Here is a 57,671-nt window from a genome sequence, read left to right as displayed (position 1 = left end):
AAAGTTGCTTCTGCAAATGATTCTGCAAGTGTTGGATGCGCATGAACTGTATTGGCAATTTGATCGACTGTCATTTTATTCGCAACTGCAAGAGTTCCTTCTGCAATTAAGTCCGAAGCATGAGGCCCCATAATATGAACCCCAATAACCACGTCATTCATATCTGCAATCACTTTAATAAAGCCTTCTGTTTCACCAATTGATAACGCTTTTCCATTCGCACCAAACATAAACTTGCTCTTCTTGATTTCAATGCCTTTTTCAATCGCTTCATCTTCGCTGATTCCAACCGTTGCGATTTCAGGGAATACAAAGATACAATTTGGCACTGCATCGTGATTGCCTTTATGGTCAATTCCCATGATATGTTCAACTGCAGCGATACCTTGGTGTGATGCAGCATGAGCAAGCATGAGAATGCCATTGACATCACCGATTGCGTAGATGTGATCCACTGACGTTTTAAATGTATGAGGATCCACCGTAATGCCTTTACGGCTACATTCAATACCAGCAGCTTCAACATTTAGATCCTTATAGTATGGGCTTCTGCCTGTTGATAAAAGTACATTTGTTGCAGGGAATTCCACAGGACCTTTAGTTGTATTTCCAGTTACTTTAAGTCCATCTTCAGTCTGAACAATCACCATATCTTCAATGGATTTATACAAGTTGATGCCTTTTTTCTTGAGTGTCGCACCAAATCGTTTAGTAATCTCTGAGTCAACTTCTCTTAAGAACTTATCTCCACGAATAAGTACCGATACTTCCGAGCCTAAAGCCGCGAAAATGCCTGCAAATTCAAAACTGATGACACCACCACCGATGATCACAAGTTTTTCTGGTACAGTTTCAATTTCTAATAGCCCTTTGCTGGTTACAACACCTGGAAGGTTAACCCCTTCAAATGGTGGTATCGTACTTGTTGAGCCAGTGGCGATGATAAACTCATCACCACTGACTTCAATTGTTTCACCATCATTTTTAATGACTTTGAGTGTTTTTGTATCTACAAAACTTGCAGAGCCTTCAATCAGTTCAATGCCATTTGCTTTTACAAGTTGCTCAATGCCACCTACTAAAGTTTTCACCACATCGTCTTTTCGAGCTTGAATTTTTTTCATGTCAATTTGATACTGATCAATCGAAATTCCAAAGTCATCAATGTGATTCAATGTATTCAATATTTCAGCATTTTTATACAGTGTTTTTGTAGGTATACAGCCATAGTTGAGGCATGTTCCACCAATTTTATGTCGTTCAATTAAAGTAACCTGAGCTCCAAGTTGAGCACCTCTAATCGCAGCTACATAGCCACCTGGACCGCCACCAATTACAACTATTTTTTTTTGCATGAGCGCCTCCTAAAAGATTATTTTTCCCATTTAAGCACTGGGGTTCTAGCTGCCAATACTTCGTCAACTCTTCTAATTTGAGTTGTTGTAGGCGCGTTTTTAAGTAGCTCAGGTTGCTCGTCTGCTTCTTTACTGATCTGAATCATCACATCGATAAAGGCATCTAACGTCTCTAAGCTTTCTGTTTCAGTTGGTTCAATCATCAATGCGTTTGGAACGATCAGTGGGAAGTAGATAGTCGGTGGATGATAGCCCATATCGAGTAATCTCTTCGCTACGTCAAGCGTACTGCAATGATGTAAATCATTTTTAAGTCCAGCAAAAACACATTCGTGTTTGCAAATCGTATCTACTGGAAGTGCATAATAGTCTTTTAATTTTGCCTGTACATAGTTTGCATTTAAAACCGCCATCTCAGATGCGCGTTTTAAACCTTCTGCACCCATTGTTAAAATGTATGCATATGCTCTTACCATGACACCAAAGTTTCCGTTAAATCCTTTAATTCTACCAATTGAATCTGGTCTGTTGTAATCAAGGAAATAACGATCTTCGGCTTTACTCACAACTGGCGTCGGTAAAAATGGCACTAAGTGCGATTTTACTCCAACAGGACCTGATCCAGGGCCCCCACCACCGTGAGGTGTTGAAAATGTTTTGTGTAAGTTATAATGAACAACGTCAAATCCCATGTCTCCAGGTCTTGTTTGTCCCATAATGGCATTTAAATTTGCACCATCATAGTATAAAAGACCGCCCGCTTCATGAACGAGTTTTGCAATTTCTACGATATTTTGCTCAAATAAACCAAGTGTACTCGGATTTGTTAACATAAGACCTGCAATTTCATCGTTTAAAGCAGCTTTTAAGTTATCTAAATCCACCGCGCCATCGCGTGTCGATTTAATCTCAACGATATCAAAACCAGCAACGTTTGCACTTGCAGGGTTAGTACCATGCGCTGAATCTGGAACGATGATTTTTGTTCTTTTCAAATCGCCACGTTTTTCATGATAAGCTTTGATGATCATAAGACCCGCTAATTCACCATGTGCGCCAGCAGCAGGTTGAAGTGAAAATTGATCCATTCCGCCGATTTCAGATAGCATACTCGACAAATCATACATGAGTTCTAAAGAACCTTGCGTATGAGTTTCTTCTTCAAGTGGATGAAGCGTTGTAAATTTGCAAAGATTTGCCATTTCGTCATTGATCTTCGGATTGTATTTCATTGTACAAGATCCAAGTGGATAGAATCCAGTATCTACGCCAAAGTTCTTATTACTTAATAAAGTATAATGTCTCACCACTTGAGGCTCACTCACTTCTGGCAATACGAGTTCTTGATTACGGCGCATAGATGCAGGAATAACATCCTCAAGGTTGATGTTTTCTACGTTACAGCCTGGAAGTCTATAACCTCTTCTACCTTCAGTAGAGATTTCAAATATTAGTTTTTCGTATTTTACCATGAGATTTCCTCCATTGCTTTAACGAGACAATCGATTTCTTCTAACGTACGTTTTTCAGTGACACAGAATAACACTTTACCTTTAAGCGCTGGATAATCTGTTCCTAAGTGGTAACCTCCTAAGAAACCTTTCTTAGCAAGTTCTGAATTAAGAACTTCAACATCGCCATCTGTTTCAAGGACAAATTCTCTGAAGAACGGTTGGTTAAATACCGGTCTAAACTTTTTAGTTTGAATAAGTTGATTGTATGCATAATATGCTTTTTTAGCCGATTGTTCTGCAACTTCAAATAAGCCTTGTTTTCCTAACGTGCTCAGGTAAATCGTTGCAGTTAATGCGTTTAGCGCTTGATTCGAGCAAATATTTGATGTTGCTTTTTCACGACGAATGTGTTGTTCACGCGCCTGAAGTGTCAACGTAAATGCACGTTTACCGTCTAAATCAACAGTTTGACCCACAATACGACCTGGTAATTTTCTCATTTGTTTTGTGTTTGCAGCCATAAAGCCAACATAAGGGCCACCATAGTTTAATGGATTTCCAAGTGGTTGTGCTTCTCCAACTGCTAAATCAGCACCATATTCGCCTGGAGTTTTTAGCATGCCTAGTGAAATAGGATCTACATTCATGATGAAAAGCGCTTTATTGTTATGAGCGATTTCAACAGCATCTGTACAGTCTTCAACATTTCCAAAGAAGTTTGGTGTTTGAACGATCACACCTAAAGTATCTGCAGTAACGATTTCAGCTAAGGCTTTCACATCTGTTACGCCATCTTTTGACGGTACTTCAACCACTTTTACACCGTAAAAACGCATATACGTTTTTACAACTTCTCTTGTATGTGGATGAACAGTTTCAGAGATAACGATGGTATCTCCTTTTTGATTTGCAGCTGCAAGCATTGCTGCTTCCGCTGTAGCTGTTGCACCATCATACATTGAAGCGTTTGATACTTCAAGACCAGTCAAATTTGCAATCATCGTTTGGAACTCAAATATTGCTTGAAGCGTTCCTTGGCTAATTTCTGGTTGATACGGTGTATAAGCTGTATAAAACTCAGATCTCGAAATAAGGTGTCCCACAACTGATGGAATAGAGTGATCATAAGCACCTGCGCCTCTAAAGCAAATGAGGTCATTTGTGCTCACATTTTTATTTGCTAGTGCTCTAATTCTCTTTGATACTTCAATCTCAGAAAGTGGTCCATTTAAATCGAGTCTTCTACCCAGTTTGATGGAAGCCGGAATGTCATCGAATAATCTATCAATCGAATCTAACCCAAGTACTTCAAGCATCTTTTGTTCGTCTTGCTTAGTATTTGGAATATATGGAAACATTCTATGCCTCCTCGTTACAAAATGCTTCGTACTCTTCGGCGTTCATTAATTCATCTAAATCTGCTTCATTAGAAATTTTAATTCTCATAATCCAGTTTTCATATGGATCTGCATTTACAAGTGATGGATCATTTTCAAGATCTTCATTGACTTCAACGATTGTACCAGTTACTGGCATTAACATATCTGATGCTGCTTTTACCGATTCAATTGTTCCAAAACTTTCTTCGCCTTCAACTTCTTCGTCAACTTCAGGAAGTTCAACATATACGATTGATCCTAATTGGTGTTGTGCAAAGTCTGTAATTCCCACTAAAGCAACGCCACCTTCAACTTTAACCCACTCGTGGTCTTTTGTATAATATAATCCGCTTACAATTTTCATAATAAATCCTCCTCATTCATCTTCAATCTTCATAAATTATAGTTTCTTCTAAATTTTGTTTCTTCTTAATTTTGTTTAAGTTTCATTGCTTTTAATCTTTTGACGCTCTATTTCAGAGTGTTACCCCCATTTTCTGAGCTCACACTTCTAAAATGACTATTTAGTGACTATTAGTAATCACTTTGTGACTATTTTTTGTATTGTTTTTGGTAAAAACGTTTGCTAATGACTTTTGCTGGGAATACATTTTTTCTAATTCTCACGTTGAGTTCAGAACCCATCTCACCATACTTAGAGTCAATAAGAGCTAGAGCAATGTTTTTCTTCAGTGTTGGAGACATGTAACCAGTGGTAATAACGCCGATCACTTCTTCGCCAGCAAGCACTTCATAGCCTTGTCTTGGAATGCCTTTTTCAAGTTCGATTCCAATTGTTTTTCTTGGAAGTCCATTGGTTTTTTGAGCCACTAAAGCATCTTTACCAATGAAGTTTTCTTTATCTAATTTTACAAAGAAGCCAAGACCTGCTTCAAGTGGTGTAATTGTTTGGTCAATTTCATGTCCGTAAAGTGGTAATGTCGCTTCAAATCGAAGGGTATCTCTACAGCCAAGTCCAGTTGGTTTTAACCCCATTGGTGCGCCTACTTCTAAGAGTTTTCTCCAAATTTTTGCGATATTTGCATGTTCAGTATAGATTTCGAATCCATCTTCCCCTGTATATCCAGTTCTTGAAACTAAGCATTTTGAACCTTCAATGGTTACATTGCGATTGCAATAGAAGAATTTGATATCTGCTAAATCCACATCGACAATTTTTTGTAAAATGTCTTGTGCAGCTGGTCCTTGAAGGGCAATTTCTGAGATTCTATCAGACTGATTTTCTAAAACAACCTCATAGCCTTTCGCTTGCTCTTGCATCCAAGCATAATCTTTTTCTACGTTGCTTGCATTGATCACGAGGTAAAAATGCTCTTGATCAAACTTGTAAACGAGTAAATCATCTACAACGCCACCATGTTCATAACACATCATGGCATATAAAATTTGGTTGTTTTCAAGTGTTGCTACATCGTTTGTCACAAGATTTTGAACGAATGCAAAGGCATCTTTTCCCGTTACATCGACTTCGCCCATGTGCGATACATCAAACATACCTGCTGCGTTTCTAACTGCTTCATGTTCTTCAATGATTCCTTCGTACTGTACCGGTAATGCCCAGCCTGCAAAATCAATAATTTTTCCGCCCGCTGCCACATGTTCATCATATAATGCCGTCTTTTTAACTGAATCCATTATGCAACCTCCCTGTAACTATCATCGTTTAATTTAACTGGATACCCTATCATAGGTGTAAAAAAAGAGGTATATAATGGAATAGCAATGCTAGCGCCATTATATACCTCTGTATCTTTACCTGAGAGTTTCATGTAGTCCTCATCTTCTAGTCACATGTGAATATCCTTCATTGTCTAGTGATTAAGTCTACATTTCCGCCTTCGGTGCCTACTTAAAGGGCTCTCCAGAGTTCCATCAGATCATACTACTTGTGCCTGAGAGATTCTGAGTTGTCGGCAAACAAACCCATTGCTCCTTCGGCTACCTCTTTAAGAGATATCTCGCATCATCATCACTTGGTACTGTATGATATTGTATCGACGTGATTTAAAACCTTCGTCTTCTACATTTTATGCGAAATGCAGTCAATTTTCAACTGATTTTTTCTGGAAAATTTCATGAAAAACTACAAAAAATATTAAAGTTTTGTATCATCTATTTCTGCAAGTATTTTTTGAAGTGCAGGGATGATTTTTTTGATAGATCCAGCCTCAAATGGACTATCGAGTTTTGCTACTTTTAAAAGCTCTGTAAATGGCATGCTGCCGCCTTTATTGCAAAGCGCTAAATAATCCGCCCATGCCTTTTCTCTATTGTCGTTAGCTTTAACTAAGAACTGGAACGCGCACACTTGAGCGAGCGTGTAATCGATGTAGTAAAATGGATCAGTAAAAATATGACCCTGTCTATACCAATATGCACCTCTTTCAAGCAAGTCATTGTCTTCATAATTTCTAGCTGGTAAATATTTTTTCTCAAGCTCACGCCACTTCGCTTTTCTCACTTCTGGCGATACTTCTGGATTTTCGTAGACAAAATGTTGGAATTCATCCACCAAGACGCCATATGGTATAAATAAAATTGCTTCACTTAAGTGCGTAAACTTGTATTTTGTAACGCCTTCCTCAAAGAAAGATTCCATCCAAGGGTAGGTAAAGAATTCCATACTCATAGAGTGAATCTCACAAGCCTCAAGTGTTGGCCAGTTGTATTCTGGAAGGGTATAATTTCTACTTTGATATACCTGGAATGCATGACCCGCTTCATGTGTCAAAACACCGATATCATCAGCAGTTCCATTAAAGTTAGAAAAAATGTAAGGTGCTTTATGTTCAGGTAAAAACGTACAGAATCCACCACCTGCTTTACCTTTTTTTGCTTCTAAGTCCATGAGTTCACTATCCACCATAAAGTCAAAAAACTCAGCAGTTTCAGGCGATAACTCGCGGTACATTTTTTTACCATTTTCCAAAATCCAGTTTGCATCCCCTTTAGGCCCTGCATTACCACTTGTAAACGAAATACTTTCATCATAGTAGTTCAGAGTATCTAGTCCAAGTCTATTGCGTTGTCTCTCTTTAAGAGATACTGTTAATGGAACTAAATCTTCTAATACTTGTTTTCTATAAGTTGCTACATCTTCATGATTATAATCCGTTCTCGTTAACCGCATGTACGCAAGTGGAATATAATTCTCGAATCCAAGTTTTTTCGCGATGCGATGTCTTACGCCAACCATTTCATGATAAAGCTCGTCAAATGCAGCTTCATTTTCACGGAAGAAGTTTGATGCAGCTTCTTGTGCTGCTTTTCTAACACTTCGATCTTTAGATTCGTAGTAAGGTGTCATTTGTGCTAAGTTCAGTTCTTTTCCATCAAACAAAATCTTCGCTGAAGTTCTTAACTTGGTATACTTTGAGTTCAAGCTATTTTCAAGTTTCAAATCTTCAATAATATCTGGGTGGAAAGTTTTAAGTTTCACTTCGATAATATTAAACAAATGATCGCCAAACTCCGCTCTTAATTCTTGTTTAAACGGAGAGGCATCTAAAGCGCGATAATACAAATCGACAAGTTCTTCTAGTTCTGGAGACATTTCATCCATATAGTCGTTTTCTTGATCATAAAATGTATCTTCTGTGTTGATTACATGTCTGAGTGCGGCAAGTTGAAATGTCGTATCCACGTGACTTCTCAAAGTATTAATCTTTTGAATCATTTCAATTTGTTCTTGAGCACTTTGAGCATTTTTAAGTTGATCGATAAGTTGTGTAAATTGGACTTTAACAGATGCAACATCTGGTCTTTCATATTTTAATTCTGTAAATTTCATGTCATCCTCCCATTATGTATTGACATTCGTACAAGAGAATTCTACCATATAAATTTATTTTTGTGTACTAAAACCTTTAAAATACTCGATTTAACAAAAAGAACACTCAATACCATTACGTATTGAGTGTTCTCCTGTCTCATATGATTCTTATGAAATTTGGTGCAGGTAACAGGACTCGAACCTGCAAGAGATTGCTCTCACTAGGACCTGAACCTAGCGCGTTTGCCAGTTTCACCATACCTGCATGGCAATTGTAAGCCTTACTTAAAAAAGCTTACAAAGCCATTATAGGCGAATTAATTATAATTTTCAATTGTTTCTTGAATAAACTGTTCTATTTCGCCATTTTTTGTATACTCTGAACGCATTAATAGATCTTGATACATGCGAATAACTTCAACGATTTTTAAATTCTGATTCTTAAACTCATAATGCGTTATTGCCTGGACGAGGTTTTCATTCATTTTTAAAGTTGATTCATCAAAGGAAGTCACATTAAGTGTTCCATTAAAGAACAAGTCCAGATATCCCTGCAACATAATTTTAGCATTATCACAAAAGATGGATTCAGGATATAGTGTCACAAACTCATCTACAGCTACCGCTCGATTAATCAATTCTTCCCATGAAATCACGAGTCCCATATCAAAGACTGCTGGGAGATCAGATTCTGTCTTCATGAGAGAAAAATATTTTTGACAAGACTCCGTTCCATAATCGGCATATTTTAAGTAAAATCCATAATCGACAAAAGGACCAATAAACCCTTCTACTTGTTCAATTTTATAGCCCATTGCTTCAATTTTATTGAGAAGTGCTAAGACTTTTTCATCTGTAACTTGTTTAGATTTTAAATCTGCTATTTGAAATGAAGCCAATAGTGTTTGGCTTTCTTCCGACATAAAATCAGCATCCAACTCGCCTGTTTGCATGATGTGAACTGCTTCAAATGCATTGAGCATCGCATCGACATTTTCATCTGATAAAAAAGGAATCGATTGATCCAAATAGGCAATCAAATTGCTTACTCCAGTATCTGGATTTTCTGTCATTTGAATAAATTCTGAGAGAATCTGTACTTGTTCTTCTTCCGTTTTTTGCGCGATTGCCTCTGTTGTTGAAGGATTTTCTGTTGTGCTTTCAACATTCTTCGCATCGTCGACTGAATTGCTTTTACATGCAACAAGCAACAAGCTCAGCAACAATACAACGATTGCAACCATTCCTTTTAATGATTTGTTCATTTTCATCCGCCCCATATCAAAAGGTCTACTCCTCTAAAAATTCACCGTTCTCGTTCACCTCTGAACAATTTGAGTCTTATAAGTTCAATTTTAAATTGATGTATGAATTTTTTTGATGATCATAGCCGTAAATATTTTAACACACATTTCTCCAGAAAAAAGTGTTTTTTCATTCATAGGTACGATATAATAATTGAGCAGTCATTCCAGTATAATGATTGAGCAGTCATTCAGGTATAACGATTGAGTAGTCATTCAGGTATAACGATTGAGTAGTCATTACGATATATTAATTGATCAGTCTACGCAATATAAAAATCAGAGAAATCCGCACACCTACTAATGATAATTTAATAAATTATGCCCTATTAAAGGAGATTATATAAATTATGCCCAAAAAAAATATACAGTCGATTCATTATTTAAGAATAATGGCTTGTTTAATGGTCATCATGATTCACATATCAGCAACACCTGTGGTCTCATTGACACTCAATAGTCCCGCTCAGATTTTTTTCATTTTTCTCAATCATTTATCAAAACCAGCAGTGCCCATTTTCATTTTTATCAGCGGTTTTTTACTCAACTTTATCTACGATCAACGATCACTCCATTTTATTGAATACTATAAAAAGCGATTGCCAAAACTGATTATTCCGTATGTTCTTTGGTGCATTCTCTACTATGGCGTGTACGCTGGGTTTGGCTATTATCCTTTAAATTTAACGTTCTTTATAAAAGGCGTTTTGGAAGGTACGTTTATTTATCATCTTTATTTTATGGTCATTATTATTCAGTTCTATTTGTTATTTCCCGTACTTCACTGGATCAGACTAAAAATTAAAATGTTTCCTCTGTTTTTTGTAACCCTAGCGATTCAGTTATCACTAATTTTAGTGATTTTTCCCTATAAAGATCGCATTTTTTTAACGTACTTCGCATATTTTACATTCGGAATGTTGGTTCAGTCACAATTTGACCTCATAAAACGCATGAATCATTATAGACTACTCAGTTTTGCTGTATTTGTACTTGTAGGAGCATTCAGCGGCTTTCTCTATTGGAACGACCTCAATCAAGTCGTTGAACTCTCACTACTCTTTGTGTCCATCGCATATGTCCTCTTTGCATTTATTGCGATTGGTGCTTTAACTATTTGTTTCGAAGGTGTCTCCGCTAAAGTAAACTTATCCGAAAAAGCCGAGAAAATAATTGTAAATATTAGTGGTTCAACGCAACTGATCTATTTTGCACATCCACTTTTTATTATCGCTGTGGATCTATTCAGTCCGTATTTCTCCATTCACTCAATTAGTTTAAAAGCACTTTTATCCTTTATGAGTATCTTAATTATCCTCGCACCAATTGCTTATTGGATACAAATACATCCTTTATCATTAAAAACTAACAAAGGCGCCTGATGGGCGCCTTTTTGATTCTGATGTTTCACAGACATAGGAGGTCTTTAATTTTAAAAGAACACTGGCAAACTATACCCCTTAAAAATTTGTCTCATTTTATCCAGATATTGCTTAATTTCAATCACTTCATGGCTTTTACAAGCGGCTTCAGCCATTAAACACGCATTCATGACTTCCTCTGCGCGCACATTTCCAGATGAACCTTTTAGCTTATGAAACAGCATGGCCATTTGAACAAAATCTTCGTCTACCAAACTTCTACCTGTGTATTCACGTTTAAGTATGCTCTCAATCGTATTTAAAATTTCTTGCGACTGAGACAAAAAGAGCTCCATGACATATTCTGCAGCTTCTCGATCCAAACCAGTTGCGACGCAAAGTGAATTGACAACACGATGAAACGACTCTGAATAACTCATATCCACCTCATTAAATTTTATTGAAGCCCAGCTTTTCAAGGACTTCACTTAATTTTTCAATATCGATTGGCTTAGATGCATAGGCATCGCAGCCATAATCAAACGCTGTCTTCACTGTTTGAGTCTCACCCAGTGCTGTTGTCATGATGATTTTTGCACGATGTTCTACATCCACTTTATTTTGAACTTCCATGTCTCGTATTGCTTTTAACACTTTTACCCCGTCCACTTTTGGCATCATTATATCTAGACAGATTAAATGATAGGGATTTTCTTCCTTGATGGACAACAAGTAGGCATCAATGGCTTCAAGGCCATTAACGACCATATCACATTCTCCATACTGTTTTAAAAAACGATTTAAGAACTTGCGACTTACCATATCGTCTTCAACAATTAGTATTTTTTTCATCTGAACCTCCATCATTTGCCTCGTAAAGCATCTTTAATATGCGTTCAAGTCTTTCAATTAACTCAAGAATTGTCTCAATGTGCTCTTTGCGTATTTCAAGTTCAATCTTAAAAGCGATGTTCTTCAGTTCTTCCGCATTGAGATCTTCAAATTTGACTTTCATTTGATGTGCGATGATCTCCATCACAATATAGTTTTCGTGCATTAACTCTGACTTTAAGGACTCAACTTTTGAAAGTAAATCATCAATCGTCTCACGTTCGATTTTTTGATTGGTACTCTCTTTTCGCATCATGTGCTTTTGAATCTCTAAATCTACAGATAAATGATGGCGCATTTTATCCTTTAAGGTTAACCGATCGACTGGTTTTGAAATATAATCATCCATGCCACTTGCTCTAAAAATTTCCTCATCACCTTTAAGTGCAAAAGCAGTGAGTGCAATGATAGGCGTATGGTTATTATGTCGACTTTTATCTCGAATATAGCGCGTTGCTTCAATTCCATCCATTTCAGGCATTTGTATGTCCATCAGAATTAAATCATACTGCATCTCATCACTTTTCTCAATAGCCTCAAGACCATTACTTGCGATAAATACCGTTGCACCTTCGAGTGCAAGCATCTTGCTCATAACAATCTGATTCACTCGATCGTCCTCCACCAATAGAATAGACTTGTCAATTTGTAACTTTTCCTCTTGATCTTGATCCGAGTCAAGCATTTCATTTTGTTCTGAAATTTTCAGCGGCAATGTAAAAAAGAACGTGCTGCCAATATTTTCTGATGTAGTAAATCCAATCGTTCCCCCCATCATTTCAATGAGTTGTTTAGAAATGACTAATCCGAGTCCAGTACCACCATACTGACGTGTATAAGATCCGTCAATTTGAGTAAAACTATTAAACAACAACGATTTTTTGCCCTCTGGAATACCAATACCGGTATCAGTCACACTAATAGTTGTATGGATTAAAGACGGATTTTCTTTCTCATATTCTTGAGACACATCAATCTTAATGACACCCCTCTCGGTAAATTTTATGGCATTACTGATGAGGTTGTTGAGAATTTGCTTAATCCGCTTCGCGTCACCCATTAAACGATTTTGATGCATACGACTCAAATCAGATATGAGCTCTAAATTTTTCTCATTAACGTGTGCAATATGCGTTCTCATTGTCGTATCAATACACTCCCTTAAGTCGAAAGATTTCGTATCAATACTCAACTTACCCGCCTCAATTTTTGAAAAATCCAAAACGTCATTGATAATATCTATAAGTGAAGATACACATTCTTTGGCAGTAATTAAATTATCACTTTGCTCATCATTTAAAGGATCTAGCATCGTTAAATCAATCATTCCGACAATTCCGTTGAGCGGGGTCCTGATTTCATGGCTCATATTTGCTAAAAATTCACTCTTCACACGGTTGGCTTCTTCTGATTTCTCTTTCTCTTTCAGAAGAACGATTTCCGATTTTTTCTTATAATCAATATCAGTAATAATCATGGCGAGGCAATCTTTTTCAGGCGAGTAAATCGAAACTTGAATCCAGTGATCCATGCTCGACATATAATATTCCTGAGCTTGGTAACTTTCACCGGTTTTAAGAACTTGATCAAACCTAGTGATGATTTTTTGCTTTTCTAAATCAGGAAGTGCCTTTAATTCACTCAGCCTTTTCCCAACAGAAGTTTCTTTTTTAAACTTAAACACGTCGTAAGTCGCTTGATTGACTTCCAAAATAATGGCATCGACCACATTGTGTTCCATATCATAAATCGCCTTATAATACCCGATACTACTTTCCATATTTTGAAATAACAAATAGTATTTCTTTTGGCTCTGTCGATATAATAAATCCGCCATTTTAGCGTCATGAACGTCTAGGAAAATTCCAATCAGTCCGTTAAAATTATTATCATGATCATAAAGCGGTTTAGAGACACACAGCATGTGCCGATAATCATTCTTTGAACGGCTCATTTCAACATCTACGCGAAATGCACTTTGATCCACTAAACTTCTATTGACTGCTTTATCGAATTTTACAAACGATTGTTTTGCCATGTGTTTTTCAAGAGTTTCCAAAAACTCCGGTTCATTTATAGGCAGATAACTTTTAAATGTATTGTTGATAAAATCACATTTTTTACGACTATTCATCCTAAATATCATGACTGGCAAACTATCTAAAATGGATAAACTCGATTTTTTAGCTGCTATCAACTGCTGTTCGTGATTGATCTTAGTCGTATAATCTTCAACCGTTAAGACATAATAAGTTCCTTCATCTCGATACATCGTCATAAAACTCAGATTCATCCATATCGACTTCGCTTGATCTTTATGCATATATTTGATTTCGGATAAATAATTTTTTACAACCTTGCCTTCTTCCACAAACTGAGCAACTTTGTTTTTAAGATGTCCAAAATTATACTCACACGTCATATCGTCTTTATAATCATCACTTTCAAAATACCAATTGCCTCCAAAAGTACTTCCAAATACTTTTCCAATAATGTTTTCAGGTTTCAGCACATACGTTCTTAGGAAATATTGATTGATTTGTTGAATTTTGAGATCTTTATTGATAATCATCATCCCAATTGGAAATTCATTAAACAGTTGGGTAATATTATCGCGCTCTTGTATCACACGCCTCTCACTTTCAATAAATTTTGTAATATCACGAAAAACGAGCACATAGCCTGACATCTGAGTTGTGGGAGATGTCACACTATTTAAATGTGCTGAAATGTATCTTTTTGAACCATCGGGTAATACAATGTAAGAATTTCTGACGAGACCTCTATCTATATCTCCAATAAACTCATCATCTTTTAAAAAATCTATCGGTAAATCGGATTCATCTGTAAAAATTCGAAAGACTTCGTTAAAAGATTTGCCTAAAATACTGTGCATAGATTCAGCTAAAAGATCACATGCTTTTTTATTAACAAATTGAATTTTCCCAGTAAAATCTGCAATAATGACACCATCGCCAACACTTGATAGCACTGCAATAAGCCAATCCTTATTATAATCATTGAGTATATTCATGTAATCAGCCACAATAATTGCTCCTCCATCGTCTGAGATTGTAATACTTAAGTTCGGTCATCTGCATCACATCGTTTTTAGCAAGTTGTATATCGAGTTCGGAATTTGGTGTAAAGGATATTGTTTTTCAACTGCCCCTACTTCAAAAGCAACTTTCGGCATTCCATAAACCACTGAAGTATTTTCATCTTGTCCAATCGTTTTAGCCCCTTTTCGTCGCATCGCCAATAAGCCCTTTGCGCCATCATACCCCATACCGGTAAGAATGACTCCAATTGCATTGGCTCCACAAGCCTTTGCAACTGATTCAAAGAGCACATCTACAGAAGGACAATGACCATTGACTCTTGCACCTTCAAAGGCTTCAATTTTATACCGTTCTCCCACACGAGAAACGCGAATATGTTGATCACCAGGCGCAACATAGACGTGACTCGGTTCTATGTATACCCCACTTTTGGCTTCAGTTACAGTAAAACGAGTCTGGTTATTCAGTCTTTCAGCAAACATTTTTGAAAATTGCGGTGGAATATGCTGTACAATAACGATTCCAGGTATTTTTTCGGGTAAATCTTTAAGCACGCGATAAATCGCCTCAGTTCCTCCTGTCGATGCGCCAATAGCAATCAATTTTTGATTGACGTCAATTTTACTCTCGGTAATTTGAGGCATACCAACAGCAGCTGTACTCACAACTTTTGCACGTGCACATTCTTTAATTTTATAAATTAAATCCACAATGAATGTTTCGACACTTTTCGGAGATTGAATATTGGGTTTTGTAACAAAATCAACTGCCCCCGCATTCATAGCGTCAAAAACAGCATCGCTCACCGCACTGACCATAATCACTGGAAGTGGATGTTGAGGCATAAGTTGCCTCACAAACTCAATTCCATCCATTTTGGGCATATTGACATCACAAGTCAGTACATCTGGGTTAAAGGATTCGATCTTATCAATTGCGTCATAAGGATTTCCAACTTTTGCAACCACTTGAATATCACTATCCGTGGACAGCCCCCTAGATAGCACTTCACTAAACACTAAACTATCCTCTAAAATGAGGACCTTGATTTTTTTACCCAAGCGCTCCCCCTCCTATATCTTTCGATAAACAGCAGGTCTTATATATTTAAATGCTGTTGCATCGCGATTAATGGACTCTGAATGGCCAACAAACAAATACCCGCCGTTTTCAAGAGAGTCATACATTTTTCTTATTAACTCATCTTTAGTTTTTGTATCAAAGTAAATCATCACATTCCGACAAAATATCACATGAAACTTTTTTTTGAATGGAAACATCGGGTCTACGAGATTGAGTTGACGATAAATCACCTCATCTTTTAAACGGTTCTTAATCATCATATTTTCTGTATCTACAGGATCAAAATACTTTGTTTTCCAGTGTTGTGGAATGTCTTCTAATCTTTGTTTGCTATAGATTCCCTTTCTTGCTACTTCTAACGCACCCAATGACAAATCTGTCGCCAGTAATTTTGTGTCCCAATAATCATAATCAGCATCGAAAAAGTCAGCAATAATCATAGCGAGTGTATACGGTTCTTCGCCAGTGGAACTCGCCGCACACCAAATTCTTAAGTCTTTATTTCTCACCGTTGACTTTAAATAAGGCAATACATGATCTTTAAAAAACATAAAATGATCAGACTCTCTCATGAAAAATGTATGATTGGTGGTGATTTTATCAATCAATACTTCAACCGCTTTTCCAGATTTATCATTAACGAGGTAATGATAATACTCCGTAAACGTATTAAATCCTAACTCATAAAGCACTTTGTTGAGTCGTCCCATCAAGAGAGTCTGTTTTTCTTCTTTCATGTGTATGCCATAATTCACATGAATAAACTCAGAGAGGAGACGAAATTCCTTATCAGTAATGTGAATCATGACACACACCTCCTATCACAGTTCAATTATTGGCTAAAACATTGAGGTTCATGCAACTAATCATTTGAAACAAAACCCCAACTTATAATAAATTAATACTTCCCAAAATCTCTGTCATTTAGCACGATTTTACGTTGGCCATCCTCACTTTTTTTCATACCCTGAGTGCTATTTTTATCTCTCATAGAGTCCAGAAGTCTTAAAACGTCTGGATTTATTTCTTCATGTCCTCGGTATGCAACTGAAAGGTTCTTTCTTAATCTAAATCGTGAAACTTGTTCTTTTAACATCTCGGCTTGACCCGATAACTCTTCACTTGCTGAAGCGGTCTCTTCCGATGTCGCAGAAGTGGTTTGAACAACATCAGCAATTTGTGTGATACCTTGGTTGATTTGCTCAACGCCAATCGCTTGCTCATTTGAAGCGACTGCAATATCACTCACTAAACTAGATGCTTTTTCAACATTGACAACGATTTCTTCGAGTGCTTTTGCTGTTTCATTGGCAATTTTTGTTCCACCTTCTACTTTGTTGATTGAACCTTCAATTAATGCTGTGGTCTCTTTTGCTGCATTCGCAGATCTTGCTGCAAGATTTCGAACTTCTTCCGCTACTACTGCGAATCCTTTTCCGTGTTGTCCTGCGCGAGCTGCTTCAACGGCTGCATTAAGTGCTAAAATGTTGGTTTGGAATGCAATTTCATCGATGACTTTGATAATTTTGGAGATATTATTTGACGAATCATTGATATCCGCCATGGAATTTAACATGAGTTTCATTCTTGAATTTCCAAGTACTGCACTTTCTTTTGCACTTTCCGCAAGTTCATTAGCTTTAGATGCATTTTCTGCATTCAATCTCGTTTGGGATGCAATTTCTTCAACTGACGCGGTAAGTTGTTGAACTGCACTGGCTTGTTCTGTCGCACCTTGAGCAAGCGCCATACTTGAATCAGACACTTGTCTTGCTCCAGCAGTCACTTGATCAGATGCTGAATTGATATTATTCATGACTTCATTCATATTGTTTGCCATTTGATTAAATGCATTTGCCAGTGTACCCACTTCATCAGTTGAATTCGACTGAATATGTACATCCAAATCGCCATCTGCCATCTTTTGAGCTGCGCCAACCATCGCTGTAATTGGTTTTCGAATGGAACTTGAGATGAAATAACCCAATAACATGGAAATAATCATCGCTGAAACAAGTAAAGTAATCATCAATAAAGATGCTGAGCTGGATTGTTCTAAGTTATCTGTTGATGTTTGTAGGGCAGCCTCAACTTTAATGTCTTTCAATCTTCTATAATCTGCTTCTATCAAAGTTCTCAGATCATTGCCTTCCCCTTTCATTAATGTAAAGGCTAAATCTTTTTGCCCTGCTTTTGCATATGTGATAATTTGAGCAGCCACTTGATCATATTGCGTTTTATTTTCTTTAATATTTGCTACCAGTTGTTTGCCTTCTTCTGTAAACAAACTCTCTTCAAATTTTGCTAGATACTCAGCAAAATCAGCATTTCGTTCGACGATTCTCCCCTCATAATCCGCAATTTCTTCAGGTGTTTCAGATAAAATAACGTCTTTAACATTTCCTCTCATGCGTTGAAAACTTTCAGCAATCAAAATCATATCTGCAAGTGGTTCCGTCATATGTGTATAGAGATATTCATCACTTTCACTAATTTGATTGATATTTATCACGCCAACTAAACCAATCCCACCTGCAATTAAAGCTACAATTAAGAACCCTAAAATCATCTTTGTCCCAATTTTTAAATTTCTATAAAGTTTCATATAAACCTCCACTAGTTTGCCACTTCAGCCAATGTACTGATCTCACTATAAGTTAATAGTTTATCGCAATCTAATAATAATTTCACATCAGATCCTACTTTTCCGATTCCTCTGATGTACTGATTGCCACTTCCAATCCCCAAAACTGGTTGTTCCACAATATCGTGATCTGCAATATTGATCACTTCTGATACGCTATCTACAATCAGTCCAACTGCATGTTCTTGCATATCTACCACGACAATACACGTCCGTTCGTTATAATCTTCATAAGGCATTTTAAACCGTATACGCATATCCATCACTGGAATGATCCGGCCTCTTAAATTGATAATACCTTTAATAAATTCGGGAAGTTCAGGCACTTCGGTGATAGGAAGAATACCGATGATTTCCGTGACATGTTCAATTCCGATCCCGTAGGTTTCGTCCTCAAGAACAAAAGTCAAGTACTTTCCCCTCTGAGTATCTTCTTCCATCAGTTCTTCTTCAACAATGTTTGCAATTGCATTTGTCATGAGTATGCTCCTTTCCTAATTTGTAGCAAGACCTGCAACATCTAATATTAAGCTAATATTCCCATCGCCAAGCAAAGTACATCCTGCAAGTCCATCTACTTTTTTGAGTTTATTGATATATTGAGGCATCGTTTTAACGACGACTTGCTGCTGCCCAAGAAGTTCATCTGCAAATATGCAAATTGCACGATCTTCATGCTCTACCATAATCAATATGCCTTCATCAAATCTCGTTATGGCGTTCTTGACATGATAGCGATTATGAAGTCTGAGTATTGGGAAACATTCTCCTCGAACCATGACCATTTCATTCTTATCTGGATCGCGTATACAGTCTTTAAGATTTGGTCTAAATGACTCTCGAATCGATGTAATTGGAATGGTATATCTCGAATCTCCCACTTTAATGTTCATGCCTTCTATAATTGCAAGTGTCAACGGGATTTTCAGAGTTACAAGTGTTCCGAGTCCTTCTTCACTTTCAATGATGACCGAGCCACCGACTGCTTCTATATTCGTACAGACCACGTCCATACCAACGCCTCTGCCAGAAAACTCCGTCACGTTTTCTTTTGTTGAAAAACCAGGAAGTAAGATCAAGTTAAAAATCTCTCGATCCGACATCTCTTCTCTTGATTTCTTCAACAGCCCTTGATCCGATGCCTTTTTGAGTATTTTTTCTTTACTAAGTCCCTTACCATCATCCCGAATCGTAATGAGAACATCACTTCCAGAATTTTTGGCACCGAGAATAATCGTGCCTACTTTTGATTTTCCTGCATCTAGCCGTTCGGTTTCACTTTCAATACCGTGATCAATGGCATTTCTTATTAAGTGCATCAATGGATCCGATATTTTTTCGATGATGTTTTTATCCATCTCTGTCTCTTCGCCAAACAACTCTAACTTCACGTCCTTATCGAGTTTTTTACACATATCTCTAACGATTCTATGCATTTTTACAAAGGTCGTCGATAAAGGCACCATCCGTATCGCCATAACCATATCTTGCAACTCACCTGTGATTTTATGTAACAGTCGAGCCGATTTTTGATAAGACTCTGATTTAATCGTTTCGATGACAGGACTTTGAGTGACCATTGCTTCCGTGATAACAAGCTCTCCAACCATATTCATAAGTGCGTCTAACTTATCTACATTCACACTAATCATCGTCTGAAGTGTCGGAGCTGTCGTCTCTTTGGCCTCTTTAACTTCTTTGGCTTCCTTGAGTTCACTACTTGTTTGCGGCATCTTAATCGTGTTATCTTCAACTATCGTCAGATGGCTCAAATCTTCCTCATCACAACATTCCTGAACTTCGTGAACTTGTAACTGTTGTTGTGCTTTTACAAAATCATCAAATTCTTCTTCGGTAGCTTCTGAAACATTTAGTTCTCTTAGAAAGATGGTTTCGTTGAGTTTGGCGGTTAACTCTTCAATCGTCATATTGGACTTCATATAAATATAAAACCCATTATCCCGAATCCAAAGTGAAGAACCTTCGTTTTCTGCTATATCTGGAGGCATATAGTAAAGTTCACTCGCCTGTTCAGTTAATCCAAATATAACCGTATACGCTCTTATATTTTCCATCTCGCATCCATCTTCAAATAAAATGGATGCTCGATAATAATGTCCTTCCGTCTCTTTTTTCTTTTTTTCAGGAGGTATATAGTATTGTTGCTGTGACTGATCGACATTTTTTTTCTTGTCAGCTTTGTCCGGTTTTACATTATTATCAATCTTCGTTTGCTCAAGATAATTTTCTAGAAGTGTCACAAGTGATTCTGGATCACCGTCAACTTCAACGCCATTTTTGATTTTATTAATCTCAACTTTCATAAAATCAACACTGCTTAAAATCAAATCAGATATCGTTAAATAATCAATTTTCTCCGGTTTTTTTTCACGAATAAAATAGAAAACATCTTCGATTTTATGTGCCAATTTAGAGATGTTATTAAAAAGCATCATAGCCGAAGTGCCTTTAATGGTGTGCATAAATCGAAAGATCTCATTGATGGCTTCTTGATCAAAAACTTCTGATTTTTCGCTACTTATGATGATCTGTTCAAGTTGATCCAAAAACGACGTCGTCTCGTATATATAGATTTCTATCATTGGTTCATTATCATAATTCATACTCATGTAACCCTCCTCACTCATTTGTCTTGTTTTTCTAATGTTTGTATTTACTAGATAGGTTTCTCTAGATCTATACGGATCATATTGACCATCCTTTCATAATCTAACGGTTTTGATAAATAATCATCCATGCCTGCACGGATGCACTTTTCTCGATCCCCTTGCATGGCATTGGCTGTCATCGCTACAATTCTAATGGACTTGCCTTTTTCCATATCTCGGATGGCCGCTGTGCACTGATACCCATCCATAATTGGCATTTGGCAATCCATAAATATCACATCATAATCGTGTTCTAAAACGGCTTCAATCGCTTCTTGACCACTACTTGCAACTGAACATGCAATTCCATTGGCTTGAAGGACCTTTTGAACAACAACTTGATTCACTAAATTGTCATCCACAATTAAAACATTGACGTTTTCTCGGTTATCCAAATGAGCAGTTTCATTTTTCATTGATTGTACCCAATTGTCATCCGATAAATCGTTTTGTCGTTCTAATATTTCTTTGATGACTTCAAAAGTAATTTCAATGACGAACTCTGTTCCTCCAAAAACTGAGTCGTGAACGGTAATCGTTCCATTCATTTGATGCACCAACTGAGTCACGATGGTTAGTCCGAGCCCCGTTCCTCCAAAAACCCTTGTATCAGAGTCATCAACTTGCGTAAAAGCCTCGAAAATCTTATGTTTGTGCTCATCTGGAATTCCCACGCCAGAGTCATTGACTTTTAATTGAATCGTCATTTCATGAGGCGTTTGCTTGAGTAATGTCAATGAAACCACTACTTGCCCCTGCTGAGTAAATTTGATGGCATTGCTCACAAGGTTATACACAATTTGTTTATATCGATAGGCATCCACAAGTACGGTAAATTGTATCAATGGATCCGGCTCAAACAACAACTGAACATTTTTTTTATTTGCATTAAATCGATAGAGCTCTACTGCTTCTCTAGTGATTTCAATGAGATCGTCTTCTGAATAAATGAGCGTCATTTTTCCAGCTTCAATTTTTGCTAAATCCAAAATATCATCAATAATTCTTAAAAGTCCTGAAGATGCCAACTGAGCTTCATTCACATATGCATCAATTTCATCTTTACTTTGCGCATGTTTTATCAGCTCTAAATATCCAGTCACACCATTCATCGGCGTTCGTATTTCATGTGACATATTTGCTAAAAATTGGCTCTTTGACTGATTGGCAGCACGCTCTTTTTCCCTTGTTTCGATCAACTCTTTTACATATTTGGACTTTTGTAAAATATCGGTCACCATAAAACCTAAAATCTGAATATAATGTATGTCCATGTCGTTAAACTGTCTTAAATCATCTCGATAATCCAGTCGAATGAAACCCGTTATCTCATTTGAATTTAAAAGTGGTTGTATGACAAAAGAAATTTCTTTATTTTTATTATTATAAGTAATTGTATCGTGAACAAATGGATTTGAATCTAAGATGACATTAATTGTTTTCTGTAACAATAGCGTTTTTAGCCACGGGTATGACTTGAAGTCTTGAGGGCCTTCAAAAATTTCGTTATGATCCTTTGGTTCCATCGGCCATCCAAGTCGATAGATAAATGTGTGAAATTCTGGGTCTACAAGAAATAAATAACAACCATCCACACTGAAATACTCTGCAATTCGCTTAAACATCTGAATTAAATGATCATCAAGATGAGATAAGTCAAAAGATAGTGCTTCTGTGGATATTTCAGCGATAAATTGATTCATCACTAAATTTGTTTCAAGTGCATCGTTGATCTCCTTTAATTCTGTATTTTTATCATTTAGGTCATCAAAAAAGACTTTTGAGTGACTTAATAGCTCGTTGATGACCTCGCGCGTGCCACTAAATGGATCTCGTTCGTATTGAGGTAACCGATAAACCAATCGATCGTCTAAAGAAATCTTAGCGATATCTTCGTTCAATTGAACCAGAGGTTTAATGATGAATTTTTTCTGTAATTTCGATAGAATTGTTAAAAGAACAATGGTCGACCCCAATATGGATAAAACCATCATAATCACGCGTTCGCTCCATCTTGAATAATCCTGACCTGGAATAAATGTGAAAATACGCCAGTTAATATTTGTAATTCTTCTAACTGCCAAATATCCATTTTGTCCGCTGATAATGACTTCTTGAGGGGTTCGTTCATTTTTAACTTGTTCATACTTTAAAGTATCTAAATACACATTCATCTTAGGCATTTGAACAAACTTAATGGCACTTTCACCTTGTTTTGCGATAACTCTCGACGTATGATCTACAATAAAAATGACGCTATTCTCTGTTACTTTAGCTTCCATAGCAGGACTAATAAGATTTGAAACCGGGATATCACCTCCAACGACTCCTATTAAGCTGCCATTAAACCCATAGATTGGTGTTGCAATGGTTATAATCAGTGCATTTCCATGTTCATTGACATGTACATTTGTGTAAATGACACTCTCATACTTAAGTACTTTTTGATACCATTCACTCAGTTTGTACTCTTCATTGCCCCGATCACCATGAACTGTCATCTCCCCTGATTGATCCACAAAAAACATCGAACTAAAATAATTGTTATTTTTATGTGCTTGTTTTAGATAATCTAATTCCTGTTCAGCGTTCGTGCTATTTGCTATGTATCGACTGAGATCAACAATGGTTTGCTTTGCTGCTACGACGCTACCATACACCTCTTCAGATAAGTCATTAAGAGTATCCACAGATTTGTCTAGAATGCCATTTCTTGTATTCATCTCAAGTATTGAGTAATGTGTAATCATAACCAAGGTTATCAAAATGATTATCACTGCTGCAGCAACATTATATCGTCTTGTAAAGGTTTTCATTCCATCCCTCCCACACCATATGCTACTGGCAATCTTAATGGAATTTACGCGAGGTGTTTTTGCTTTTGTATATTTATCCAAAAAAAGAGATGCTTACGCATCTCTTTTTTTTATCATACTATTTATTTGATGACCTCTTTACCACCCATATACATTTGAAGTGGTTTTGGAATTCTTACAGAACCATCTTCTTGTAAATTATTTTCTAAAAATGCAATAAGCATACGTGGTGGTGCAACCACTGTATTGTTAAGTGTATGAGCAAAATAATTGCCCTGTTCTTTATTTCTAACGCGGATTCCCAAGCGTCGTGCTTGTGCATCGCCAAGGTTTGAACAGCTGCCCACTTCAAAATACTTTTGTTGACGTGGTGACCATGCCTCAACGTCAATGCTCTTCACCTTGAGATCTGCTAAATCGCCTGAGCAACACTCTAATGCACGCACTGGAATATCAAGACTTCTAAAGAAGTCAATGCTGTTCATGTAAAGTTTTTCAAACCAAGCTGGGCTCTCTTCCGGTTTACAAACGACGATCATCTCTTGTTTTTCAAACTGATGAATTCTGTAGACGCCACGTTCTTCGATACCATGTGCACCTACTTCTTTTCTAAAACAAGGTGAATAGCTCGTCATCGCTTGTGGCAACTCTTCTTCTTCAATCATTGTATCGATAAATTTACCAATCATTGAGTGCTCAGAAGTCCCAATTAAGTATAAGTCTTCACCTTCTATTTTGTACATCATGTTTTCCATCTCTGTAAAACTCATAACGCCTGTCACGACTTCACTTCGAATCATATAAGGCGGAATGTAATATTCAAACCCTCGATCGATCATAAAGTCACGTGCATAAGATAAAATCGCTGAATGGAGTCTTGCTATATCCCCTTTTAAATAATAAAATCCATTTCCACTTGTTTTACGAGCACTATCGAGATCAATGCCCCTTAATTTTTCCATAATTTCTACATGGTATGGAATTTCATAAGCAGGTGTCACAGGTTCGCCATATTTTTTCACTTCAACATTTTCGCTATCATCTTTACCAATTGGCACTGAATCGTCAATGATATTTGGAATCACCAGCATTTTTTCGCGAATTTTCGCTTCAAGTTCCGCTTCTTTCACTTCAAGTTCAGCCAGCTCTTTACCAATTGCAGCCACTTTTTCTTTTGTTTTTTCAGCTTCTTCTTTCATGCCTTTTGCCATGTAGCCGCCAATTTCCTTGCTAATGGCATTTCTCATACCTCTGAGTTCATCACCTCTCGTTTTTGCTTCTCTAAACTCCGTATCCATCTCGACAACTTCGTCCACTAGAACAAGTTTTGCGTCTTGAAATTTCTTTTTAATGTTCTCTTTGATCAACTCTGGATTGGTTCTAAATAATTTAATATCTAACATCTGCACCCTCCTGTTTGCGTCAAAATTTCTTTGACATGCTTTTTAATTTATTGTAGATTTACTTATTTATGGGAATAAAAAAACTTCCAGTCCCATAACACATGGGACGGAAGTTCCGCGTTGCCACCCAAATTGCTGTTAAACAGCCAACTCAAACTGCTATAAAGGGCTTACCCTTCGACTCTTCGCCGATTGCTCCCAAAGCGGATCCTTTATCAAACGTGCTGATTCTCACCATCCATCAGCTCTCTTTAACGCCTCAAAAGTTATTCTTTGATCTACGCATGATACTCATTGTGTTATTTACATTTTAACCATTTTGCTCCATTTGTCAAGTTTAACTTGATTATTCAAGATCAACTTATTTAGCCAAGTCTAACTTGCATTGGTCAGTATCATTAATACTCTAGCTTAACAAGACAAAGTGAACCTGCACTTACTTTGTGACCTACAAACTTCGGATCTTGGTAATCCAGAGCATGCTCAACTGCATGCATCGGCAATTGTCCAAGTCCAATCTGTATCAAAGTTCCAACCATAAGTCGTTCCATGTTGAGTAAAAATCCATTTGCTGTAATAGAAATGACAATTTCATTCTCAGTTTCATTGATTTTAACAAATTGCACTTTTTTCACGGTATTTCTCGCCTTACTGTGCGTCGTAAATGCAGAAAAATCAAACTCACCAATAAAATCAATGGCAGCTTCTTTCATTTTGGATACATCGACATATTGATTCATCACGTTGACATAGTGACGTTCAAAAAGCGGCCTAACCTGAGCGTTTTGTTTCCAAAGTCGATACTCGTAAGTCGCCTGCTGAAGTTGATATCTACTATGAAATCGTTCATCAACCGCTTCGATATCCAAAGTGATGATATCGTCAGGGAGGTATTTTTCAAAATATGCACGAAGCGACTCACAAGTCACTCCTTTTCCATCGATTTCAAGCGCACTTTCTAGCTTGAAATTGACCACCTGATGGGTCGCGTGGACCCCAGCGTCGGTATTAACTGCTCCAATCACTTCAATTGGCTTTGCGCATAATTTTTCTAAAATCGCTTCTAACTTGCCTTGAATACTTTTGTCGGCTTGGTCTTTTTTGGTCGTAAATCCCATATATCGCTTACCATCATAGGCAATCGTCATCTTATAATTTTGTTCCATCGGCACAATAACTCCCTCATTTTTTCATCAGTATATCACATTTGAGCCATGTTATCATGCATAATCCTTCGAAGTAGATCTCATTAGCACAGAATTACTCGATTGTCCAATTTTTACGTATTTTTCTCCATTTCGTATCGCGTTCAGTTTCCAAATGTTGAATGTCTTCTTGGCCGAGGTGTTTAAAACGCCCCTGCTTTTTCACGTAATCTGATACAGACGAAAATTCTTTTGGATTTTTGTTGAGTTTAAACTCGCCATTTTCATATTCAGCCAGATACCATAGACCACAATCCACGGCTTCTTTTGCAAGCGATATCGTAATGTCACTTGGCGTCCCCCAACCAGTTGGACATGGCGCAAGAACGTGTATATAGGACGTGCCTTTAACTGATTTTGCCTTTTGAACTTTCATCATATAATCTTCAAGATATCCAACACTTGCAGTTGCAGCATAAGCAATATCATGCGCTGCGACGATCTCAAACATATTCTTCTTGGTTGTGATGGACCCAGGTAAATGTTCTCCCGCTGGTGACGTCGTTGTTTTTGTGCCATAAGGTGTTAAACCACTTTTTTGAATGCCCGTATTCATATAGGCTTCATTGTCATTGCAAAAATAAATAATTTGATCGCCTCGATCTATTGCACCTGATAGTGCTTGGAGACCAATATCTGCCGTTCCTCCGTCACCTGCAAAACCAACTGCATGTGTATTTTCAATACCAAGTGCCTTTAGTCCTGCAGCAATTCCTGATGCCATGGCACCTGTTGATGCAAATGGCGTAATGACTGCATTTGTCATAAATGCCATATTAGGATAAATAAATGAAACTGCTGACATACATCCTGCAGGTAGAGCTGCAAAAGTTCTTTCGCCCAGAATTTTCATCGCAAGACGCACCGCAAGACTTTCTCCGCAACCGCCACATGCTTTATGTCCGTAAAACAACTCATCGTTGGTTAAATTTTTCGCATTTAATTTTTCCATTAGCGATCACACCTCACATTCATGTATTGCACCGTCTCTTGTTTTTCACCGTTTGCTGACTTTAACATCGAGTGAAACATCTCGCGGACATTCTCTTTCGTCACATCACGACCACCGAGACCGCAAATGAAATTTAGAACGACTGGCATTTTTCCCATCTGTAAAATAGCAGAATTCACATTGGTAAAAATAGTGCCCTCATATCCAAATGAAATGTTTTTATCGACAACACCCACTACCTTTGCATTTCCAATGGCTTGCAATAACGCTTCAGTCGGAAACGGTCTCAAATAGCGAAGTTTAATTAAACCTACTTTTTTTCCTTCACTGCGCAGTGATTCTAAAATCATGCGGCTTGTACCTGTGATACTTCCAGTCGTGATTAAAATGACCTCTGCATCTTCACACTGAACCGATTCAAGTAACCCATGATATTTTCTGCCAAATACGTCCGCAAAAGATTGATCCACCTCTTCAATGACCTCTTTTGAAGCAATCATTTCTTCATTTTGCTTGATTTTGAACTCCATATTGAAATTATTCCCCGCAGTAATACACAAACTTTGCGGCTTTTCTAGCGTCATCATATTTTCGTACTTACCAAGTGGCGGTAAGTAGGCATCCACTTTTTCCTGTTCTGGCACTTCTACGACTTCATAAGTATGCGTCAAAACAAATCCATCTAAATTCACCATAAACGGCGTTAAAACTCTTGGATCTTCGGCAATTTTATAGGATTGAATCATCATATCTAAAGCTTCTTGAGCATCTTCCACATAAACTTGAATCCAACCTGAGTTGAGTAAAAACATCGAGTCCATCTGGTCGCCATAGATATTCCAAGGGGTTGCAAGAGCTCTATTGGCATTCATCATGACAATCGGCATTCTTGCGCCACTCGCATAGGGAAGATTTTCTGCCATATATAAAAGACCTTGTGACGAAGTGGCTGTAAATGCTCTTGCGCCTACTGAACTCACTCCCATTGCAGCAGCAAGGGCACTGTGTTCTGACTCAACATGCATATAAATGGCATTGAGTGATCCATCTTCAACATATTCTGAAAGTCTCTCAACGACAATCGTCTGTGGTGTAATTGGATATGCAGAGATGACATGTGGTCGAACCAATCTGACGCCTTCTGCCACTGCATCGTTTCCGCTAATAAATTTTCTAGCCATTAATGTCAGCCTCCTTTACCATGACAATTGCCTTTAATTTGCATTCATAGGCACAAACGCCACACCCTTTACAAAATTGATAATCTATTTCGAGTTGGGGACCTGATTTATCAATCACGCCATCTGGACACACTAAGAAACATCTCATACAGTTCACGCATTTTTCTTGATTGATCACAGGTCTAAACGTTCTCCAACCTGCGTTGATACTCGTAATATGGTTGCTCTCACAAGTTGCGCCAAGAGGATAATCGCGTACTGTTTTCGGCTCTATAAACGATTTGAGTTGTGGTTTATTCATGCGTCTGTCCTCCGTTTTGAGTTTTCATCATTTGAACAACATAGTCAAACAAAGCAATATTTTTATCTGCTAACTTAGGGTTCATACTTGAACGAATTGCCGACTGACAACTTTGCGCCTGTACAATACCTGTAACGCCTACGAGCGCACCTAACATCGCAGTATTTGTAATTGGGATTCCTAAATATTCAAGTGCAAGACCTGTTGCATCAATTGCAATGACTTGACAAGGACACTGCGCTTGATAAAGGGCAATATCTTTCGTATTGATAATCACAACACTTTCAGATTTTAGACCTGTCATCACATCTTGTCCCCAGAGGGTTTCATCTAAAATGACGACATAATCGCAAACATCGAGTTCACTTCTGTCGGTAATTTTTTCATCATCTATTCTTGTAAATCCTAATACAGGGGCGCCACGTCGTTCTGGTCCGAACGAAGGAAAAGCTTGTGCATATTTACCGTCAAAAACAGAAGCTGCGAGTCCTAATAAACGCGCTACTGTAAAACTGCCTTGACCACCTCGACCATGCCATCTTACCTCAATCATACATCTGCTCCTTTTGATTATTGAGTGAATTTTTTCAACTGATATATCAGTTGTATATTTAAAGATTACGATAGAATTGAGGCTCTGTCAATACAAACTCTTTGATTATTATGTATACATGAACGAAAAAAACCTCACTGATCATATCGATCAATGAGGCCTATTATAGTGGATATATCCTTCTCTAAAGATTGATTTAGCTTTTAGACTAATCAGATAGATTTATCGCTTATAAACGCGATAACTCAACTGCTAATTTAGCCGCAACTTTAGCATTGTTAAATACCAGTTGAATATTTGAATCCAAGCTATCGCCACCCGTTAATTCTTTGACTTTAGCCAAAAGGAATGGTGTCGATTCTTTTCCTTTAACGCCTTGTTTTTCTGCTTCGCTTACTGCAGTGTCAATAGCATTTGTGATCACGTCATAATTCATTTCGAAAGCTTCTGGAATTGGGTTTGCCACCACCAGGCCGCCTTCTAAACCAAGATCCCATTTTGCTTTGAGCGCTTCAGCGAGTTCAAGCTCTGAGTCTACTCTGTAATCAACGCCATAGCCACTTTTTCTCGTATAGAATGCAGGGAGTTCATCTGTTTGGAAGCCGACTACCGGAACGCCGTTTGTTTCAAGGTATTCTAAAGTCAAACCGATATCTAAGATGGATTTTGCTCCGGCACATACTACTGCTACATTGGTGTGAGCAAGTTCTTGTAAATCTGCAGAGATATCAAACGTTTCTTGTGCGCCTCTATGAACCCCACCGATTCCGCCAGTTGCAAAGATCTTAATGCCTGCAAGAGCAGCAAGAATCATCGTCGATGCTACAGTTGTTGCGCCATCGAGTTTTTTAGATACGATAAACGGAATGTCTCTTCTAGAGGTCTTAACGACATTTTTAGCTTTTCCAAGGTATTCCACTTCGTCTTCTGTTAAACCCACTTTTAACTTGCCACCAAGGATTGCAATCGTTGCTGGAATTGCACCATTGTCGCGAATGATTTTCTCTACTGCAAGTGCAGTTTCAACGTTTTTTGGATATGGCATGCCATGAGAAATAATAGTAGATTCAAGTGCAACAACTGGTTTACCTGCTTTTAACGCCTCTTCAACTTCAGGTTTAATTTCTAAATACTGTTTTAACATATTAACTCTCCTTTACTTGATTCATCAACTTGTCTTCTGACATCGTTGGATTAATGGTATTTTCATGACTAATGGCAATTGCAGATGCGCAAAGCGCCACTTTAACTGCTTGTTCAATCTCAAAATTCTTTGTATATGCGTATGCCAATCCCGCTATAAATGCATCTCCTGCACCTGTAGCATTGACAATTTCCACTTTTGGATTCGGTACATGCGCTTTAGTTACACCGTTGTTGTAAAATACACCCGCCTCGCCTAAGCTTATAAAGACTTGTTTAACGCCTTTTTCAATTAAAATGTTTGAAGCTTTGATTAAATCTTCATCATTCTCAATTTTAACACCTGTCAGCATCTCTGCTTCAATACGATTGGGTTTAATGGTGTGGAAATAACCAATTAAATGAAGCACTTTTTTCGCTTTAGTCGTTGAAACGGTATCCAAGAAAAATACGGTTTCTGTAAAATTCGTTAAGATATATTCGAGAACTTCTTCTGGTAGATTGGTATCGAGAACACAAAGGGTCGCATTTTCGATAAGATGTCTTTTCGTTTTAATAAAATCCACTGTCATTCGCTCACAGATATCCATATGCGAAATGGCTAAGACCATGTCCATACTTTGATCTAGAATAGATAAGTACGTCGAGGTCGATTCTCCTTTAAGCACCAGTGAATCTTGCATATTAAGTCCAATTTGCTTCGCTTCATCCAAAATTTTCATCCCGTATACATCATCGCCAATAGCACTGATGAGTCTAGTGTGAACGCCCATTCGCGTTAAATTTTCAGCGATATTTCGGCCTACACCGCCAAGTGAGATATGAACGGTTCCAACATTAGAGTCTTTAAAAATTAGATCCGATTTTGGAAATCCTTGAATGTCAATATTGGAACCCCCAATGACACATACATAAGGTTCTTCTTTGACGATGTACCCTTTACCAAGGATATGACCTTTTTTCATGAGATTTGTAATGTGAACCGCTACTGAAGATCGTGTAATTCCCAAAAGATCTGCTAGTTCATTTTGTGCGATCATGGGTTCTTTTCTTAAATACTCTAAAATTTCCTTTTCACGATTGGTCAAGTTGTCCTCCTTTCTTCAAGTAATTAGGCATGAGTTTTTATTTTAAACTCGTTAATTACTTGATACTGGTTGAATCGTTCTACGATTTTACAAGTAATCATTTGCTTATTTAATAATCTATTGTTTATCTTGGTTTTATTCTACACCTCTTTTCGATAACTGTCAAAAGTTTTTTTGCACAAAAAAACTCAGCTGATTTAAACAAGTGAATCGATCAAGATTTGCATGTAGTAAATTAACCACTGAAGCAAACGTAAACCGTTCCAATTGTCGAATGATCAACTGAGGTTTCATATACTTTTCTATTCATTTGACGGATTAAAATCAATACGCCAATGCCAGTAATACCTGACCGATAAAATAAAAAATTGAAAGTAAATCCGAAAAAATCTTTTTCGGCCAAATATAGCGCCAAATCCCCAGTAATGTATCCGAGATTAAAAACATAATAGCCCCAACAGAGAAGATCCACTGTGCTTCAAGCTGAGTCTGGTGTGAAAACACCATAAGCCCCCCTTTGGCAGCCATAAAAGTTACAAATAAAAGATACAGACAAAGTGGCCATTTTGCTTTACCCAGTGGTGGCTTCTTAATCGCAATAAAGGCATAAGCTAAGGTAGCAAAGATCATCGTTATTAAAAATTCTCGTAAACGAAGGCCTTCTAGATGGATCATCGCAGAGATATAGAACACATGCGCTAGACCAAAAGCTAAAATTCCTCTAATAAATTTGTCTTCATCATCGTGTATGTACGCAAGATAGTAATCGCCAATGAGCGAAAAAAATAACCCTACAAAAATTAAAACTGAAAACGTCGAAAAATCTTGATTGACCATATGCCAACCGCCAATTAGACAAAATATCGTCGATAAAATCATCTTGAGTTTAAGCGACTTTAACGATCCTTCTCGCCTTGATTTTAGCACGTATGCTAAGAGCAAAACTCCATATAACCCCAAACCTAATTTTAAAACCATCTTTCCCCCTAAGATTGTTTATAAAAAAATTGCATAACGCCATTTGACTGTCAACTAAATGATTCAAATGTCATTATGCAATTTAATATTATTTCTCAATACCGTCGATTACTTTATCATTTGTTTTGTTTGGATATTTTGCCACGAGAGCATCATAATCTGTTTGGTATGACTCCGATTTCATGGTATTTACAACAGCGTTTTGCCATGCTTCTAAGCCTTTTCCATCAAAGAACATGATGTGGTAACCATAAGAAGTTTTTACAATTCCAGTGTCTCCAACTTGTCTTGATGCATCAAAAATCCAAGCGTCAAATTCTGGAACCATCATACCACTTGTAACCGCTTCATATAATCCGCCATTTTGAGCTGAACCTGGATCTTCACTAAAGTCAGTTGCAAGTTGTCCAAAAGTCTCAGCTGTAGCGTCTCCATCTTCCCAAGTTTTTAAAACTTCTTCCGCTTTCGCAAGTGCTTTTTCTTCTGTTTCATACGTATCCGTTGTTAAAAGAATATGTCTAACATCCACTGAAGCAGTTGTATCTACATAAGGTTTTTTCACTAAAAAGTATACTGTTGACGTACCGCTTTCTGCATCTTCTGAAACAAAAGTCGTATTTTCAGCACCAGCGATTAATGTTTTAACTGCTTCATCTGCTTGATCTACAGTCCCTTTTGTCACTAACTGTGATCTAAATGACGCTTCATCAAAAGTTCCAAGTTCTTCTTCTGTTGAATGTGCTTTGATGTAATTGACAATATAGTCTTCAAATGCAGTTTGACTTGTAACAGCAGCTAACTCACTTGCAGCTGTTTTTACCATTTCTGCTGTAATTTTTCTTTCTTCATTTGCACTAAAATCGAAACTCATGTATTCAACATTTGTAAACGCATCTGCTTTACCATCAAAATATGCTTGAATTTCTTCATCTGTATACTCATAAGAGTTGATGAGTTCATAGTACATTTTATTTGCTAAAGCTGCTTTTTCAGTAAATAATCTGTAGTCTTTTTCAGTGACTTTTTCACCGTACATAGATTGTAAATACTTATCAACGGTATCAAAGCTATTTTCTTTTGCAGCTGTTTTTAATGCTTCCATGTCCTCAGTGATTTTTTGTTGATCTTCTTCAGTCAATTCAATGCCTCTTGCCTTAGCTTCTTCACAGAATACTAAAAAGCTTTCTGCATATCCAAGTGCTTGATCTTTAAAAAAGTCAAAGAACGTTTCTGTTTCTGTGTACTGTTGCTCTTTAAGTGACTTCTCCATATCAAGGCCCATTTGTGCTAAATATGAACTCTGTTGACTTACCACATAATTAAACAAGTAAGAAAATTCTCCTTGTGTAAAACCAAAATTATCCGTGTAAACAGCGTAATCGCTTGAAGAGGCAGCCTCCTCTTTTTTTGTGCTTGAACAGCCAACTACTGTTCCCATTACTAACATAATTGCTAATACTAACGTCAATATTCTTTTCATCTGATTCGTCCTTTCCCTTTATTTATACAATTATCAACTTAATGTGTCCATCAGAGATAATTTCATGTGCATATAAGTCGCACTCTCCTATTATACATGAACATTTGATATTTTGCATTCCTATTGCATCATTTTAATCGCTGAAACTTAAAAAAAGCTTAATTTCATGTAAATTTTTTAAAGTGTAAGGTTGATTTTCTTGGGTAAAATAACCACGATCTTACGAACGAATCATTTTAAGTTCTAAAAATCAGAAGACTAAGAGGTCATAAATTAAATGTATTAATTTCAATTGTGTATTGATTTCACTTTGCACATCTGATATACTCAATTTGAAATAAGCATTCAATCAAATACCATAACATGGAGGCTACAATGGACAATTATCAAGTCATTCTCGAATACTTTAAAAAACAAACAGAACCTGTCAATGCAGGTAAAATAGCTGAAGAAACAGGCGTAGACAGAAAAGAAGTCGATAAAATCATGAAAAAAATGAAGGATGAAGAAGTGATTACTTCTCCAAAGAGATGTTATTGGTCGGTTAAATAGAAAACTCGACGTTTCTAAGAGAAATAGCATCTTAATTGTAATATTCAAAATTTAAAAGCCATCACAAATCGATTACACTTTGTGATGGCCTTTTTGTTTTTTGATTTATGGTTTTTTGACTTATGATTTTTCTGCTGTTAACGAGCTGCAGCTCTTCATTTTTTTGATTTCTTTTGATAGTAAGTTTCAACGTCTTCCTTCCACCTTGGATCCAAAGCACTCTCTTCTCTAATCATGCTGACAGCAGCTCCCATTGCCTTGTAATTCAGCGCAGTTCCCGCTTCATCACTAAAATAACTCACTGCTTTATTTTTTGAAATGCCAAATGTTGAAGCTGTTTCAACCGCGTCAATGTTTGCACCTAAAAAGAGAAATTCCCAACCATACTCGCGTTGTTGTTGTTCAATGAGCTTTTTAATTTGACCACTTGTAAACTCACGACTTGCATTCTCCATCCCATCTGTCGTAATGACAAATATTACCTTTTCAGCTTGATAATCCGGATGCGTTGATTTTTGAACATTGATCATCTTTTGGATGGAATATCCAATTGCATCGAGCAGTGCAGTGGAGCCTCGAACAAAATACTCCTTTTCAGTAATTGTGCTCATGGCTTCTATTTGAACACGATCATGTAGGAGCTCATAGCGATCATCAAACAGTACAGTCGTCACACGTGCTTCACCGGGACCTTTTTTTTGTTTCTCAATCATGGCATTATACCCACCAATGGTGTCGCTTTCTAGCCCTGCCATGGAACCACTTCTATCAAGTATCAATACCATTTCTGTCAAATCCTTTTTCATCATAACCTCCTCATACTAACGCGGTCTAATCAGGTCACATGAATATAAGAATGATGAATGATCAATGTTCTATAATCAATAATCAATATTCAATATTCCATAATCCATGTTCAATTGCCTGACTTTGCGCTTGTTTTATACATTCAGTATACGGACTTGATGATGACTAAAGGTCGCTCAGTAAGCGACAAATTTTGTTTAAGCAACAAATTTGTTAATGAAGACTTCAATACAAGACTTCCAATGGATTAAAAGGTTCCTAGCAATGGTTGATCATAATAGAAGAGCACTTGATTGATGTGATGGATGTCATAACATGCAGTTTTAATAAAGTACTCTATAATGACATCACACTTAGAACATTTCGACAAACACAGACCTGCACGTGATAATAAGTCTTGGGTTTCTTCTAAGTTTAATTTTAAAGCGATGGCAAATGCAAGCGCTGTCATTTTACTCGGTTTATAATGCATATCACTGCGAATCTTTGAAAATAACTTGCGATCAATATTCGCACGTTTATATGTTTCGACATCCGTCATGCCGCTCTCATCAATTTGCCTTAACAGGCTTTGGGAAAACGACTCATCTAGATTTGTCAGTAAACTTTGAAGGTCTTGATTTTGACGATTTGCATGAAAAACGGTTGTCTGAAGAGCTTTCTTTTTATTTCTCGATTTTTGAACGTCTATATTAGATAATTTTGAAGTTTCACTTCTATTACCGTGCGATTCCTTATCTAATGAATATTCCATGGACTGATCCAATATTGGTTCAGATCTCTTTCCAACATAATGATGTTCGACATAGGCTTCCAAATCATTTTTTAATTCCATAGAAAAACCTAGAGCACTTGAATCCATTAAAACCAAATACACATCCATATCAGAGGTTTTTAGAAAATCTAAAATGGCAATTGTGGCTATTTTCAGTGCTTCAGTTTTTGGAAAGCCGTAGATTCCGGATGAGATGAGTGGAAATGCAATGGATTCCATGTGATGAGATTCAGCCAATAACAACGCATTGGCATAACAATTATAAAGCAGCTCTGATTCATGTGCGTGACCGCCATTCCAAATAGGACCCGGAGTATGAATCACATATCGAGCTCGTAGATTAAAACCAGGCGTTAAAACTGCATCACCAACAGCACATGCTCCAATCAGTCTACATGCTGCTTCCAATTCTGCGATACCTGCAGCTTCAAATATCGCGCCACAAACACCTCCACCTCTCATAAGTTCTGTATTGGCTGCATTCACAATTGCATCGACATTCATCTTGACAATATCATTTTGAATCAGTTGAAATGGCATAATGTCTCTCCTATCTCCTCTATAAAATTAAATCCTTTTTGATCCTATTTATGTTAGAAAATTGTAAATTCAAATTTAAAAATAGTAAGTATCTAGTAAATACGCTTGTTGGTATTTTCGAGCGAGTTTGTGAAGATACGATTTAATCTCTAAAAGCGAGACTTCACCCGAAGCATATAACTGAATCAAATGAACAAAACGTTCTTTTTCCCGGATGGATGCGTGTTTCTTAAAGTATCCCCAAACGTGCTGACAGGCATTGATGGCTTGACCTCTATGTTCTGAGACACCTTCTAAAGATTCTATCAGAGTATAAAAATGAACTGCACGTTCTTCTTCTGTTAAATCACTTGTAAATAAACGTCTAACTTGCTTATACACTTCTTGTGAGGTCTCTAGAACTCGGTATTTGTAGCGAGCCCACTCTTTTTCAAGAATTTTTCTTCTATTAGTCTCAGACAGGTCTCGAACCGGCAAAAAACACAAACCACACTTGATTGCCGAGCGATTCTTGTCCTTAACCTCTAGCATGATATCTATATTTTCGTAGTTTGCATTTAACAAATCGCCCACATAGCGTCTAAACAATTCTAGCGAAATTGTTTCAGAATGTGCACCCATACGTTTATCAACCGCTTGCTGTGAATAATGAACTTTTTGACTGCCATCTTGATTTTTCCAAGTCTTTTGACACATGGAGATCCAATATACATCATCTGGTAGCGAATTTTGAAGATTTTCAATGCGACTGCATGAATTAACATAATGATGTAAATTGTCATATACCACAGGAATTTGCTCATTTAATCCAATTTCTAGTACCTCAGAAATCGTATAATGACGGTCATCATTTTCAATAACCAGTCGCGTTTGAATCATCTTTGGCAATGTTCGATAGGATTTCTTAAAGCGATCTATAGCAGATACTTTATCGCCATAAATACCTCCAATATGCAGAATCAACTTATGCGTTGAATCGAGCTTCATGCAGTCCAGTACACGCGCATGATACAAAAGTTCTTCAACCGAACGTTTAATCACGCCCTCATCCGTAGAATTGATCACAGTATACTGCCCAGGATGCATAGAAACACGCATGCCACTTAATCTGATTTTTTCGCCAATGGATTCAAAAACATGTCGAAATTCTTCCCACCATTTAAGCGTATTCACAGGATGTGAAGCAAAAGGAATTAAATCTGAAGTCATTCTAAACAGTAAAATATGGTGCTTGATATTGTAATCAATCATTTGACTCAGTGTATTAAGATTATGCGCAATCAGTTCTCTTAAGCGCTCTTCAGACGCATTTTTAAGCGTGCATGTTTTGTAATTAAGACTTTCTTTTTCAGCTAATAAACACGCATATCCGATTCTCATAAGCACCTCCGCATATAGCCTTTTTATTCTCAGTAACTCGACTTGACGTTTACCTCCTGAATCCTCGGGTAAACATAATAACACTTATATTTTACCACTTTTTCTAAACTCATAAGGAGAATTTTCTAATGAAAAATCAAATGATGACTCAAACGGATAAAAGATTCATGGTACGTAGCTTTCGTGCATTATGTCTCTTTCTGCTCATAGTTAGCATGATTCAAAACATTGGATTCTCAACGGATAAAGATTTTATTGCAAGTCAATCTCTACTCAATGCCCTCCACTGGATTCCAGATACCTATCAAGCTCAGTCGCTTTCGCAAAATTTGACCAAGCTCGAAGGGTACTATTACATGATTCAGCTTCAGTTCAACGAGGAAGACTTTGCTCAAACGGACAGTTTTTTTACGGATATTCCTAATTGGGCTTCCACATCTATTCAAACTGCATACCTACATCACATGCTCCTTGGTGAATCATCCAATACCTTTAATCCTAACCACCCGTTAGACTGGGAGACTTTTGTTTCATTACTTTTGACAGTATACGCAGATAAAAAAAATGATCATGCAAATGTTGGAACAGCGCCACTGCTTGTCGCTTCAAAGGAACAGGCAATCATTCAAGCCATTAAACTCGGCGTTTTGCCAGAAGAAATGCACTTTATAAGTAAGACGTCACCATTGACACGCGGTTATGCTCTGGATATCGTGTGCTATTTTCTCAAAAGCTATGTGAACCCTTCACTTAAGCTGATTGATTATCAAAGTGTTGAAGAGCAACTTGCCTATGCACAACGCATTCAGCAGTCCGCATGGATGCCATATAACCCAATTACAGACGCCGATTCTAAACAATTTAAACAAGCACTTTCTCAGATTTACAGTGAAACGGCAAAACAATTTTCACTCGATTACTCAAAAGTTGGAATCTCTGTTGAAGAACTCCATACTGGACTCAAATGGTCCGTTGGAGACGATTTAAAAAAAGATTCTACAACTGGACGCATGCTCGGAAAATTTTCAATTGCATCTGCAGTGAAATTTCCACTTGCCATGGCCATGATTGAACATCTAGAAAATCAGTCACTCTCGTTACAGAATACCTTTAAAGATCCGCTCACCGGTAAAAGTTACACCTTCGAAAATGCCATTCGTTTTATGCTCTCGCATTCTAGAACAGATTATTATAATATACTCCTACGATATATCGGCGTCAGTTCTGCCAATGCGCATCTAAACTCTCTTGGAGTCGAGCATTCCGCTATTAAAGGAGAGCTTGGTGGGGGTGATGCCATCTGGTCGACGGAGCGCATGCTCAGCGTTTATAAAACAACGGTTCCTAGTAGATTTACCCCTAGTGATCTGAGCATCTTGTTACGTTACGTCTATAAGGGCGTCGTTACAAATGATCCAATGATGACACTTATTAATCAAGCGCTTTTAAACAATATTTACCATTCACGCCTTCCTAAGGGAATCGGCTATCAATATCCCGTTGCCCATAAAACGGGAACCTATGAAGAAGAAGGTCGCTTTGTAGATGCTGGTATCATTTATTTAGACAACCATCCATACAGCGTCGTGATCTTATTAGACGGTCAGGAAAATACAAAGGATTGCGAACCATTTATGCGCGCGCTCTCTAAAAATATCCTTACCTATATGAAAAAACGCATAAATTCATGAGTTAACGCATTAATTATTCATTTAAGCATCAAATTATGCATAAGTGCATCATCTAGGACTAAATTCACAAAAAGTTTTAATTTTTTCACTTTCACTGGTGCTATAATAAAACTGTTCTTTGACATAAATTTAACGCGGGAGGCGCTATGAAAGTTCAATTAAGAAAACAAATTTCCTTTAAAATCATTGTTTTTACCCTTCTTTCAACCCTATTATTGCTCGGTGCAATTACAACTTCAAATTTCATCCATTTACGAAAACAAGTGCAGACCTATGCAGAAACCGAAGCTAAAAGTACATGGGAGGCAATCGGTGAAACCATATCAGCAGATGATATTACCGCACAACTTAAAGCAGGTAACTCACAATCAGACGAATACATACAAACGCGATTCGCCATGCAAGTCATTGCAAAAGCTTCAGATGCTTCTTACCTACACATCGTGACAAAAGACGACTCCGGAAAATACGTCTATTTTGCCGACAAATTCTTAGATGAAGAGAAAGAACATGCTCAAATTGGGGAATTAATTGAAACTTCCTATGCACCTAACTATGATCAGGTATTTGCTGACGGCGAAGCTATCTTCGGTGCGTTTGAAAAATATAATGATCAATATCTCTTTTCAAATTATTTTCCACTTGTAGACGACCAAGGCGCTGTAGTAGCGGTTTTAGGTGTTGATTTCGACGTGACAAAAGAACTCGATGAGATGGTCTCAGTATTTATTCGAAACTTGATTTTTTCTCTCATCGCAATGATCACACTCTCAGTTGCTTTATCGTGGATCATTCATCAACTTTTAAAGCCCGCGAAACAACTCGCAAATATTTGTCATCAAATCGCAGATTATGATCTCAATGTGAAAATTCCAACACATTATAGTGGTGAGTTTGATGTTCTGGCAACAGCTCTTCGCACTTTGACGGATAATAATAAAAAACTCATCAATGAAATCAAATCTTTATCTGATAACGTCCTCAATAGTGCTGATAATATACAAGAATCGAGTCATACCATCTCAGCGATGATCGAAGAAAATACCGCAGAACTCTCTCAAACTTGTGAAAATATTCAAAAACAGACTGAAGCCACTAAGAAACTGGAACAAAGCAACGAAGTCATGGCACAGTCTGTGGTTGGAATCAATCACTCGATGAAAGAGACTCTAGAACTTCAAGCCGAAGTTCAAACTTTAACCAATGATTCCAAGCAGCAACTCCATGTCATGAAGCATCAGTTTACGGAAACTGCCAACAGCTTTGGAACAATTTATCAAAATATGACCACTTTATCTAAACGTTCCGATGCCATCTTGGGTATCGTCGGAACGATTAAAGGCATTGCTGAACAAACGAATCTACTAGCGCTCAACGCGTCCATCGAAGCCGCTCGTGCAGGAGAACAAGGACGTGGATTTGCAGTAGTTGCAGATGAAATTCGAAAACTCGCAGAAGAATCTGCTCAATCCGTAGCGGAGATTCAACACATTGTACAAGAAGTTCTTCACGATATTAAGAAAAACACTGAGATCACAAGTGAAAGTCAAGAATCTGTTGAAGCTTCTAATCAGGCGATATTAAATGCAGTTGACCAATTTACTCATACTGAAATAGCCATCTCAAACATACTCACTACCATCAATGCCATGGGTGTTTCAATTCGTGAAATTAGTCAAGAACAGCAAACAGTATTAAAAGAAACAGATAAAATTTATCACCTATCCACAATTAATAACGAGCATATTCAAACAGTAAATGCTGCATCAGAAGAATCGTGTGCAAATGTTGAAGAGATTACCGCGCATATTGATACACTAAAGAACACGCTCATTCAGCTCAATCGAGAAATATCCGTTTATAAATCATAACCATTTATAAGGCATAAGCACTTATAAACTATCACCATTTGTAAGTCATCACTACAAAAATAATAAAAGATGTAAATGTTGACGATGCGCTATCATGAAATGCGCATCGCTAAACACTTACATCTTTTTTATTCTTTAACTAGCGTCACCACCACAATTTCTGGAAGGTTAAATAGTCTTACTGGTATGATGCTATTTCCAAGTCCTCGACTGAGAATCATGGTTGTATCACTTTTATGAAATACCCCTGCGTCATACTCAGGAAATAATCCCTGATTAGGGGCAATGACGCCTCCTATAAAAGGCAATCGAAACTGCCCACCATGCGCATGTCCACAAAATACCAAGTCGTAATCACTGTTGACATATTCATCCATAAACTCAGGTCGATGGGATAAAACCATGGTAAAATCACCTTCCATGACCTGTTCATTCACAGAAATTGACATTTCACTATTAAAAGCGGGATCTTGTAGTCCGAGGAGCCGAATCGATTCATCCATTCGTTTAATTGCGACGCTTTCATTTTCTAAAACAACGACGCCTGCCTTTATTAAAACGGATTTTACCTCTTCATATCGCCCGCTCCACGCCTCGTGGTTGCCGCTGACATAATAAACTGGGGCAACGGAGACGATGCTTGACACTAAATCCTGTACTGGCTGCAAATCAAATTTTTTTTGATCTACAATATCCCCTGTAATGACAATGATATCTGGTGTTTCTGCTTTAATTTTCTCAATAAGCGTTTGCTGTCCCTTACCAAACGTCTGATTGTGTAAGTCTGAAATCTGAAGAATTTTCATGCCTTCAAACTGCAAGGGAATATCAGCATGTGTTACCTCAAAATAAGTGATATCAATATGATGATTTCCCCAATAAATCAATGGAATACTTAATATGATTACGAGGACAAAAAACCATTTTAAATTGAATTTTATATTGAATTTCAAATTTGAATTTATTTTGAATTTCAACTTACTTATCATTTGTGACCGTCTATTAGAAATCCTTTCCCAAATAGATGAAGAACTGTGTTCCCTTTCCAACTTCGCTTTCACAAGTAATTTTTCCCTTCAGTTTATGTGTCACAAGGTTGTAGACGATATTCATTCCCAGCCCACTTCCACCGTTGTGTTTATTCGTCGTAAAAAATGCATCATAAATTTTCGCGAGATATTCTGATGGAATTCCCTTGCCATTATCTCGATAGGTGATGTAAAGTCCATCGTGTTCTCGACGAATCTCAATCACAATTTTTCCATTGGTTCGATCTTCAAAGCCATGAATAATGGAATTCATGATAAGATTTGAAAAAATCTGAGAAAATACACCTGGAAAACTCTTGATAACAAGTTCTTCTGGACAAATCACTACAATCTCATGATGACTGTTCTTATATTCATGTTTGAGACTGGTAATGACCATTTGTAGATGCTCTTTGAGATTGAACTGGTCCTCAATTTCAACACTTTGATCTACTGCAATCTGTTTAAAGCTCGTAATCAATTCAACTGCTCTGTGCAAATTGTTGTTGAGGATCACAAGTCCCTCATCTAACTCATCAAAGAAGTGTTTGAGCCCCTCTTTGGACATTTTCCCATCCATGAGCAACTGCGTATTTTTTCGGTTGAGTTCTTCAAGATAAGAAGCTGTCGTTACACTTACACCAATCGGTGTATTAATTTCGTGCGCCACGCCTCCAACAAGTTCGCCTAAAAATGCAAATTTTTCAGTTTCTAAAAGCGCATTCATCGCCTGCTCAAGTTCACCGGTTCTTTGCTCAATTTTCTCTTCAAGCTCTTCTGCGTTATCGCTGACCTTTTGAATAAAATGACGCAAATTAATGATGATACTTTGTAGTGACTCTGCCAAAAGTCCAACTTCATCTTTTCGCATCACCATTTTCGTATCGACATCGTGCTTCACATCGAGCTGCGCAATCCTACGTGCATGCTCCGTAATTTCATTGATCGGATGTGCAATTTTTTCAGATAAATAAAAGGCGATAATCACTGCGATAAAAGTAAATAGAACCACCGCAAAAACAATTATGTTTGACACAACATCGCCACTTTGTCGAAACAAACCTTGATTGACAAACGTCATATAATAAAGCTTGATACCTTCATTTGTCGCCGGAGTCACCTTCACCCAATAGGATTGTCCTTCATTTAATGTCATTTGTTTCGCTTCTAGCTGAAGTTCTCCCATAGACTCTAAAAAATTGACATTCTTCAGGTCTTCAATTCCAAGGGACTGGATATTATATCCAATTTGTTCCATGTTGTGAGTATTGGCGATAATATTACCAGAATGATCTGTTACAAGTATAAAACCATCTTCGCCAATGGCAAAATCAGATAACATGGAAGACAAATCTGTTAAATTCATATCGATGGTTATAACACCTCGAAGTTTACCTGCATCATCAAAGACTGCTTTCACCACATAGATGACCCACTGCCCTGTGGATGTCACATACGCATCTGAAAACGTCACTTGATCCGGATTTGCAACTGCTTGTTTGTACCAATCCCGCGTCCTTGCATCGTATCCATCATACCGATCGCGTGCTGGATATTGAATAAAACCACCATTCTCCTCAACGCCTAAACTGCACGTAAAAATAGCCGGATGCGTCTTTAAATAAGTTTCAAACATTCGGTATACTTCTGTTTGATAAGGATCCCCATCGAGAGGTTTCATCTGTATCAACCCGTCTGTTCCCTTTTGATCGACATAGGTGGTTATCCTTGAATCTGCTTCTTGAATCAGGTCAAGCTGAGTAAAATACTCAACATCTTGTTCTGTTTCAGAAATATATCGATTGATCAACGCTTCCATCTGTGCTGTGCTTTGGTTAATTCGCTCTAAATAATCTACCTGCGTTTGTTTATAGACATTTAATGAACTTAAAATGCCAACCGATATCAACGAAAAAGACGTCATCAGAATGAACGCGACCAACAACTTACTGCGCGTGCTATGCAATTTCAACTTTTTTATCTGATTCTTCATGCGAACCTCTCGCTCTTAGTTCATTAGTCGTTATACTCGCGAATTGCTTCCAACACTTCCTCAATATTTTCAATAAACAAATCCAACAATCTCGGATCAAAATGTGTTCCTCGATCTTTTTTCATAATGAACAGAGTCTCTTCGAGAGGAAAAGCCTCTTTATAACAGCGCTTGTGAATGAGTGCATCGAACACGTCCACGATCGCCATCATCCTAGCGTATAGAGGAATCTCTTCACCTGCTAGACCATGTGGATAACCTGAACCATCAAATTTTTCATGATGATTATAGGCGATTTCTGCTGCCACCATAAAGGTCTCTTGTTGTGCATTTTTCAGAATATTATGTCCCGTTTGACAGTGACTTTTGATCACTTCGAACTCATCAATTGTGAGTTTACCAGGTTTTTTTAAGATATCATCCGGTATACCAATTTTTCCAATATCATGAAGTACACTTGCCACTCGAACCGTTTCACATTCCATTCGAGAAAGACCTAATTTTTCCCCTAATAAATGCATCAAGGCAGATACACGTCTGACATGGTTAGAATTTTCTTCAAAATGCTTTTCTATCGTCTCGCTTAAAATAAACATGATTGATTCTTGACTACTTGCCATCAATTGATTGAGATGGAAATTATCCAGTGCCAATGAGTAACTATTTAAAAAGAGTTCGATTAAATTATAATCATAGAGTTCATTATGTGTCTCAATATAGACGTAATTTCGGATGCCATTGGTTCCCTTGTTAAAAAATACAAATCCATTTTGCAATTTAACAACGCTTCTACCATGCCCCTCGACATTGCAAATATCGGATTCCAACCCTTCGAGCGCCTGAACCGACTCAAGACCAAAGCCAACATATGGTTTATATTTACCAGTCGCTGCCACAATCACATGAGCACTTCTCTGTTTTCTATAAATAAAGCCATCCGAACTTTTAACCGGCGCTTCACTGACAAAAAAGCCATCTTCATTGTGATACTGAAATAAAAACAACTGTTCAAAGATCGCATGTAAAAAATCTTCAAGTGAGCTCTGCTGAAAAAGACTTTCACTGATTTTGACCATTTTTTCAAAAGCTTCTTTGGTCTTATTGATGAGCATGATATCACGATATGAGCGCAAACACGAATACATCGTCGTATACAATTTTTGCTTGGTTAATTCCGTTTTTAACTTATAATCATTGATATCATAATCTCTTATTAAACTTTCTTCTGGCGCTTGCCCCGGTTGACCCGTTCTCAAAATAATACGAGATTTTTTGTTTTTTAATGTCTTACGAAGATATTCCACCACTTTTAAACCAGAATCGTTGGCGTCCATCACCACATCAAGAAGTATCACCGCAACATCGTCGTGTTCTTTTAAAATGCGCTTCGCTTCTTCTTCGCCATAAGCATCCATAAAAGTTAAAGTCATATCATCTAGTGTGAAATTTTTAAAAATCATCTTTGTTATGACGTGAACATCTTCTTCATCATCGACAATCAACACCTTATAACTTCCGCGAACGGCTGAAATTTGTGGGGATTGGTCTTGTGCTAAAAAATCTAGATCAAAGATGTCGGTTGGATTATCAGAAACAAACTCCTTCATACACTTCTCCGTTCTCAAACACCTCGATGGGGTTTGATGATCAATATGGTCTAACAATAACTTATCCTTCGACGATGAATTGTCGAATTATTCAAACGATTATTGATACCTATTTTATCATGAAAATGCTTGTTTTTCTATATGAATTGAGTCATTTGCACTTTCATGAAATTGAGATAGGCCAATTGAATGAAATGTCGTCGTTCTTCTGATAATGAAGCAATGATACTTTCGCAATGGTCAACAATTTTTAAGCAGCAATTTACAGCGTGCTCAGGTGTCATGAGCCCCATGATTTGATCCATTTCTCGCTGAAGATGACTTGGTAACTGTTGATAAACGCCTTTCATATGTAGAACGGGGTGATCTTCATGATACAGGTCTGCGTAATACAAACTGATATGCGTTATCATATGGCTCAGTAATCGCATTTTCCACAGGACATCTCCGCGCATCTGAGCCGCGTAGAATTCTTGCAATGTGTAAATAAGTTCGTTTATTTGCTCAAGTTGTTCGTCTGGATTCACGTCTCTTTTGATCCGATGATAGCCTTTAAGACAATTTTGCGGATCATAAATGGGAAGTACATCGTCCACACCTTCAGTTGGAATTTTTGTCGTTACATAAAAATCAAGGTGCATGTTGTCATCGTAAAGTACAATGATTTGAGCCTCTCCGAAATTCACCTCTGAGTGATAGAGCATTTCATGATAATCAGACAAAATCGTCATTCTTTGCTCTAATAGTCGTTGATACTCTGTCTCTTCTACTAAACAGTAAAAATCCACATCGGAATAATCATCATCTGTTTTTCTCGCAAGTGAGCCTTTTAAATAGAGTGCACGAACGCCTTTTTCAGTTTCAAGCTGCTTTTTTAGATAGTTGACAAGTTGCCACTGCGAATTTTTCATTTTTACCTCTCATAATTTTTCTATTAATAATAACAATTCTTCATTATCTGGAATATCTTCCATGTTATGCCCATAATGCACAAATCGAAGCATTCCCTGCTTATCGATGATCATCTGAGCAGGCATTCTGCCTAACTTAAAAATTTTCATCTGCTGACCATACAATTTTAAAACCGTATGTTCAGGATCTGGAAGACCATAAAAACTCAATTGATTTTTCTGCCAATAATTTGAAAAGCTCTTAGCCGTTTCCGGACCAATGGTCACAATAATCGTATCACGTTCTTCAAACTTACTTTGATCTTGATGCAACTGCATCATATGCCGTTGGCAAAACGGTCAAACAAAGCCTCTGTTGAGTACCAATAAAACATGTTTTTTCGCTTTAAAATCCGAAAGTTTAAAAAGGTTACCTTGAAAATCCAACAACTGAAAATCAGGTGCCATTTGATTAATTGCTACACTTGCCATAATGTACTTCCTCCTTATCCATCAAATGATGTTTACTCTTATTTTCAGTATACCCGAAATCCTCTAAGATACACAGTCTTATGTTATATGAAACCTTCTTAGAATCTTGTCCGTCTTTCATCAATAAAGGGTATCTTATTCAATAAGACTACTGAAAAGAGGTGATCCCATGACTGGTCTAGGAAAGACTGCAACCACTGTGTTAGTGGTGCTTGGAACCGTTGCTGTTATTGGCATTGGTGTATTAATTGTGATGAACCAATCTCCTGATTCCCAATCCAATTCAAACTCAAACTCCAATACTAGCGATTCATCGACTCAATCTCAATCAAGTTCAGACGCAAATGCAACAGATGAAAACCTTGACAATACACTGCATGATCCGTCAATACCAGATGCCTATTACAAGGGAACGGTCACCATCACTGAAAAAAATACCATTGAGACAAATGCCCAAGTGTCCATGAGAACGACGACCGATACAACCATGATTTCAAACGAACTGATTTTCTATGACAATCGCACTCAAACTTGCTATATCCTTGCGCGTACCCTTCAGTATTTTGGTGCGGGAATCGTGCAAGTATCTCACGGAAAAGGTGTTTTTAATGAAAGTGGCTCGATTTCCATGGAAGGGGAAATAACTGAACTTTATGGCCAACATATCAAGGAGACCACAAATTATTTGGATTATACGAAACTTCCAGTGAGAATGGACATAAAAAAAACACTTGTCTATACAATGCCCCAAACCGAACGTAACGATTGGGTTGTCACGATTACAAGTTCAGGTGCTGAAATGGGTCCCCCTATGCTCGCGACGCCTGAATCTCTCGAGCGCGTGGATATCGGATTAATCCCTGGAATGTCCACCATCAGTATTGAGCGTCCTTATAGTTATAAGGAGAGCAATTGGGATGATGCCACTGGTGGACTTGTAAAGCCTAGCGGAACCTTTTCATGCGAATACGAAAAGATAACCGAGTCGGACTACATGGCGCTACTTGCTCAATTCAGTGCGCTTGCCAAAGAATCAGAAAACGCAACAGAGTACATCCCAGATCTACCAGATCTTCCAGCCGATTTTCCAGAGGATGTTCTTACAGTTGAATCAGACATCGATGTGATTACGTCTGAAACACAGATTGGTGATGAAAATGAACCTTCAACCTATGATATCACCTATACTTCTAATGAATCTGTTGAAGATGTCATCTCATATTACTCAGAACAACTATCTCAATATGATGAATATCAAACTGCTTCCATGATGGGATCCACCACAATATCAGGAACCCATAAAGGGTATTCTGTTAGCATCATCATCATGAAAAATCCAATTACGGGTGAAGACGAACAAGATCCAACACTTGTTCAAATTAATTTGATGCCAAGTGATTGATGTTAATTGATTGAAGCGCATAATTTAAGCTTCATTTAAGGTGTTAGGCGTATGCTAAATGAGAATCATTCCGCTGAATTTAAATGAAGTTAGGAGTCATTAACATGAAAATAGCATGCGAAAATCTCGTCATTAATTACGATGCAATGTGCGCAGAGATTAATGGAAAAAATATAGGACTCACGCAACTCGAGTTTTCAACACTTTCGTATCTTGTAGAGAGAAAAAATTACGCAGTCAGTCGCGATGAGCTCCTGAGAAATATTTGGCATATCCCCCAATCCATTGAAACTCGTGCAACTGACGACACCATCAAACGTGTTCGAAGAAAACTAACCGACCATCATGCAGCGATTGCAATAGAGACCATTCGAGGGTTTGGATTTATTATCAGAATATAAAAAGCGAGTTTACATTTGATGTGAACTCGCTTTTTTAATGTTAGAAAATTGCATCATTCTATATGCAATTTCCTCGGTTGTGAATTGTTTGCTGGCTTATTTTTCACCACTGAGGATTGAAAAACTAGCGGTTTCTTCCAAATCCCCTATGCCATATGTTTGATTTTTTAGATATTGATCAATGGCATTTTGCAAGAGTTGTGTCAACTTCTCATTTTCTTCTGTCTCAGTCGTTTCCTCGTCTTCATCAGCAGCCAACGCTTCAAGTAACGCTTCTAAAGTCGTAATTTCATCCTCTTCATCTACGCTTGATGATGCCTCATTGGATACAGTTCCGCTCGGTGGAGGGCCACTCGGTCTCGGACCGTTAGGCCGTGGTCCACTTGGCCTGACGCCCCCTTGTGCCATTTCTGTTTGACGCGCTTCAAACTTGGTTTTAACATCGGTTAAAATCGATGTCACTTCAGATTCAGACAAACTGTCGATTTGCTCCGCATTTACTGTTTGACCGTGCATCGTACTCATTTGAGTCACAACTTCAGATAGCATGTCCTTCTTTTCATCTAAACTCAGACTGGTTAAATCCGTCTGTGCAACCGAGTCCATAAGTTCATCCATCTTTAATCGGTTCGCTTCCATTTCTTCTGATGGTGCATGCATCTTCATTTTCAGAAACATCGCCTGCTGATCGCCATTCATCTGTGTTAAAAGTGATTCAATATCCAGTTCACTTGATTCACCTTCTTCACTTGTCAACTGTTCTCCAGCACTCAGTTGATTGGTTGCAAGAGTTGAGCTCAGTAAGCTTGCTAAACTCTCCGTTTCTTCAGTACTACTGGCTTCGTTTGATTTTTGTGACGCCAATAGCTGATAATAATACGAACTACTACTGCCTAAACTGTCAATTTTCATTGTATCCTCCTTTCAATTTCAGGTCGTCATCAATACCATCGACCGACATGACTCAGATATTCAACGAAAATTTGTGGCAATCGTGTGGCAATCTCGACTGCGTCTGCAGCCTCTCACACATATGCATATCAGTACTCTTTCTCTTGGTCCTCGACTTCGTCTGCGGAAGCGTTCAAGAGTACTGATATGCATATGTGCGAGAGGAATGTGGTGTTTTGATGGGTTTATTCTCAGACAAATCACAATCTTTATTTTTATAGTTTAAATAGACTAATTGCCCCCACTAATTCATCTGCTAAAGTTTTTAAAATAGTAATCTCTGAACTAATATCATTCACTGCAGCTGTCAATTGTGCTGTCGATGCAGATGTTTCTTCTGTACTTGCTGCATTCTCTTCTGATATTGCACTTAAATTAGTGATAATATCTACAACCGTTATTCTAGATTCATTTAAGTTCTTTGTAATATCTGATATTTCCTTAATTTGATCCGTAGAATGATTGATACCATGGTACACTTGTATAAAACTTTCCTTTGTTTTGTTTAAATGAGAATTTTGAACCTCTATCGTTTCTTTAACGCCATGCATCGTCTCTACCGCTTTGTTAGAGTTATCAATCAATGTGTATATAACATCACCAATCTCTTTGGCTGATGCAGCTGACTGTTCTGCTAATTTTTTTATATGTTCTGCTACAACTGCAAATCCTCTACCTGAATCTCCAGCCCTTGCTGCTTCTATTGAAGCATTCAACGATAATAAATTAGTCTCATTTGCAATTGAAGTAATTATGTCTGCAGCTTCTTGAATTTTTAAAGCAAATTCATTTGTATCATTTGTCTGCCTAGAGATTGTATCAATTTCTAACTTTGTCTTTTCATTGATAACATTAAGCTCTTCTAATGTATTCATTGCAATAGCACCTGCTTCCATCATTTTATCTGAATTCAAGTGTAATTGGTATATCGCATTAGAAGTTTTCTCAATATTATCACCCATGATTATCGTTTGTTTCGAAGCTTCTTCTGTTGATTGAGCCTGTGAAGTCGCGCCAAGAGCCACATCTTCCACCGCCTTTTCTATACCATCTGTAGTTGTCGCAGTTTCCTCAGACACTTGTTCTAATTCTTCTGATGCCGCTAATAGTGACGAAGCTGTTTGATTAATCCCTGTAATAATCTTTTTAAGAGATTCCTTTAGATTCAAAGTTGCGTTTGCAATTTCTCCTATTTCATCTTTTCTTAAGACATCTTTTTCATTTTGTTCTATATTTAATTCACCTAGTGATATTCTTTTTAAAACATCTACATTTCTAGTCATTGCATTTGTCAGTCTTTTTATGAACATATTTTCAAGCAGAATCGATATAACAACAATTATAAAAACACCAATAAAAATCTTAGATATAATACCGATATATTCATTTTGCACTTCTTTTTGAGTATGTGCAGCGACAAAAATACCTGTTATCTCCTGAGATTCATTTTTTATTGGAATGTAATAAGCATAATAATCCTCACCACCGACGACTACCTCTACAAACAAATCTTTGCCTTGATTTAACACTGTATTAACGACTTCCTCTTGTGCTTTGGTTCCTATAACACGATTACCATTTTCATCTTTGATAGTTGAAGCGATTCTTTCATCACCTTCAAAAACGGATATATGAACGCCGCCGTTATCGTGAATCGTATCAATAACGCGAGTTACTTCGTCAGTATTATTTAAGTTATCTGCATTAACTTTTTCTTCTTGCTGGTATGCTTCTTCTCCTGCATAAGCTGCAACTTTTAATTGAGCTTTTATTTGATCCTGAACGTTTTGTTTTACTTCAATTCCAGTGATAATTATCGCGGTTGCTCCTATTACAATTGCCGGGCCTAATACCATTGATAAAATCTTTCCTCTAATCTTCATTTAAATTCTCCTAATATGATTATTTCTTTTTAGATTTATTACTGCCTACAACTGGTAGATTTTATTTTTACCGATACACTAAATCAAAGTCTAAAAGTATTCACCTTATTAATAATACCGATTGTAAGATTGTTCAAATTTCATCTCTTGTTGCTTCAATAAGCGCATCTAACGCGAGTAAATTCATTTGTATCGCATTATTTTCAATTAACTCCCACTGATTTTTTTACGTACTTTTGCATAGCAATCTAATAATATCACATAAAGCCATACACAAAACGGAACAATTGTTCCGAATTATTTTTGACTTATCCAATAAAAAAAGACACCTGTGTTAGCAATTACAGATGTCTGTATCTTTAATAATGTTTTTTTTACTATTATTTATCTTTCACTATTCCATAGCGTATTTTGCTTTAAATTGCTTTACCAACTCGCTTGGTACTCTAGAATCTCGACACAACACTTGAAACATTTCATGTTTTGTTAAATAGTATATATCCCTAGGTTTATAACGAATATGTGCTGCATAGAGTGCTTTCAAAAACCATGATATGCCCTCAACTTCCAACCCTATTTGATAATATGAATAGGCTAAATAAAAAAATCCATGATGACCAAGTTCATAAGTATTCATCTTGATTTGATATTGATTAAGCTCATGTCCATCATTAATAACATCTTCAAATTTGCCTAAAAAATAATTTAATGTAATTTTGTATAACTTGACTGCAACAACAACTTGAGCATTTTTTGCAATATTGTGCTTATTGGCAACAATTTCGGTTGCAGCTAATGTCGCAATTTGTGCATTATCAAAATCCCTAATCAGTTGATAACAAATCGATAGCAGAATATAATATCTAGCAAAACATATAGTTTTTAAGTATTTCGGTTCAGTATTTTGCACTATATTCAAGATTTCCTTTATTGCTTCACGAAACCTGAATTCTTTAAATGTCATATATGAAATTCTATTATATTCAATTTCATACACCCATGGCTTTCTCTGAAAGTCTGGTAACTGCATCGCTTTTTCGGTTATCTCTTTCAATGCATCCATTTCATTTTCTATTCTAAATTGATTAAAATTTTTAATAGTCATTTCAACTTCAATTGGGTTTATACAATCAAGATATTCATAATATTTAAACAAATCAATCCCCATTGCGTCCCCAAATTGTCTAGTTACTTCAGCCGATGGTGTGCGTTCTCCCTTTTCAATTAAGTAAACATATTTCTCTGAACAAATATTTTGTGATAATTCTTTACGACTCATCCCAATGCTACTACGATATTCTTTTATAACATTTCCGATAAAATTCATCAGTCTCTCCTTTTAGGAAATTACATATAGCTCATCATTAAAACTTTCATTCAATAATTCGTCAATCGCTTGCCGCTCTGTCATAAAGATGTAGTCATCTAACAGATTAAGTGTAATGCATCTCCTTGTCAATATGCGATGAAGTAAGTTCTGCTAGAAAAATACTATACCTTAAAAACAATAAAAAAAGTGCTCTCATAATCAAGAGCACTTTTTATCTGTCTTTACTTGTTAATCAACTTCGATTCCACTAAAAGGTTCTTAATGGCTTGTACTGCTTCTGCGTAAGTTAAGTGAGCTTTTGGTGAAATGTTTTTCGCGCTTGTACCATTGAATACATGTGCAGATAATACGTCTTTAACTGCATTAGATGCCCAGTTGCTTACTTTTGCAAAATCTGTGTAGCTTTGGTATTTCTCTGTATCTGTACCCACTAATTTAGTGATTTTCATTGCATTTTGATACATTGCCATGGCTTCTTCTCGAGTAATGAGCGCATCTGGTCTAAATGTTCCATCTGAGTAACCAGTAACGATTCCGTATTCACTTGCGATTAAGATTGCCATTGCACTTGCATCTTTTGCATTTACATCTTTAAAGCGATTCTCATGAACAGATCCTTCTCGGTAGAGTCCCAATGCTCTTACAATATATTCTGCAAAATCCGCTCTCGTAATGGCTTTGTTTGGTTCAAATTTTTCTGGATTTGAAATAACCATTCTAGATGCCATATCATTAACTGCTTCTTTTGACCAATGCTTTTCAACAGATTTCACAGAAATTGGATTCCAAATGACTGAGTAGTTTGAGTTTGTAAGTGAATTTAAACTAGCAAACCATTTTCCATCCTTTTGGAATACTGTTGTTGGTACATGGCTATAAGTACCATCTGCATTAAACACAATACCGGTAGTGATTTTGCTTGCGTCAACACCTGCGGGTATCTCCATCACTCTTTCAACATAGTTGCTAAATTTATTAATTTGTACTTCGTCAGTTGATTGGTCTGCTCTTACTGTTTTAGCTACCACTTCAAATGATACTGGTAAGAAGACAAGTTCAGCGCCATTTGCTTTTGCGACTGCGTTATACTGTTCAATCACTTTATCGTCTAGTTTAGTGATATTTACTTCAACTTCTATGTTGATTAAGTCTGATGCTTTCACACCTAGACTTTCTGCTACTTTACTGATCGTAAACTCTTTTGCTGGAATAAGATATTCTACATTGTCTCTTTTTACAGATACTTCAAATGTATTTTCTTCTAGTTTTTTTACAATATCACCTGTTAAAACGACTTTTGCAGTTTCAGATTGAGTATCCGAAATAACTACTTGTATCGTATTATCAGCTCCAGATGTGTTGTTTTTAATTGCTTCGTCAATTTTACTGTCTATCACAACTGGATTGACTTCTATTGTCACAACTGTTTTTCCCTCTTCAACAGTTTTTGTTTCTTTTCCAGCATTTTGTTCTTCACCATTAACGATGACGATAATTGGCTGTTCAGCCGGTATCGGTGTTACTGGTGGAGTAGGGGTTACTGGATTTGGCGTTGGCTTATTACTTGCATCCTCATTTGAAGTTTTTTGTTCAAGTAAAGTGACAACACTACTTGTAATTTTCGACATTGTTCCTGAAGCAAAACTAAGCTGTGCTGTATTTACTGCGCCTATATTGGTCGCACCAAGATTTGTAAAATTAATAACCCCAGAACTTGCAGTAGCATTAAGCGTTCCAGTCAATGTCCATACGCCAGTGTCTTCTTTACCGACTGTCACTACAGTCGTTTGATCCATTATACAAAGATTTCCATATATATCTTTTAACTCAATGCTTGGTTGTTGTGCAAATTGTCCACCATTAGTTAACGGTGCTTTTAGGTCTTGTACAAGTACCATTGAAACTGCAGTTCCATGTGTCAAAGCTTGAGAAACAATTGAATTGTCATATCCCGTTGCTGTGATGATGATATTGCCTGTTCCAGGGGTTCTTAGGTATGCATTTCCATTCACACTTGGGTGTAAGGTCACTTTGCCACTTGATACGGTGTATTGATTTGCTGTCAATGTGTTTCCGTTATATGAAACACCTGTAATGGCACTTTCAAAGGCACTATCTGCGCCAAATGTGATGTCTAAATCGTTATCCACATTGTTTGCTGTGGTGTCTGCCGTTAAGGTTTTTGCTGCGTTTTGTGGAATCGTAAAGGTTGAACTATCCACTGTTACTGCACCAATTGTAAAGGTCATGGCACCATTTCCTGGTGCTGTCAATGTGCAGGTTAAATCTGTAAAGGTTGCAATTCCAGACGATGCCTCTTTGGTGGTTGTTCCGCCAATTGTCCATGAACCTGTTCCAGCTTTTGCTGTTGCAACGACGTTTGCTGATGATGAAACACCTGTTGTACAGTAGTTGCCGTATTGATCTTTAAGTTTTACTACAGGCTGTGGTAAAAAGGCTTCTCCGCTCGCTGCACCACCTACGGGTTGCGTCGTTACTTCTAAAGTTGCGACAGCACCTGCGTTAATCGTTTGAGATACGATTGAACTTCCATATCCTGTTGCCGTGATGATCACGTTTCCTGTTGCTGGAGTTCTTAGGTATGCATTTCCATTCACACTTGGGTGTAATGTCACTTTGCCACTTGATACGGTGTATTGATTTGCTGCCAATGTGTTTCCGTTATATGAAACACCTGTAATGGCACTTTCAAAGGCACTATCTGCACCAAATGTGATGTCTAAATTGTTATCCACATTGTTTGCTGTGGTGTCTGCCGTTAAGGTTTTTGCTGCGTTTTGTGGAATCGTAAAGGTAGCACTATCCACTGTTACTGCACCAATTGTAAAGGTCAAGGCACCATTTCCTGGTGCTGTCAATGTGCAGGTTAAATCTGTAAAAGTTGCGGTTCCAGATGATGCCTCTTTGGTGCTTGTTCCGCCAATTGTCCATGAACCTGTTCCAGCTTTTGCTGTTGCAACGACGTTTGCTGATGATGAAACGCCAGTTGTACAGTAGTTGCCGTATTGATCTTTAAGTTTTACTACAGGCTGTGGTAAAAAGGCTTCTCCGCTCGCTGCACCGGCTACGGGTTGCGTCGTTACTTCTAAAGTCGCGACAGCACCTGCTTGTATCGTTTGAGATACGATTGAACTTCCATATCCTGTTGCTGTGATGATCACGTTTCCTGTTGCTGGGGTTCTTAGGTAAGTGTTGTCATTTGCACTTGGCTTTAATGTCACTTTGCCACTTGATACGGTGTATTGATTTGCTGCCAATGTGTTTCCGTTATATGAAACACCTGTAATGGCACTTTCAAAGGCACTATCTGCACCAAATGTGATGTCTAAATCTTGATCCACACTGTTTGATGTGGTGTCTGCGGTTAAGGTTTTTGCTGCGTTTTGTGGAATCGTAAAGGTTGAACTATCCACTGTTACTGCACCAATTGTAAAGGTCATGGCACCATTTCCTGGTGCTGTCAATGTGCAGGTTAAATCTGTAAAAGTTGCGGTTCCAGATGATGCCTCTTTGGTGCTTGTTCCACCGATTGTCCATGAACCTGTTCCAGCTTTTGCTGTTGCAACGACGTTTGCTGATGATGAAACACCTGTTGTACAGTAGTTGCCGTATTGATCTTTAAGTTTTACTACAGGCTGTGGTAAAAAGGCTTCTCCGCTCGCTGCACCGGCTACGGGTTGCGTCGTTACTTCTAAAGTCGCGACAGCACCTGCTTGTATCGTTTGAGATACGATTGAACTTCCATATCCTGTTGCCGTGATGATCACGTTTCCTGTTGCTGGGGTTCTTAGGTAAGTGTTGTCATTTGCACTTGGCTTTAATGTCACTTTGCCACTTGATACGGTGTATTGATTCGCTGCCAATGTGTTTCCGTTATATGAAACGCCTGTAATGGCACTTTCAAAGGCACTATCTGCACCAAATGTGATGTCTAAATCATTATCTACACTGTTCGCTGTGGT

Annotated in this window: 45 protein-coding genes, 1 tRNA gene and 1 riboswitch (2 of these 47 only partly in view); of the genes, 6 read left to right on the top strand and 40 right to left on the bottom strand. The window is 37.4% G+C overall.

What is annotated here, in order from left to right; translation table 11 throughout:
• The 8 genes from lpdA to ACZ41W_RS01085 all read right to left on the bottom strand — a co-directional run.
• Positions 1-1,355, bottom strand: partial view of a dihydrolipoyl dehydrogenase gene (gene lpdA, locus ACZ41W_RS01120; RefSeq protein ID WP_464313054.1) — the 5' portion only. The gene continues 52 nt to the left of window position 1, outside the view; 1,355 of the gene's 1,407 nt are visible here — the first part of the coding sequence; it begins with the start codon at positions 1,353-1,355; the stop codon falls past the left edge of the window.
• Positions 1,356-1,372: 17 nt separating this feature from the next.
• A complete protein-coding gene (gene gcvPB / locus ACZ41W_RS01115) occupies positions 1,373-2,827 on the bottom strand; it encodes an aminomethyl-transferring glycine dehydrogenase subunit GcvPB (protein ID WP_464313053.1) in 1,455 nt (484 codons plus the stop codon).
• On the bottom strand, positions 2,821-4,167 hold the full coding sequence (gene gcvPA, locus ACZ41W_RS01110; protein ID WP_464313052.1) for an aminomethyl-transferring glycine dehydrogenase subunit GcvPA: 1,347 nt from the start codon (positions 4,165-4,167) through the stop codon (positions 2,821-2,823). The genes gcvPB and gcvPA overlap by 7 nt, the downstream gene beginning before the upstream one ends.
• Position 4,168: 1 nt before the next feature.
• Positions 4,169-4,552 carry a glycine cleavage system protein GcvH gene (gene gcvH / locus ACZ41W_RS01105; RefSeq protein WP_464313051.1) on the bottom strand — a complete coding sequence of 128 codons (384 nt, stop codon included), beginning with the start codon at positions 4,550-4,552 and terminating at the stop codon, positions 4,169-4,171.
• Between the two features lie 188 nt (positions 4,553-4,740).
• Positions 4,741-5,844: a glycine cleavage system aminomethyltransferase GcvT gene (gene gcvT / locus ACZ41W_RS01100; protein ID WP_464313050.1), complete on the bottom strand. Its 1,104-nt coding sequence runs from the start codon at positions 5,842-5,844 to the stop codon at positions 4,741-4,743.
• Positions 5,845-6,079: 235 nt separating this feature from the next.
• Positions 6,080-6,182, bottom strand: a riboswitch (glycine riboswitch).
• 122 nt (positions 6,183-6,304) lie between these two features.
• On the bottom strand, positions 6,305-7,999 hold the full coding sequence (locus ACZ41W_RS01095) for a M3 family oligoendopeptidase (protein ID WP_464313049.1): 1,695 nt from the start codon (positions 7,997-7,999) through the stop codon (positions 6,305-6,307).
• A 160-nt stretch (positions 8,000-8,159) separates the two neighbouring features.
• Positions 8,160-8,246: transfer RNA gene (locus ACZ41W_RS01090), tRNA-Leu, on the bottom strand.
• A gap of 52 nt (positions 8,247-8,298) precedes the next feature.
• Complete coding sequence (locus ACZ41W_RS01085) at positions 8,299-9,246, bottom strand: hypothetical protein (RefSeq protein WP_464313048.1); 948 nt, start codon at positions 9,244-9,246, stop codon at positions 8,299-8,301.
• 389 nt (positions 9,247-9,635) lie between these two features.
• Between ACZ41W_RS01085 and ACZ41W_RS01080 the strand changes: the two genes are divergently transcribed.
• The gene (locus ACZ41W_RS01080; protein WP_464313047.1) at positions 9,636-10,667 is read left to right on the top strand and encodes an acyltransferase; all 1,032 of its coding nucleotides are present in this window, start codon (positions 9,636-9,638) and stop codon (positions 10,665-10,667) included.
• Between the two features lie 50 nt (positions 10,668-10,717).
• On the opposite strand, the gene ACZ41W_RS01075 is transcribed toward ACZ41W_RS01080, so the two are convergent.
• The 19 genes from ACZ41W_RS01075 to ACZ41W_RS00985 all read right to left on the bottom strand — a co-directional run bounded on the left by ACZ41W_RS01075 (position 10,718) and on the right by ACZ41W_RS00985 (position 34,095).
• Positions 10,718-11,086, bottom strand: coding sequence for an Hpt domain-containing protein (locus tag ACZ41W_RS01075; protein ID WP_464313046.1), 369 nt, complete (start codon positions 11,084-11,086; stop codon positions 10,718-10,720).
• 10 nt (positions 11,087-11,096) lie between these two features.
• A complete protein-coding gene (locus ACZ41W_RS01070; RefSeq protein ID WP_464313045.1) occupies positions 11,097-11,498 on the bottom strand; it encodes a response regulator in 402 nt (133 codons plus the stop codon).
• Positions 11,476-14,583 carry a PAS domain-containing hybrid sensor histidine kinase/response regulator gene (locus ACZ41W_RS01065; protein ID WP_464313044.1) on the bottom strand — a complete coding sequence of 1,036 codons (3,108 nt, stop codon included), beginning with the start codon at positions 14,581-14,583 and terminating at the stop codon, positions 11,476-11,478. Before ACZ41W_RS01065 ends, ACZ41W_RS01070 begins: the two co-directional genes overlap by 23 nt.
• 54 nt (positions 14,584-14,637) lie before the next feature.
• Positions 14,638-15,660 carry a protein-glutamate methylesterase/protein-glutamine glutaminase gene (locus tag ACZ41W_RS01060; RefSeq protein ID WP_464313043.1) on the bottom strand — a complete coding sequence of 341 codons (1,023 nt, stop codon included), beginning with the start codon at positions 15,658-15,660 and terminating at the stop codon, positions 14,638-14,640.
• A gap of 12 nt (positions 15,661-15,672) precedes the next feature.
• Positions 15,673-16,488: a CheR family methyltransferase gene (locus tag ACZ41W_RS01055; protein ID WP_464313042.1), complete on the bottom strand. Its 816-nt coding sequence runs from the start codon at positions 16,486-16,488 to the stop codon at positions 15,673-15,675.
• A gap of 92 nt (positions 16,489-16,580) precedes the next feature.
• The gene (locus ACZ41W_RS01050) at positions 16,581-18,287 is read right to left on the bottom strand and encodes a methyl-accepting chemotaxis protein (RefSeq protein WP_464313041.1); all 1,707 of its coding nucleotides are present in this window, start codon (positions 18,285-18,287) and stop codon (positions 16,581-16,583) included.
• Between the two features lie 11 nt (positions 18,288-18,298).
• A complete protein-coding gene (locus tag ACZ41W_RS01045) occupies positions 18,299-18,805 on the bottom strand; it encodes a chemotaxis protein CheW (protein ID WP_464313040.1) in 507 nt (168 codons plus the stop codon).
• Between the two features lie 15 nt (positions 18,806-18,820).
• Positions 18,821-20,956: a chemotaxis protein CheW gene (locus ACZ41W_RS01040; protein ID WP_464313039.1), complete on the bottom strand. Its 2,136-nt coding sequence runs from the start codon at positions 20,954-20,956 to the stop codon at positions 18,821-18,823.
• A 47-nt stretch (positions 20,957-21,003) separates the two neighbouring features.
• The gene (locus ACZ41W_RS01035) at positions 21,004-23,811 is read right to left on the bottom strand and encodes a response regulator (protein WP_464313038.1); all 2,808 of its coding nucleotides are present in this window, start codon (positions 23,809-23,811) and stop codon (positions 21,004-21,006) included.
• 122 nt (positions 23,812-23,933) lie between these two features.
• Entirely contained in the window at positions 23,934-25,214 is a 1,281-nt protein-coding gene (serS, locus tag ACZ41W_RS01030) for a serine--tRNA ligase (RefSeq protein WP_464313037.1), read from the bottom strand.
• A 398-nt stretch (positions 25,215-25,612) separates the two neighbouring features.
• Positions 25,613-26,380, bottom strand: coding sequence for a tRNA pseudouridine(38-40) synthase TruA (truA, locus tag ACZ41W_RS01025; RefSeq protein WP_464313036.1), 768 nt, complete (start codon positions 26,378-26,380; stop codon positions 25,613-25,615).
• A gap of 94 nt (positions 26,381-26,474) precedes the next feature.
• A complete protein-coding gene (locus tag ACZ41W_RS01020) occupies positions 26,475-27,371 on the bottom strand; it encodes a thiamine pyrophosphate-dependent enzyme (RefSeq protein WP_464313035.1) in 897 nt (298 codons plus the stop codon).
• Complete coding sequence (locus tag ACZ41W_RS01015) at positions 27,371-28,552, bottom strand: transketolase C-terminal domain-containing protein (RefSeq protein WP_464313034.1); 1,182 nt, start codon at positions 28,550-28,552, stop codon at positions 27,371-27,373. Before ACZ41W_RS01015 ends, ACZ41W_RS01020 begins: the two co-directional genes overlap by 1 nt.
• The gene (locus ACZ41W_RS01010) at positions 28,545-28,853 is read right to left on the bottom strand and encodes a 4Fe-4S binding protein (protein WP_464313033.1); all 309 of its coding nucleotides are present in this window, start codon (positions 28,851-28,853) and stop codon (positions 28,545-28,547) included. The genes ACZ41W_RS01015 and ACZ41W_RS01010 overlap by 8 nt, the downstream gene beginning before the upstream one ends.
• Positions 28,846-29,406, bottom strand: a complete 561-nt coding sequence (locus ACZ41W_RS01005) for a 2-oxoacid:acceptor oxidoreductase family protein (RefSeq protein WP_464313032.1) — start codon at positions 29,404-29,406, stop codon at positions 28,846-28,848. Before ACZ41W_RS01005 ends, ACZ41W_RS01010 begins: the two co-directional genes overlap by 8 nt.
• 229 nt (positions 29,407-29,635) lie before the next feature.
• Entirely contained in the window at positions 29,636-30,550 is a 915-nt protein-coding gene (locus ACZ41W_RS01000) for a pseudouridine-5'-phosphate glycosidase (protein WP_464313031.1), read from the bottom strand.
• A gap of 1 nt (position 30,551) precedes the next feature.
• Entirely contained in the window at positions 30,552-31,637 is a 1,086-nt protein-coding gene (locus tag ACZ41W_RS00995; RefSeq protein ID WP_464313030.1) for a PfkB family carbohydrate kinase, read from the bottom strand.
• A 324-nt stretch (positions 31,638-31,961) separates the two neighbouring features.
• Positions 31,962-32,615, bottom strand: coding sequence for a lysoplasmalogenase (locus ACZ41W_RS00990; protein WP_464313029.1), 654 nt, complete (start codon positions 32,613-32,615; stop codon positions 31,962-31,964).
• An 88-nt stretch (positions 32,616-32,703) separates the two neighbouring features.
• Complete coding sequence (locus ACZ41W_RS00985; RefSeq protein WP_464313028.1) at positions 32,704-34,095, bottom strand: peptidylprolyl isomerase; 1,392 nt, start codon at positions 34,093-34,095, stop codon at positions 32,704-32,706.
• Between the two features lie 375 nt (positions 34,096-34,470).
• On the opposite strand from ACZ41W_RS00985, the gene ACZ41W_RS00980 reads away from it, so the two are divergent.
• Positions 34,471-34,647, top strand: a complete 177-nt coding sequence (locus ACZ41W_RS00980; protein WP_464313027.1) for a MarR family transcriptional regulator — start codon at positions 34,471-34,473, stop codon at positions 34,645-34,647.
• A gap of 155 nt (positions 34,648-34,802) precedes the next feature.
• On the opposite strand, the gene ACZ41W_RS00975 is transcribed toward ACZ41W_RS00980, so the two are convergent.
• The 3 genes from ACZ41W_RS00975 to uvsE all read right to left on the bottom strand — a co-directional run bounded on the left by ACZ41W_RS00975 (position 34,803) and on the right by uvsE (position 38,149).
• Positions 34,803-35,453 carry a vWA domain-containing protein gene (locus ACZ41W_RS00975; RefSeq protein WP_464313026.1) on the bottom strand — a complete coding sequence of 217 codons (651 nt, stop codon included), beginning with the start codon at positions 35,451-35,453 and terminating at the stop codon, positions 34,803-34,805.
• A 248-nt stretch (positions 35,454-35,701) separates the two neighbouring features.
• A complete protein-coding gene (locus ACZ41W_RS00970) occupies positions 35,702-36,769 on the bottom strand; it encodes a macro domain-containing protein (protein WP_464313025.1) in 1,068 nt (355 codons plus the stop codon).
• Positions 36,770-36,844: 75 nt separating this feature from the next.
• Positions 36,845-38,149, bottom strand: a complete 1,305-nt coding sequence (gene uvsE / locus ACZ41W_RS00965; RefSeq protein ID WP_464313024.1) for a UV DNA damage repair endonuclease UvsE — start codon at positions 38,147-38,149, stop codon at positions 36,845-36,847.
• A gap of 128 nt (positions 38,150-38,277) precedes the next feature.
• On the opposite strand from uvsE, the gene ACZ41W_RS00960 reads away from it, so the two are divergent.
• Positions 38,278-39,840: a serine hydrolase gene (locus ACZ41W_RS00960; protein ID WP_464313023.1), complete on the top strand. Its 1,563-nt coding sequence runs from the start codon at positions 38,278-38,280 to the stop codon at positions 39,838-39,840.
• Positions 39,841-39,986: 146 nt separating this feature from the next.
• Positions 39,987-41,711 (top strand): methyl-accepting chemotaxis protein, encoded by a 1,725-nt coding sequence (locus ACZ41W_RS00955; protein WP_464313022.1) that lies wholly within the window; start codon positions 39,987-39,989, stop codon positions 41,709-41,711.
• 128 nt (positions 41,712-41,839) lie between these two features.
• On the opposite strand, the gene ACZ41W_RS00950 is transcribed toward ACZ41W_RS00955, so the two are convergent.
• The 6 genes from ACZ41W_RS00950 to ACZ41W_RS00925 form a co-directional block, all read right to left on the bottom strand.
• Positions 41,840-42,700, bottom strand: coding sequence for a metallophosphoesterase (locus ACZ41W_RS00950; protein WP_464313021.1), 861 nt, complete (start codon positions 42,698-42,700; stop codon positions 41,840-41,842).
• Positions 42,701-42,713: 13 nt separating this feature from the next.
• Positions 42,714-44,732 (bottom strand): sensor histidine kinase, encoded by a 2,019-nt coding sequence (locus ACZ41W_RS00945; RefSeq protein ID WP_464313020.1) that lies wholly within the window; start codon positions 44,730-44,732, stop codon positions 42,714-42,716.
• 23 nt (positions 44,733-44,755) lie between these two features.
• Entirely contained in the window at positions 44,756-46,339 is a 1,584-nt protein-coding gene (locus ACZ41W_RS00940) for an HD domain-containing phosphohydrolase (protein ID WP_464313019.1), read from the bottom strand.
• A gap of 137 nt (positions 46,340-46,476) precedes the next feature.
• Positions 46,477-47,250: a nucleotidyltransferase domain-containing protein gene (locus ACZ41W_RS00935; RefSeq protein WP_464313018.1), complete on the bottom strand. Its 774-nt coding sequence runs from the start codon at positions 47,248-47,250 to the stop codon at positions 46,477-46,479.
• Between the two features lie 9 nt (positions 47,251-47,259).
• A complete protein-coding gene (locus ACZ41W_RS00930) occupies positions 47,260-47,562 on the bottom strand; it encodes a peroxiredoxin family protein (RefSeq protein ID WP_464313017.1) in 303 nt (100 codons plus the stop codon).
• A 27-nt stretch (positions 47,563-47,589) separates the two neighbouring features.
• On the bottom strand, positions 47,590-47,721 hold the full coding sequence (locus ACZ41W_RS00925) for a hypothetical protein (RefSeq protein ID WP_464313016.1): 132 nt from the start codon (positions 47,719-47,721) through the stop codon (positions 47,590-47,592).
• Between the two features lie 169 nt (positions 47,722-47,890).
• On the opposite strand from ACZ41W_RS00925, the gene ACZ41W_RS00920 reads away from it, so the two are divergent.
• Both ACZ41W_RS00920 and ACZ41W_RS00915 read left to right on the top strand, forming a co-directional pair.
• Positions 47,891-49,123 carry a hypothetical protein gene (locus tag ACZ41W_RS00920; RefSeq protein WP_464313015.1) on the top strand — a complete coding sequence of 411 codons (1,233 nt, stop codon included), beginning with the start codon at positions 47,891-47,893 and terminating at the stop codon, positions 49,121-49,123.
• Between the two features lie 104 nt (positions 49,124-49,227).
• Positions 49,228-49,524: a winged helix-turn-helix domain-containing protein gene (locus ACZ41W_RS00915; protein ID WP_464313014.1), complete on the top strand. Its 297-nt coding sequence runs from the start codon at positions 49,228-49,230 to the stop codon at positions 49,522-49,524.
• Positions 49,525-49,620: 96 nt separating this feature from the next.
• On the opposite strand, the gene ACZ41W_RS00910 is transcribed toward ACZ41W_RS00915, so the two are convergent.
• The 4 genes from ACZ41W_RS00910 to ACZ41W_RS00895 all read right to left on the bottom strand — a co-directional run.
• On the bottom strand, positions 49,621-50,436 hold the full coding sequence (locus ACZ41W_RS00910; RefSeq protein ID WP_464313013.1) for a hypothetical protein: 816 nt from the start codon (positions 50,434-50,436) through the stop codon (positions 49,621-49,623).
• A 254-nt stretch (positions 50,437-50,690) separates the two neighbouring features.
• Positions 50,691-52,358: a methyl-accepting chemotaxis protein gene (locus ACZ41W_RS00905; RefSeq protein ID WP_464313012.1), complete on the bottom strand. Its 1,668-nt coding sequence runs from the start codon at positions 52,356-52,358 to the stop codon at positions 50,691-50,693.
• Between the two features lie 394 nt (positions 52,359-52,752).
• On the bottom strand, positions 52,753-53,685 hold the full coding sequence (locus ACZ41W_RS00900) for a helix-turn-helix domain-containing protein (protein ID WP_464313011.1): 933 nt from the start codon (positions 53,683-53,685) through the stop codon (positions 52,753-52,755).
• A gap of 224 nt (positions 53,686-53,909) precedes the next feature.
• Positions 53,910-57,671: the 3' portion of a hemoblobin-interacting domain-containing protein gene (locus ACZ41W_RS00895; RefSeq protein ID WP_464313010.1), read on the bottom strand. 2,343 nt of this gene lie beyond the right edge of the window; the window shows 3,762 of its 6,105 coding nt (coding positions 2,344-6,105); its start codon lies beyond the right edge, outside the window; its stop codon occupies positions 53,910-53,912.

The organism is Fusibacter fontis (assembly GCF_055378735.1).
Note: the sequence above shows the minus strand (reverse complement) of the source record. Positions and strands in the feature narration are given on the sequence as shown.

Coding starts and splice junctions, on each gene's coding strand:
- uvsE (WP_464313024.1), bottom strand. CDS start 38,149: ATGAGAATCGGATATGCGTGTTTATTAGCTGAAAAAGAAAGTCTTAAT.
- gcvH (WP_464313051.1), bottom strand. CDS start 4,552: ATGAAAATTGTAAGCGGATTATATTATACAAAAGACCACGAGTGGGTT.
- ACZ41W_RS01000 (WP_464313031.1), bottom strand. CDS start 30,550: ATGTTAAAACAGTATTTAGAAATTAAACCTGAAGTTGAAGAGGCGTTA.
- gcvPB (WP_464313053.1), bottom strand. CDS start 2,827: ATGGTAAAATACGAAAAACTAATATTTGAAATCTCTACTGAAGGTAGA.
- ACZ41W_RS01080 (WP_464313047.1), top strand. CDS start 9,636: ATGCCCAAAAAAAATATACAGTCGATTCATTATTTAAGAATAATGGCT.
- gcvPA (WP_464313052.1), bottom strand. CDS start 4,167: ATGTTTCCATATATTCCAAATACTAAGCAAGACGAACAAAAGATGCTT.
- ACZ41W_RS01015 (WP_464313034.1), bottom strand. CDS start 28,552: ATGGCTAGAAAATTTATTAGCGGAAACGATGCAGTGGCAGAAGGCGTC.
- ACZ41W_RS00980 (WP_464313027.1), top strand. CDS start 34,471: ATGGACAATTATCAAGTCATTCTCGAATACTTTAAAAAACAAACAGAA.
- ACZ41W_RS00960 (WP_464313023.1), top strand. CDS start 38,278: ATGAAAAATCAAATGATGACTCAAACGGATAAAAGATTCATGGTACGT.
- ACZ41W_RS01035 (WP_464313038.1), bottom strand. CDS start 23,811: ATGAAAACCTTTACAAGACGATATAATGTTGCTGCAGCAGTGATAATC.
- ACZ41W_RS01045 (WP_464313040.1), bottom strand. CDS start 18,805: ATGACAAATGCAATTGCAAACATTGTTGAAGAAGAACTGATGGAAGAA.
- ACZ41W_RS01010 (WP_464313033.1), bottom strand. CDS start 28,853: ATGAATAAACCACAACTCAAATCGTTTATAGAGCCGAAAACAGTACGC.
- ACZ41W_RS00985 (WP_464313028.1), bottom strand. CDS start 34,095: ATGAAAAGAATATTGACGTTAGTATTAGCAATTATGTTAGTAATGGGA.
- ACZ41W_RS00990 (WP_464313029.1), bottom strand. CDS start 32,615: ATGGTTTTAAAATTAGGTTTGGGGTTATATGGAGTTTTGCTCTTAGCA.
- ACZ41W_RS01095 (WP_464313049.1), bottom strand. CDS start 7,999: ATGAAATTTACAGAATTAAAATATGAAAGACCAGATGTTGCATCTGTT.
- ACZ41W_RS00970 (WP_464313025.1), bottom strand. CDS start 36,769: ATGCCATTTCAACTGATTCAAAATGATATTGTCAAGATGAATGTCGAT.
- ACZ41W_RS00945 (WP_464313020.1), bottom strand. CDS start 44,732: ATGAAGAATCAGATAAAAAAGTTGAAATTGCATAGCACGCGCAGTAAG.
- ACZ41W_RS00900 (WP_464313011.1), bottom strand. CDS start 53,685: ATGAATTTTATCGGAAATGTTATAAAAGAATATCGTAGTAGCATTGGG.
- ACZ41W_RS00915 (WP_464313014.1), top strand. CDS start 49,228: ATGAAAATAGCATGCGAAAATCTCGTCATTAATTACGATGCAATGTGC.
- ACZ41W_RS01050 (WP_464313041.1), bottom strand. CDS start 18,287: ATGAAACTTTATAGAAATTTAAAAATTGGGACAAAGATGATTTTAGGG.
- ACZ41W_RS00935 (WP_464313018.1), bottom strand. CDS start 47,250: ATGAAAAATTCGCAGTGGCAACTTGTCAACTATCTAAAAAAGCAGCTT.
- ACZ41W_RS01055 (WP_464313042.1), bottom strand. CDS start 16,488: ATGATTCACATTACTGATAAGGAATTTCGTCTCCTCTCTGAGTTTATT.
- ACZ41W_RS01005 (WP_464313032.1), bottom strand. CDS start 29,406: ATGATTGAGGTAAGATGGCATGGTCGAGGTGGTCAAGGCAGTTTTACA.
- ACZ41W_RS00925 (WP_464313016.1), bottom strand. CDS start 47,721: ATGGCAAGTGTAGCAATTAATCAAATGGCACCTGATTTTCAGTTGTTG.
- ACZ41W_RS00955 (WP_464313022.1), top strand. CDS start 39,987: ATGAAAGTTCAATTAAGAAAACAAATTTCCTTTAAAATCATTGTTTTT.
- ACZ41W_RS00975 (WP_464313026.1), bottom strand. CDS start 35,453: ATGAAAAAGGATTTGACAGAAATGGTATTGATACTTGATAGAAGTGGT.
- ACZ41W_RS00905 (WP_464313012.1), bottom strand. CDS start 52,358: ATGAAGATTAGAGGAAAGATTTTATCAATGGTATTAGGCCCGGCAATT.
- ACZ41W_RS00910 (WP_464313013.1), bottom strand. CDS start 50,436: ATGAAAATTGACAGTTTAGGCAGTAGTAGTTCGTATTATTATCAGCTA.
- ACZ41W_RS00950 (WP_464313021.1), bottom strand. CDS start 42,700: ATGATAAGTAAGTTGAAATTCAAAATAAATTCAAATTTGAAATTCAAT.
- truA (WP_464313036.1), bottom strand. CDS start 26,380: ATGGAACAAAATTATAAGATGACGATTGCCTATGATGGTAAGCGATAT.
- ACZ41W_RS00920 (WP_464313015.1), top strand. CDS start 47,891: ATGACTGGTCTAGGAAAGACTGCAACCACTGTGTTAGTGGTGCTTGGA.
- ACZ41W_RS01040 (WP_464313039.1), bottom strand. CDS start 20,956: ATGAGTATGAATTATGATAATGAACCAATGATAGAAATCTATATATAC.
- ACZ41W_RS00940 (WP_464313019.1), bottom strand. CDS start 46,339: ATGAAGGAGTTTGTTTCTGATAATCCAACCGACATCTTTGATCTAGAT.
- ACZ41W_RS01020 (WP_464313035.1), bottom strand. CDS start 27,371: ATGGAAAAATTAAATGCGAAAAATTTAACCAACGATGAGTTGTTTTAC.
- gcvT (WP_464313050.1), bottom strand. CDS start 5,844: ATGGATTCAGTTAAAAAGACGGCATTATATGATGAACATGTGGCAGCG.
- serS (WP_464313037.1), bottom strand. CDS start 25,214: ATGTTAGATATTAAATTATTTAGAACCAATCCAGAGTTGATCAAAGAG.
- ACZ41W_RS01085 (WP_464313048.1), bottom strand. CDS start 9,246: ATGAACAAATCATTAAAAGGAATGGTTGCAATCGTTGTATTGTTGCTG.
- ACZ41W_RS01070 (WP_464313045.1), bottom strand. CDS start 11,498: ATGAAAAAAATACTAATTGTTGAAGACGATATGGTAAGTCGCAAGTTC.
- ACZ41W_RS01075 (WP_464313046.1), bottom strand. CDS start 11,086: ATGAGTTATTCAGAGTCGTTTCATCGTGTTGTCAATTCACTTTGCGTC.